A 56,760-nucleotide genomic window follows, 5' to 3' on the forward strand; every position below is an offset into this window, starting at 1 on the left:
CGAGCACACCGGCCGCGTCCTCCCCGGACGCCGCTACAACGAGGGCATGCATCAGGCCATCGAGGCCAAGGAGCGGGTGGACATCAAGGCCGAGAACCAGACCCTGGCCACCATCACCCTGCAGAACTACTTCCGCCTGTACCCGGAGGGCTCGCGCGCCGGCATGACCGGCACCGCCGAGACCGAGGCCGCCGAGTTCGCCGGCACCTACGGCATCGGCGTGGTGCCCATCCCCACCAACAAACCGATGATCCGCGTGGACCAGCCCGACCTGGTCTACACCAACGTGGCCGCGAAGCTGGCGGCCGTCGTCGACGACATCGCCGAACGCCACGAGCTCGGCCAGCCGATTCTGGTGGGCACCACCAGCGTGGAGAAGTCCGAGCAGCTCTCCCAACTGCTGGATGAGCGCGGCATCTCCCACCAGGTTCTCAACGCCAAGCAGCACGCCCGCGAGGCCGCCGTCGTCGCCCTGGCCGGGCGCAAGGGCGCGGTCACGGTGGCCACCAACATGGCCGGCCGCGGCACCGACATCATGCTCGGTGGCAACGCGGAGTACATCGCCGTGTCCGCCCTGAAGGAGGCGGGCCTGGATCCCGAGGAGAACGCCGAGGAGTACGAGCGGGCCTGGCCCAAGGCGCTCGCCGCGGCGCAGGAGTCCTGCGCCGCGGAGCACGATGAGGTGGTCGAACTCGGTGGCCTGTACGTGCTGGGCACCGAACGGCACGAGTCCCGCCGCATCGACAACCAGCTGCGCGGCCGCTCCGGACGCCAGGGAGACCCGGGCGAGTCCCGCTTCTACCTGTCGATGGAGGACGACCTGATGCGCATGTTCGCCTCCGGCGCCGCCCAGCGCATCATGAACTCCGGCGCCTACCCCGACGACGTGCCCATCGAGTCGAAGATGGTCACCCGCGCCATCGCCTCCGCCCAGCGGCAGGTCGAGGCGCGCAACTACGAGATCCGCAAGAACGTCCTGAAGTACGACGACGTCATGACCGAGCAGCGCGAGAAGGTCTACTCCGAGCGTCGTCGCGTCCTGGACGGTGAGGACCTGGAGCCGCAACTGGAGAACTACCGCGCCCAGACCATCGGCACCATCGTGGCCTCCCGCACGCAGGAGGGCCGCCCCGACGAGTGGGATCTGGACGCCCTGTGGGACGACCTCGCCCACGTCTACCCGGTCAGCGTCACCCAGGAGGACCTGATCGAGGAGGTCGGCGGCCGCGACCTGCTGTCCGCCGAGCGGCTGACCGCCGAACTCACTGATGACGCCGCCGTCGCCTACGAGGACGCCGAAAAGCGTCTGGATGACAACTCCATCGCCCGCGCCCAGCTGGGCGAGGAGCCCATGCGCACCCTGGAACGGCGGGTGCTGCTCGCCGTCGTCGATAAGCGTTGGCGCGAGCACCTGTATGAGATGGACTACCTCAAGGAGGGCATCGGCCTGCGCGCCATGGCCCAGCGCGACCCGCTGGTGGAGTACGCCAACGAGGGCGCGCACATGTTCAAGGCCATGATGGAGGGCATCCGCGAGGAGACGGTCGAGCAGGTCTTCGCCAACGCCGCCCGCTTCGACGCCGCGGCCGCCCGTGCCGCCGCCGAGCAGGAGGCGCAGGACGCGGAACAGGAGTCCGCCGTCGGCGGCACCAAGGCCGGCACCCGCAGGCGGGGGAGCACCGGCAAGCGGGTCCAGGCCGGCTCCGTGCTGGGCACCACCGGCCAGGAGCCCATGAACCAGCGCATTACCTACACCGCGCCCAACGAGGACGGCACCGCCACGGCCGCCCCCGCCCGATCCGCCCAGGGGCGAGTGGCTGCGAAGCCCGTACGCACCGCTGATGCGGGCGTGACCGGCGCAGGCGCCGCTGCCGGCGCGAGCCAAGCGGCCACGGCGCCGGCGGGCAACCGCAAGCAGCGGCGGGCGGCCGCCAAGAAGCGGCGCAAGTAGCTCGGGCGATTTCAGGCGATCTCCAGAGCGGCCAGTAGCCAGCGGCCCCGGAAGGCCTCCAGCCGGGCCGCCGCCGCGCGTACGCGGGAACCGTCGTCGAGCAGGATCGTCACCTCACAGGTGCCGTGTTCGGGGCGCTGGGCGTGCACGGAGCGGGGGCGCATGCGCGTGGGCGCCCGCCCCAGCAGTCTGCGGGCCAGGCCCGCCCGGCGGGCAAGGGCCGCGAACAACTCCGGCGTGGTCCAGCGGGCGAGGTGATCGGCGCTGCGGTGACCGGACAGCACCTCCGCGGCGGCGGTCACGACGACGGCCGCGAAGCGCGCCGGGTCCGGCATGGGGGCGTCGGCGCCCGGGGTGCTCGGGCCGGTGGCGGTGCCGGATGCGAGCGCCGCCGTAGTGGGCACGATCTCCGGTCCGGCGGCGCGCCGGTTGCGCTCTTTCAGGGCGGGGCGGAAGGACATCCGATCCCAGCCGCGAGGCTGCTCGGCGCCGTCCGGGCCGGTCTCGCGCGTCACCGTGCTGCCGGACGCGGTGGCGGGCAGGCGCCGCACCTGGAGCGGGCGTGGCTGCGGCGTCGTCTCGGAGCGTCGTCTCGGGTGTGCGGGCTGCCGCTTCGGCACGCGGCTTGATTCCGATGCTGTTACCGGCCCGGTGCGGGGCGCGGTCGCGGGTGCGGCTAGGACTGACATGGTGGTTCTCCTGGGGCGGGGCGGTGTCGGTGAACGCGGAGGCGGTGCGGGGCGCTCACGAGTCGGATGGGTCGGTGAGAGCGGGAACGGTCAGGAGCGTTCCGGGGTGAATGAGCCCGGGGTCGGTGCCGATCGTTTCGACGTTGGCCCGATACAGATGGGGCCAGGCGGCGGCGATGTCGGCGGTGGCGGCCTCGGGACCGAGCAGACTGGCGGTGATTGACCACAGGGACTCGCCGACGGCGACGCGGTGCGAGGCGGCGACCGTGGGCTCACCGGTTGTGGTGGGGGAGCCGCCCGCGACGGCTCCGGCCGAGTGACTCCTGGTGGTAAGCGGGTCGGTCAACTGCGCGCCCGGGTTGTCGGCATCGGGCAGCAGGGGGACGTGCTCCGTGGCCTCTGCGGTGGGCGTGGGCACGGCTGGCGCAGTGGCGGCCGGAGATGCGAGGGCTTCCGGTTCGATGGCCTCCGGCGTGCCGGGCTGCGCCGGGGCATTCACGGTGGGCTGCCAGCCCAGGTCATCGGTGTCCGGTGCGGAGTCGGTGGCGGCCAGCGCCGGGCTCGTGGTGATGCCGACGACGAGAACACCACCGGCGATCCGCCGCACCAGGGGAGCACCCCAGCGGCGCAGTAGCCGGACCGCCGCCCCGGCGTCGTGGTTCCGGAAGCCGGCGAGGGTGCCCGCACGGGTGGAGCGGCGCAATACGACGAGGGCGACGACGACAGACACCAGATGCCACAGTGCGCCCACCGCGCCGGCGCCGCAGGCCAGCGCGGTGATCGCTGCGGACAGTTGGCTGGCGCCCCACCAGGCGGGCGGCAGCGCCAGCAGGCTGCGGACACTTTGAGCTGCTGTGCCGAGCAGCACCGGCATGGCCGCGGCGCAGGCCAAACCGAGGCAGGCCAGACGGGCGCTGCCGAGTGCGGCGCGTCGGCGGGCCACCGGATCGGGAGTGAGTATCCACGTTGATGCACTCATGTGTCATCCCATCGCCGTTGATCATGTTTGATGATGTTAGATCATTGTCGATGGGTGCAGGTATGTCAAGCGGGTCTCAGGTGTGCGTTGAATCCGGGTGTGTGCGTCCGATTTGGACCGGCTGGGCGAAGAAGTCTCGATCAGGCGCGGTGGCGGCCCGAGCGGCGGCGCGCGGAGCCGTCTGGCGCGGACCGCGCCAAGGGGGCCTGGGGATCCACGGCCGCGATCGCGGAGCGGGCGGCAACGGTACCCGGGGCGGCAACGGGACCCTCCTCCGGCGGTGGCGGCGGTGCGGGCGTGGGGGCGCCCACGGCGGGACTGCTCACCGCGCCCGTCGGCCCGGCGCTTGGCGCCGCGGCAACGCGCTCGCTCGTGGCTTTCGGCCGTCGCTGGGTGCGCAGCCGGGAAGTCAGACGGCGTAGCCGAACGCCACGGCCGGTATGCCCCGCCCGGGCCGAGGCACCCGAGCGCGGGTCTACGCGATCAACCAGTTCGGCCAGTGCCCGTCCCAATGGTGAGCCAGGTGCGGCCTCGAGCACGCTGCGTCCCTCCATCAGACAGCGGTCAGCCGTCTGCGCATCGTCGGGCAGCACGACGACGTCCTCCAGATCGCCGAAGCGCGCCAGCGCCTCCCGCACCGCTCGCTGCGGAGACGGCCCCGCGGCGGAGGCGCGCACGCGGTTGACTACCACCTCGACGCGCCCGTTCGGCCGCAGGTCGCCGTCCAAGTCATCCATGAGCTGCAGCAGTCGGCGCACCCCGATCGGATCGCCGGCGCCCACGATCACCACGACGTCCGTGCTGCGCAGCAGATCCGCCGTCACGGCGCCGCGCCCCGGCTCCAGGGTGAAGTCGTCCACGGCGTCGTCGATCTGGCCTCCGGCGACATCCACCACCGTCCAGGCGGCCGCCCGCCGGCAGTGCGCCCACACCTCCGGCATCGCCGCGGGCGGCAGCTCTCGCCAGCGGCCGGGTCGCCCCAGCCCGGTCAACAGCCGACGGCCCCCGCTGACCGGTATGAGTATGCGGTCCAGGGTCTCTGCGTCCAGGCGGCCGCGCGAGGCCAGCCGCGCCGCCGTCGCCAGCGCGGAGGAGTCCTCGGGCAGCCCGAGCAACTGGGTCAGACTGGGCGCCTCGATGTCGGCGTCAACCAGGATGGTGTCGCCGGCGAGTCCGCTGGCCAGGGCCGCGGCCACGGTGGTGCGCCCCGGCGCGCCGTGCGGGCCCCACACCACCACCAGCCCGCCGAGCTCGGCGTCCCCGGCGACAGTGGCCCTGGCGTGAGCAGTCGCGGGCGCACCGGCCGGACTCACGGCCTCCGGCTGCGGCGAGAAGCTCGGCGGCAGTGCGGGCGTGGGTGCCGCGTCGAATTCCTCCCACAGGTCGGCCGCGGCCACCGCCCCCGCAGGCGGGGCCGAGGCTGTCGTGGTAGACGCTGCCGCCGCGGCCGGGGTCGCGGTCGTGGGGGCGTCCGGACGCGGGCCCGGCGAGGAGGTGTGGCCGCGGGCGATCAGCTGCAGGCGGGCACACACCGCGGCGGCAGGGGCGGCGGTGGACTCCACCGGCCAGCCGGCGCTCTCCCAGCGCTCGCGGTCGCCGTTCGGTGCCAGCAGCAGGCCGGTTACTCCGGCCCGGTTCAATCGGTCCAGCACACTGCGGTCGAGTTCGTCAAAGTCCGTGCCGACGACGGCGAGTGTTCCCAGCCCAGCCAGGGCGGCGCCGAGCAGCTCGGCCGTGTCCGCACAGCGGCGCACCACCCGCATGCCCGAGCCCGGCGTGTCGATGGCGCGCAGGATGTCGGCGTCGTCGCCCAGCGCCAACAGGACGCCGCGCGGCCCCGGGGGTGTCGTCCCGTCTTGGCTCGCGGCCGCCATCACTGCCCCTGGCCGGTGGGCACGAGTACGAGGGGTCCATTGGTGCCGACGGCGGTGAGCACGTCGGCGACCGCGTCCTGGGGGACGAGTACCTCCACCTGCACGCTGGTGCCGCTGATGATGGAGGCGCCGGCCTCCCCGACGGAGGAGATCGTCAGCCCCCGGGCCACGACCTCGGCGGCACCGGCCTCCTGCCCGGCGACCGGGGCGGTGGGAAGGGCCCACAGGTCAACGACGTCGCCGGCGCCGGTGCCCGTGGGCAGGCCGGAGGCGACGTCGAGTACCACGGAACGCAGGTCGACGTCTCCGGCGGCTCCGACCGCTCCGGACGGCAGCAGCTCTCCGGCCTGGAGCGAGCGGGTGGCGACGGCGTCCGCGGGCAGGTCCCCCGCGGTGACGTAGGCGGCGGTGCCGGGGTGGGAGTCGATCAGCGTGAGCACCCCGTCGGCGTTCAGGTCGGTGCCGGGGGCGACGTCCTGGGCGAGTACGTAGATCTGTTCGGTGTCCGCGGCGGCGTTGACGGCCCAGGTGCCCATGGCCACGGCCGCACCGATCAGCACCAGTCCGCCGGCGAGCCGCGGATCCTTCCAAGTGGGGCGGCGCAGGCGACCGGGCGCTGGGCGGCCGGGGCTGGTATTGGGGGCGTGGGGTGCGCTTCGCTGCGCTGAGCTCACGGGATCCTCCTCGATCATGAGCGTGACCTTTGGATGCTCTGAGAGCATCATTGGCTATCCACAAGTATGTTCAACTATGGCGCATACGGCAAGATGATGAGAGCATAGTGCCATGCCGGATAAGTTTCTGACCATCGCCGAAGTAGCCGAGCACCTCCAGCTGTCCGCCCAGGGGGTGCGTGCCCTGATCCAGTCCGGGGAGCTGCCCGCAATCCAGGTGGGGGCACGGCACCTGTGGCGGGTTCCGGAGAGTGCCTTCGACGAGTACGTGGAGCGGCAACTGGCCGCGACTCGTCAGATGGTGGCCTCCGGGAGCGCCAAGACACCCCGATCCGTGAACGCCTAGGCCACCGAGCGCCGAGCCCGGGCCAAGACAACGGCCCGGGTCGTGACGCCTGCGGTCGGATCGGTGCCGTTTCTGCTGCCGCCACTGCTTACCGGCTGCGGATCACATCGATCACCGCCAGCGCAATGGTGATCGCCCCGGGGGCGTGCCCGGACACCGGGTCGCGGGCGACGTCGATGTAGTCGGCCCCCACCCAGGCGAGTCGGCCCGTGACCTCCTGCGAAGCGCAAATCACGCGCACCCGTGTGCCCGCGCGGGCGAGCTCCCGCAGCGCTCCCTGGAGGCTGGGGCGGTGGTGCCCATTGGGTGCCGGTGCGGGACCGGGCAGGGGCGAGGCCAGCGCGACCGCCTCGAGTGGCACGAGCGACTGGATCCCCTCGCCTTCATCCAGCAGCACGAAGGCGTCCTCCGCGCGCCGCACCACGCCGTCGACGGCGGCCCCGCCGCGCGTGCGCAGGTGCACGGTGCGGCCGACGGCGCCGCGCAGCCGGTCGGCCAGGTGCAGGGCGGCGATCTCCGCCTCCGCGAGGTCGGCGGCCTCGGCGGCGATATTGGTGCGCCGCTCGGCGTCGAAGCGGCTTTCCAGATCGGTCAGCAAGCTGTCCCAGTTCATACCGACAGCCCACCACATCGGCCCCGCCGCGCCAAGGGGACGTTAGTCGTAGCCCGCGCGTGCCGGTTGGGGCGGTGAACGCGTGCGGCGTTGGGGTGCGTGTGAGGGAGGCCCGGGTGGCGTGCGCGCAGTGGCAAGTGCGTGCCGGGACCGGTTTCGGGGCACACTTGCCCCATGCGCGTCTACCTGCCAGCCACCGCCGCCGACCTGTCCGCGGACTCGATCAGCCCCCGCACCGCCCACGCCGCCACGCCCGCGCTCGCCGCCGTGTTCCCCGAGGAGGACCAGGAGGGGCTGGAGGTCTCCGCCAGCCTGTGCGCCGCGGACTCCTCCGTAATGCTGCTGGCTGTGCCCGGCGCCGAGGCCCTGGCCGACCGGCGGGTGGTGATCGCCGCCGACGTCGAGGAGGAGCAGGTGCGGGAAGTGCCGGCGGGCGACGACGTGCTGCCGGGAACGGTTGAGTTGACCGCGCCAGTGGAGTGGGACGCCGTTGCGGCACTCCTCGTGGATGAGGCGGACGCCGAGCCCGATGTGCGCGCCGCCCGCACCGGTGACGAGGCCGCCTTCGAGCGCGCCGCCGACGCGGATCTGCTGTGGTACGACGTGTCCGAACGGAACGCACTCGCCGAGGAACTGGGCGCCGGCCGGCGACTTCTCCGCTGAGGCCACAGTGCCGCCCCCGAGGCCGCTGCATCGCACCCATGGCCCGGGGCGTCAACCCGCGGGCGTCGCCCGGCGTCCGGCTAGGAGGCGATCGTGCGCAGCGTGGAACCGGTCGGCGAGCGGGTGACCTCAATGCGGTCGGCCACCTGCCGACGCAGTTCCTCCACGTGGGACACGATCCCGACCGTGCGTCCACCGGCCTGAAGCCGCCCGAGTTCGGCGAGTACGGCCTGCAGCGTCTCGGGATCCAGCGAGCCGAAGCCCTCGTCGATGAACAAGGTATCCATCGACACCCCGCCGGACTCGGCCGTGACCACGTCCGCCAGGGCGAGGGCCAGCGACAGGGACACGTAGAACGTCTCCCCGCCGGACAGCGTCTTGGGATCGCGCACACCCGAGTCGGAGAACCGGTCCACCACACCAAGTCCCAGGCCCCGGTCCTTGCGGCGCGCAGAGCCGGCCTCGTCGGCGACCCGGACGAGCGCGTAGCGGCCCGCAGACATCTGGTCCAGCCTGTCGTTGGCGAAGGCGAGTACGTCGTTGAATCGCTCCAGCAGCACCCAGGTGGATAGCGGGGTCGCGGCGTCGTTGGAGCCGGTGGCCAGGGCGGCTACCTCCAGCAGGGCGGCGGAGTCCTCCATGGCGGTGGTGAGCGTATCGGCGGCGTCGGCGAGTCCGGCGGCCGCGTCCCGAACCCGGGCGAGGAACGCACGCGCCTGCTCCCGCGCCTGCAGCGCCGCCTCGTAGGCGGCATCGGCGGCGGCCAGCCGCTCCCGGGCGCCGTCGACGTCGGCGATCTCCTCCCCCGTGAGGGAGGCGATCGCCTCGTCCTCGGTCAGTGCCTGCCGGACCCGTTCGCGCCGCGCCGTCGCCTCGTTGACCTGTGCCTCCAGGGCCGCCAGATCGGGGCCGGGCAGGCTGGCCGTCGCGGCCTGCTCGGCGGACACGAACCCGGCCTGTGCCACGACGTCGGCCAGCTCGCCGCGTTCCTGAACGACAGTGCGGGCGGTGTCTCCGGCCGTGGTGAGCAGGCCGGCCAGCTCGGCGGCGGCGTCGGCGGCGCCGGCCAGGGAACGCATACGTGCGGCCACGGACTCGTGCTCTCCACGGGCGTTGCGGCACCGTTCCCGATCCTGGGTGAGGGCGGCGGCCCCCGCCTCCAGGCGGGCACGGTCCTCCGCCAGGCGGCTGCGCCGCTGATCGAGGCCTTCGCGCAGCTGGTCGGTCACTTCGGTGAACTCCGCCAGCTCGGCCTCCAGCTGGGCCAGCGGCGCGGCGGTCCGCTCTGCGGCCTCGAGTTGGGCTGCGGCGGTCTCCAGGGACTGGGTGAGGTCGGCCACGGAGTCCTCGCCGGCCTGCGCCCGCGCGGCGGCCTGCTCGGTGACCAGGGCGTCGTGTTCCCGGGTGCGGGCGGCCAGGGCGGCATCCGCCTGCTGCTGCGCCGCCTCCGCATCCTCAACCTGGGTGCGAGAGACCGCGGACTCCCCGGGCGTGGCGGGAGAGGGGTGCTCGGTGGATCCGCACAGGGGACAGGGCCGCCCGTCGACGAGCTCGGTGGCCAGCGAGCCGGCGGTGGTGGTGATCCAGGCGCTGCGCCGCTGCGCAACCAGGCCCGCCGCGGTCAGCGCCTCGGCGGCGGCCTGCTGCACGGCGTCGCGGGCCGCGGCGATGCGAGGCTCCAGGGCCTCGGCCCGCTGGGCGGCCTGTAAACGCTCCCGGCAGGCGTCCCGCGTCACGCGCGCCTGCGCCAGCCCGGCCTGTGCCTCCCGGGCGGCGGTCAGGCGCTCGACCAGCTCGGCCTGCAGCCCGGGGCGCTGGGCCAACTGTGCGGCGGCGCGCTCCACCTCGGCCGCGGTGGCGGTCAGCCGCTCCTGTTCCGCCTGCGACGCCTGCGCCCGGGCGGGCAGGCCCGCCTCCACCTCGACGACGGCGCTGAGCGCTCCGGCGCGCGTGCGCAGGCTCTGACCGCGCTCGGTGAGCGCCGCCGCGGCCGCGGTCACGGCCGCCAGGGCGGGCTCGACCTCGGGGGTGGGAACGGTCTGGTGCGCGTCGGAATCGGCCGTCGGCTCGGCCGCGGTGCCGGTGCCGCCCGCCTCGGTCGAGAGCAGTGCAGCGAGCCCGTCCAGGGCCGCGCGGGCCGGGACCGCCTCGGCGGCGGTTACGGCGCGTGCGCTATCGGAATCGGCGTCGGCGGCCTCCGCGGGGGCGGCGTCGGCGAGGGTCTGTGCGGCCCGGCTGCGGGCGGCCTCGGCTGTACGTGCGGCGTCCCGTGCCCGGGCCAGTGCGCGGGCGACCGGCCCGGCGCGGCGGGCGGCATCCAGGCGGGCGGCGGCGTCGGCGTCCTGCGCGGCGGTGGCGTCGAGCTGCTGCTGCTCGCTCAGCAGCCGGGCACGGCGGCTCAGGCGCTCCTGCAGCGCTCGCGCGGCGTCGAGGGTGGCCGACGCCTCCCTCCGGGCGGCGTCGGCCACCTGCAGGGCCTGTTCGGCGGGAGCGGCCGCGGCCTGGGCGGCCCCCACGGCCTCCTCGCCGAAGGCGATGATGGCGGCGGCATCCGGTGCGGCGGCGGTGACGAGGGCCTCCAGGCGGGCGGCGGGCGAGGAGTACGGCCCCGGCTCGATGACGTCGTCGGGCCACGCGGGCTCGTCGGCGGGGACGCCGGTTGATGCCCCGACGCCGGGAGCGGCAGACGCGTCATCCGTCGGCGCATCGGTGACCGGTGGCGGGGTAACGGGCGCGGACAGTAACGGGGCCAGGACGTCGGCGCGGGTGCGCAGGACCTGCCGGGCCGCCTCCGTCTGCCGCTCTACGTCGCGTCTGCGGGCGCGTAGCTCCTCCTGCATGGCGTCGAAGATGCCGGTGCCGAACACGTCGCGCAGCAGTTCGTGGCGCTGATCGGAGGTTGCTCGTAGGAACCGGGCGAACTTCCCCTGGGGCAGGATCACCGTCTGGGTGAACTGCTCCCGGTCCAGGCCCACGATCCGACGGATCTCCTTACCCGCCTCGTCGACGCGGGTGATCGGCTCATCCACGGTTGCCCCAGCGGGAGCCGACATCCGCCACAGCTTCACCGTGGCGTTCTGCTTGGTGGTGCCGCTGCCGCGCTGCTTGGGCCGCATGTACTCCGGCGTGCGCAGGACGCGATAGACGCCGGCGGAGGTGGAGAAGACCAGATCCACCGTGCTGCGGACGGCGGGGTCTACAAGGGTGGAGCGGATGCGCTGCTTGGAGGAGCCGTCGGAGTCGGCCACCTGCCCGTACAGGGCGAACACGATCGCGTCGATGATGGTGGTCTTGCCCGAGCCGGTCGGCCCGGTCAGCAGGAAGCGGCCGGACGCGGCGAAGCGGTCGAAGTCGATGGTCTCCGTGCCGCGGAACGGGCCTACGCCGGTGATGGTCAGTCGGTGCAGTCGCATCAGCGCTCCTCCTTACTGCTGGTCTGGCGGCGGGCGGCATCGTAGACCTCGGACATGATGGCGTGCTGGGCGGGGCTCGGAGCATCCCCGAGCATCTCGGCCAGGAAGCGGTCGGCCACCTCCACCGGGTCGGAGGCGCGGCTGATCGTGATGGTTTCGCGCTGCTCGCGTTCGGGGCGGGCGTGGGAGAAGGCCAGCAGGTTGGGGAAGCGATCCTTCAGGCGGGCCATGGTGCCCGACGGCATGGGCCCGGTGAGTTCCACCCGTATCCAGTCGGTGGCGTGTGCGGCGTTGGCGGGGGCGAGCAGTTCCTCGAGCGTGCCGCGCAGCGTGGTGGGCCGGTACGGAGTGGGCGTGGGGATGCGCTCCAGGCGAGTGACGCCGGAGGCGTCCAGTTCCAGCAGCACGGAGGACTTGGCGGCGTCGGCCTCCGGGAAGGAGAAGGGCAGCGGGCTGCCGGAGTAGACCAGGCGCGGGTGGGAGGTGCCCGTGCCGGCCGCCTCGGCGACGGCCTGCGCGCCGTCGGCCCCGCGGTCCCGGGCGGAGTCGTGCAGTTCCTGGGGGCGGTGCAGGTGACCGAGGGCCACGTAGTCGAGTCCGCCGGAGGTGCCCGCCAGCGGTGAGCCTCCGAGCGTGGTGAACACGCCGGCCGGGACGGAGTCCACTCCGCCCACGCGGATATCCCGTTCGGAGTCGGGACTGGCCTGAGCGCCGACGACGAAGGCATGCGCCATGGCCAGCGCCGGCACCCTGGCCGCGTCGTCGGCTCGGCGGGAGGCGAGATCGCGGGCCACCAGCCGCAAAGCCCCGGAGACCACCGCCTCGTGGCTGCGCGGCAGAAGGCCGGAGCCGGCCTGGGAGGGCGAGCCGGCGCGGGTGGGGGAGTCGACGTCGCTGGCGCTCGCGGGGGACTCGCCGTCGGCGGGTGAGGGCACGGCGAGGTCGGCCGGAGCCGCATCATCGCCCTGCACGCCCGAGCCCTCTCCCTCCCCGAGGCGCTCGGCGAGCAGCCGGGGCAGGGATACGCGGGCGGCGTCGGGGTCCAGGTAGGGCAGGGCGTAGACGTACAGGCCGGGGCGGCCGGCGGCGTCGGGGATGATGACGGGCCGGTCGACGTCGGCCACGCGCACGCGCAGGTCCAGCCCCTCGCGCAGCAGGGCGGCGGCGAAGCCAAGCCGCTGGGCGGAGTCGTGGTTGCCGGGGGTAAGCACCACGCGGGTGCGGTCGGCCAGGCGGCACAGGGTGTCATCGAGCAGACGGACGGCGGCGGTGGGCGGGATGGCGCGGTCGTACACGTCACCGGAGATGACGACGGCGTCCACCTGCTCGGAGTCCACCAGTTCGATCAGATGGTCGGCGAAGGTGGCCTGGGCGTCGTCGAGCACCCGGCCGTGGAAGGTGCGCCCGAGGTGCCAGTCGGAGGTGTGGAGGATCCGCATGCCCGCAGCCTCTCACAGAGCTCCGACACGAATTCGAGGTGCTTAGCGGGCGGCGTTCAGGGGACTGCTGCCCAGCGGTCAGCGGGCGGGCGCGTGACGGTCAGCCTGTGGCAGTGAGCTGGGAGACCCGGCCTCGGGAGATGCCCATAATGGCAGCGGTGTCGGAGACGGACAGTCCTTCGGCGCGCAGGGCTAGGGCGGCCTTGCGCCAGGCAGTGGCGGCCTCTTCTTGCAGCGCTTTGGCGCGGGCGGAGGCCTCTTTGGCCGCGCGAACCTGCGCTAGGGAGTCGACTTCGGGGACGATGTCGATCTCCCAACTGGAGTGGTCGGTGGTTTCGTCGACGGTATCGAGGTAATCGATGACCTGCTGGCGTGCCCGGTCGAGGTGGGCTACCTGGGTGTGGTGGTCGTCGTCGAGCTCGAGCTCCCAGCCTCCCGACCAGCGGGTCGCAGTCACCGTAAGGCTTCGGTTCATGTCCTGCTCCTTTCAATCGCCCGTAGCGCGTCGCGAGTGACTTTCGGTGAGACCTCAGGGGTGCGGGTGATCACGACGGTCACTGAGCCGCAGCGCCAGACTTCGTGATCGCCTTTACCTCGGCGTGCCGTGAAGCCTGCCTTGACAAGCATGCGCGCCAGGTCCCGGTACCTCATTGGCTTCGTCATCGAAGTTTACCGCCGGTAATCGCGCCGCGTCTAGGTGGGCTAAACGGGCTGGCCTGGGCGTCGTCGAGCACCCGGCCGTGGAAGGTGCGCCCGAGGTGCCAGTCGGAGGTGTGGAGGATCCGCATGCCCGCAGCCTCTCACAGACCTCCGACACGAATTCGAGGTGCTTAGCGGGTGGCGTGCAGCGGACGTACGGCATGTGGTTAGAGAGTGGGCGGCACGCACCGTCGACGGCGGCTCAGGATGGCGCGTCCTCGAGAAGGCTCTTCCACCAGGCCGCGAAGGTGGGGCACCGCCCCAGAAGCTCTTCCGCACCCGCCAACTCTGCAAGCTCCCGGCCATGTTGCACTTTGCGGTATTCGGGACAGGCCCGGAGAATCCGCTTGGACGGGCTCGTGTCCGGCCCGTTGTTGACCTCCTCTGGGCCTCCGCTCGCCTCGACAGCTTTGATGAGTTGCTTCAGCGCCTTTGCTGAGAAGGCTCCCGTCGAATGACCGGCGGAGATGGATGCGAGTGCCAGTGCCTCGATCTCATGCTTAACGACGAGTGGGTGGAACCTGGGGTCCTCGAAGTGGTCTCGAAGGGCCTGTTCCAAAGACAGCCGGTACGACTCCCCTTTGCCGTTGGAAACGTAACCGGGTGCATTGCGCGGGTAGCCGTAGAAGTCTATCAGCAGGCCGACACTGCTCAGATGGGTGCCTTTAAGCAGGTTACGCAGGCTGTGATCATAGTTTCCCCAGGTGCCGCCGCCCCGGTTGGGTCCTTTGGGCGTTTGGGATGTAGTGACGGGAATCGGGTAAACGTACACCGAGCGAGACTTCGCCATGGGGGCGAAAACGCTCTCCAAGATGTCTTTCTCGGTTTGTCCTTCAACGAGCACCATGACTTGTCTGGGAGCTGTCATCAGATAACCTCGATCGGCTGCTCGTGGAAGGACGGATGGCCTGTGAGCAGGTTCATCTCCCACAGGGCTCCTACCGAGTACTCCTCGAGAAAACCTGCGAGGTGTTCAGGGTCGGGACGCGTGGCGACCGTGGTGCCGTCGACCCGGTTCAGCACCAGTACTTCACCGATTTCGAAGTGCGACAGCAAGGGCACCGACTGGGTGGCTACCAGGACGCGATGCCCAATCCTGCCTGCGGCGTGGATCATCTCCGCGAGCAGCGTGATCGCTGCAGGGTGCAGGCCGAGCTCGGGTTCGTCCAGAACTACGGTCGAGGGAAGATCTGGGCCCAGCAGTAGAGTCGCCAGGCACACGAACCGCAGGGTGCCGTCGCTCATCTCGCGGGAGGAGAAGACGCGGTCGAGCCCACGCTGTCGCCAGCGTAGTCGGAGCCGCTCGTTCTGGTTCGACTCCAACACGAAATCCTCAAAGAATGGCGCCGCGGAGCGTACGGTCGAGACGATCTGCTCGTAGCGGTGGGGGTGATTCTCGCGAGTCTTGAGCAGGAATGGGCCAATGTTTGAGGCGTCGGAGTGAAGCGCAAGATCATCTGCGATATTGCTGTACTGGCGCACAGGGGCGTTGGGGGATACGTCGTCGAAATGGAATACGCGACATCCGGAGACGATCGGCGCGACGTAATAGGCAATAGCACGTTTACCCTGTCTCTCGCGCGGGGCGGTCTTACCTCTTCCATGCAGGTCGCTTCGGGATATCCTCTCCCAGAAGGGGCGATCGCGCGATGGCTGTTGGAACAGGAGATCCTCTGTGACGCGGGGAGCGTCCTCGTCGTCAAGCGCGAGCGCTACGCGGTAGCCGTTGACGGGACGCCCCGGGGCAGCTGCGCCGAAAATCGAGATGCGCGCGGCGCCGTCCTCGTCGCGGAGGGATGGCGCAAGCCCGCCGCGGTCCGTGAGATAGTTCTGGAACGTGTCATCCCAGACGCGGGAGACGAGCTCAAGGGCGCTGACCAGGTTGGACTTGCCGGACCCGTTGGCACCAATGAGGACGGTGACGTCACTCGTCAACTCCAGGTCGAGGTCGCGAATCGAGCGGTACCCCTGGATGACGATACGTCCGAGCGACTCCTGGGCTGCCATGCTACCAGGCTACCGCGTAACTGCTTCGGGTGGCGTGCCGAGCAGACAAGGCGCTCTGAGTCAGGTGATCGTCCTCGATCCCTGACGACTCCCGGGCACGGCGTAGTCTGTGTACCGCGGGTGGGGCTGTCGAGGACCTTCCTAGACCGGCGGATAGGCACTGGCGCGGCTACTACCTCGGTGCACGACTCCGAGGGACCGAGTGCGCCCGACCCCGACGGCGGGGCTATTGCCGGCTCTTCCGGTTTGAGGGTGTGGTGCTTCCGGCGTGGTGGCTTCGGTCCGGGTTGCGGTGGTCGTGGTTGGGGTGGTGAGGTCGGTGTCGGGTCGGCGGGGACGTTCTCGGGGGCGGATGAGGTCGATGTCGGGCCGGCGTGGTCGTGCTCGGGCCGGCGTGGTCGTGCTCGGTAGGTGCTGGTCTGCCGAGAACGTCCTCGTCATCCCCAAACCCTGCACATGCGGGAGGGTTTGGGGCTTACGAGGACGTATTCGACCAGCGCAGGTCGTTGTTGGGCGCACGAGGACGTTTTCGGGCCGGCGAGGGCGTCCTCAGGCCGGTAGGGGCGTCCTCGCCGCCGGCCGGGCGGAGTGCTCGAGGACGCGGGTTGAACCTCCACGGCGCCGGCTCACCACGCCAGAACGCCTGGCCTGGCTGCACTTGGCTGCCGACAGCTCCGGCGCCCGGAAGCGGGACCGTCTGCAACGCCACTTCGCCGTCTGCAACGCCACTTCGGCGTTAACAACGCCAGTTAACCGTCTGCTGAAGGCCCCAGAGGTATACAGCAGAGCGTTAAGTAGCGTTGTTAACGCCCAGCCGGCGTACCAAACACCCCACGCCACCCACCCCACCCCATGCCATGTCCCAGGACATCGGCAGCACTCCTGCCGCCGCCCCAGACAACCACCACACCCCCAAACCGGAAGAGCCCTATTGCCAATCCCGATGGCGAGGGCGGCGACCTCGCCATCACCTTGAAGTAGGGCGTTGGGCAGGCTTAGCGGCACCTCCGCAGCCAGTGATGCCTGATGGGCGTGCAGGTAGCCGAGGGATGAAGCATGACGGGATCTGTGCAACCAGTCCGCTGGAAGGTTCCACATACCAGGGGAGCGGTCACTTCACGGCGCTGTGTGGTGCCTCAGAGGTTCAAGAATCCTTGTGGTCGGAATCGGCCGCACCCATCAGCTTGACCACATCCTCCTGGCGGCACGCTGCCTGGTAGGCGTAGGCGAGGTTGTTGCGGCTGGTCAGGGTGTCGGGGTGGTCGGGGCCGAGGATGCGCAGGCGGTCCTGCAGGACCTGCTCGAACAGGCTGATGGACTCTTCCACTTTGCCCGCCGACTCGTAGGCGCCGGCGAGAATGCCTCGGCTGGCCAGGGTGTCGGGGTGGTCGGGGCCCAAGACACGTGTCTGGAGTTCTACCGCGGTTCTCAGCGATAGTGCTTCTTGAGATGCTCCAAGCTCGGATGCCCACCAGATCGTATTGGATAGCAAATCGCCAATGGTGGAATACTTAAAAAGATCGCGTGAGTGCTCCTGCTCGGCGATGGCTCGTAATTGTGCGACGCGGTCCAGTACTTCGCGGCGACGTTCCTGCGTGTTGTTTTGTGGGATCGTGTCGAAGTCGATTGCGGTCAGTGTGGCCGCTGCCGCCGCAAGCATCTCCTTGTTTTGATCTTCAGTGCGCGTTTCTCTGAATACCTGCCCCTGCAGGCGGTGAATTGTGACTGCGGTACCGTCATCGGAGGCTTGGCAGATCGAGGAGTTGCGGAGTTCGGGCAGCGCCCGGCGTGCTTCGCCCGCATCGCCTGTGGCTGCCGAAAGCCAACGTGTGGGTACTCCAGATGCAGCGAGCAGCGCCAGGGCTCCCAGCTGGTCGCGGGCGATCTTGGCCCGTTGCACTGAGGTGGCGGAGAACCGCTCGAGCACTCCTTCGATCGCCATCCACAAGACGATGGCGACGCCGTCAGGGTAGATGTCTCCGTCGAGCTTGGGCACAGCATCCTCAAGCTTGGTCTGGCTCAGGCGAACCAGGTACTCGCCCAAGGTACAGCTCTCGTATTTGATGGAGGCGGCGGCCTGAGCGATTGCCAACGGCAGATCGCCGAGTCTCTCGGCGATTTCGCCAGCAGTAGTTGCATCGTCCTGACCTGTCCTGCGCAGCAGGAAGTCGACGGCCTCCGACCTGTCGAACTCCGCGACGTCGATCTGGTCCCATCCCTGCCCGTCCCAGCCGGAGTGCCGGGTGGCAGTAGCGAGCACGCGCAGTCCTTGGCCACGTGGCACCACGTCACGCAGATCGTCAAGGCGCTCAACATTGTCCAGGACTATGATGCGGTCCGAGGGCTGAGCGGAGGCGAGCGCGTTGAGACAGCGCTGTGCAAGCACCTCAGGGGTCAAATCCTCGCCGGTTGGCACTCCCAGAGCCAGGCCTAACTCCGATAGCCCTGCCAACACCGAATCGCGAGACTGGGCATTAATCCAGGCCACAAGGTGCCAGTCCTGTTCCTCGCAGCGCCGCGCGAGCGGCAGCAGGGAGGGGAGCTCAGCCATGACATGACTGTAGGGCGGATGACCAACCCGCGGAGACGCCCCAGGTCACGCCTGAGAAACAGCGTCGCAGGGGGCGGCAGGGCACTGGCTGCGGCGCTACTTCCTCCCGAAGAGCCCCCGCAGGAAGCTCGACGGCGTGGCGGGCGCGGCGGGCTTGTCGTCGTGGCCCTGGCAGCGCTGCGACTTGGGCACGCCTGCCAGCGCCTGCTCAATGTGCTGCCCGCAGCCGGCCCAGGTGGGCTTGCCACACCGCTTGCATGTCACCTTGCGACACATGATGTTCTCCTCTGGTTGTGGTGATCGGGTGATGAAAAAAGGGGGGGGATCGCGCCCGGGTGGCGCTCAGACCAGGGACAGGAAGATCTTCTCCAGCTCGTCCATGGTCAGCGCCACCGGCCGGGAAGCCCCGTCCGACGAGGCCCCGGTCCCGTCGGTCTCGCCGACGCCGTCCCCGCCGTCCCGCTCGGCCGACGCCGTCCGCTCGCCGTCGGCGCAGGCTTGCATGGCGGTGGCGACGATGACGAACCCGGCCCGGTTCAGCGCGTGCGTCACCGCCGACAGCTGTGTGACGATCTCCTTGCAGGAGGCCTCGCGTTCGGCGGCGTCGATGACGGCGTCCAGCTGGCCGCGCGCCCGCTTGAGCCGGTTGACGATGCGCCGCTTCGTCTCCGGATCGCACTCGAATCCCGGGGCCGCCGTCGCCTCAGCGCCTGCCGTCGTCGCGGCGGCACCTCGAGTTGCGGCATCTTGAGCCTTGGCCACGGCGATCACGCCCCCACCAGGTAGGAGTCGGCGGCGTCCCCCAGCCAGGCGCGCAGAGTGATCATGCCGCCGGTGAGGACCGAGGATTTCAGCCCATTACCCGCCAGGATCCGGTGGGCGATATTCGCCCGCACCCCCACCTGGCAGATCACGCCGATGGGGCGTCCCGCGGCGGCCTGCCGCACCTCCTCGATGCGGGCGCGCAGCTCGGTGTGCGGAATGTTGAGGGCGCCCGGCACCATGCCGCGGGCGACCTCGGCCCTCGTGCGCACGTCCAGCAGCAGGTGGGTCTGGCGGACCCGCTCCAGGTCGCGCACATCCCACACCTCCACGGTTCCGTTCAGGACGTTCGCCCCCAGCATTCCGGCCAGGTTCACCGGGTCCTTCGCCTGTCCGAAGGGTGGGGCGTAGGCCAGGTCCAGGTCGATCAGGTCCGCAACGCCCAGCCCGGCGCGGATGGCCGTGGCCAGCACGTCGATGCGCTTGTCGACGCCGTCGCGGCCCACGCACTGGGCGCCGAGAATCCGCCCGTCCGGTGCGAAGCTGACCGACAGGTGCAACTGCGATGCCCCCGGGAAATAGCCGGCATGCTGGTTGGGGTGCAGGTGGATGGTCGTGTACTCGATCCCGGCGGCGTCCAACGCGGCGCGGTTCGCGCCGGTCATCGCCGCCGTCATACCCCCGACGCGCACGATGGCCGTGCCCAGGGGTGCGGGGATCGGGCGGGCGTGGTCGGGATCCATGATGAAGTCGGCCACCAGCCGCCCCGCCCGGTTCGCCGGGCCTGCCAGGGGGACAGGACGCCGCGCCCCGGTCACCGGATCGGTGGACATGGTGGCGTCGCCGACGGCGTACACGTGCGGCAGGTTCGTGCGGCCGTGCTCGTCGACGATGATCGCCCCGCGCTCCAGCTCCAGCCCGGAGGAGGTGAAGGCGTCGGTGTCCGGGCGCACCCCCGTGGCCAGGACGATCAGGTCGGCCCGCACGCGCGTGCCGTCGGCCAGGCGGACCTCGTCGGCGTCGGCGCCGTGGCTTATGGACTCGGCGGCGGTTCCCGTGCGGACGTCGACGCCGAGCCCGCGCAGCTCCTGGGTGATCGGGTAGGCGTGCTCCCGCTCCAGCGGCGGCAGCACGTGCTCCGCGTACTCGACGATGGTGGTGGCAATGCCGCGCTTGGCCAGCACCTCGGCCGCCTCAACGCCAATGAAGCCCGCGCCCAGGACGACGGCGGACCGGGCGCCCGCGTCCGCCCACTCCCGCAGACGGGCGGCGTCCTCAACACTGCGCAGGGTGGCCACGCGCGGCGAGTCGAGCCCGTCGACGGGCGGGCGCGTGGCCTGTGCGCCGGGGGAGAGCACCAGGGCGTCGTAGCTGAGGCGCTGGACGCCGTCGGCGGTTCGCACGATCACCTCCTGCGCCTCGGGGTCGATGCCGACCACGTCGTGTCCGGTGCGCACATCCAGGTTCAGCCAGGCGCGCAGCCGCTCGGGGGTCTGCACCAGCAGGTCGGCCTGGTCCTCGATCTCGCCGCCCACGTAGTAGGGCAGGCCGCAGTTGGCGAAGGAGACGTGCCGCCCGCGGTCCAGGACGATGATCTCGGCCTCCTCGCTCAGACGGCGCGCGCGGGCGGCGCAGCTCATGCCCCCGGCGACGCCGCCGACGATCACCAGCCGGCGGGGCCGTACGGAGCCGGAGGAGGAGAGCGCGGCTGCGCCGTCGTCGGGGCGCGAAGCAGCGGCCGGGGAGGAAACAGTTGGGGTCAACGTCGTGCCTTTCGCGTCGTAGTGCCGTGGTGCAGCATTCGGTACCCATTCCGGGCGACCACCTGCGCGCGACAATACCCCAGGGGGTATTAACGGCGCCTGCCTCGCCGGTGTGACTTCTACCGCCACCCGACGTCAGGCGGCGATGGTGCCGCTGGCCACCAGCACGATGATCAGCAGACCCAGCAGCACGCGGTAGATGAGGAAGCCGGTGAACTTGTTGGAGGAGACGAAGCGGAGCAGCCAGGCGATCGTCGCGTAGGCCACCAGGCCGGACACGATCGTGGCGATCGCCGTTGCCCCCCAGCCGACCGTCGCGGAGATGTCCCCGGCGGCGGTGACCGCCTCCAGGGCGCCGGCGGCCAGCAGCGCCGGGATGCCCATGAAGAAGGACAGCCGCGTGGCGGTGACCCGGTCGAAGCGCAGGAACAGTCCCGCGGAGATGGTGGCGCCCGAGCGGGAGATACCCGGGAACACGGGCGCCAGCGCCTGAAAGCCGCCGATGATCAGGGCGTCCTTGAGGGACACCTCGCGCATGCCCTTGCCCGAAGAGGTGTGGGCGGCTCCGGTCGGCCCGTCGCTGCGCCGGTCGGCCAGCCACATGACACCCGACCACAGGATCAGTGCCCCCGCGATAACCCACAGGGAGCGGGCGGTCACCTCGATGAAGTCCTTGAACAACAGGCCCACCACGGCCACCGGGATCGAGCCGAGGATGATGCCCCAGCCGAGCGTGTAGTCGGGGTCGGTGCGCGCCTCGGCGTCGGCCAAGCCCTTGAACCAGGCGGTCACAATGCGCACGATGTCGCTCCAGAAGTAGACGACGGCGGCCAGGATGGCGCCCACCTGGATGACGGCGGTGAAGGCGGTCATGCCCACGGAGTCGATGTCGTAGTGCAGTAGCTTCTCAACGATGTTCAGGTGCCCGGTGGAGGACACGGGCAGGAACTCGGTGATGCCCTCGACGATGCCGAGGATGACGGCGTGCAGCCAGTTCATGAGGCTCCCAGCGATCGGGTGCGGTGTTTCCTGAGAGGCTACCGGGCATGGCCCGTCCCGTGCGCATCCGCGCGTGTGGAACCGGCCTCAGCACGACCGGGCCAGGCCCCACGCTCCGCCGCCCGACGACGGCGCCCCGGTACGCGTCGGACCGCGGCCCGCCCGGCGTCGTCGCCCGGGTCAGTCGGTCTCGGCCGACAGGCGCTCCAGGACCGCCTCATGCAGCAGGGTGTTGGTGGCGACGGCGCTGCCGCCCCAGGGGCCCGGCTCGCCGGACAGGGAGGTGAAGCGGCCGCCCGCCTCCTCCACGATCGGCACCAGGGCGCCCATGTCGTACAGTTCCAGTTCCGGCTCGGCGGCCAGATCCACCGCGCCCTCGGCCAGGAGCATGTAGGACCAGAAGTCCCCGTAGGCGCGGGTGCGCCAGCAGGCCTGCATCAGCGACAGCATGCCGCGCAGCCGCCGCCGCTCGGCCCAGCCGGACAGCGAGGAGTAGGACAGGGAGGCGTCCTCCAGGCTCGCCACGCTGGATACGTGCAGGCGGCGGGCCGAGGCCAGGGAACGGCCGGTCCAGGCGCCGCCGCCCCGCACCGCCCACCAGCGCCGCCCGAGCGCGGGCGCGGAGGCCAGGCCGACGACGACCTCGCCGTCCTCGACCAGGCTGATGAGCGTGGCCCACACGGGCACGCCCCGCACGAAATTCTTGGTCCCGTCGATCGGGTCGATCACCCACTGGCGGGGGGAGTGGCCGGTGGTGCCGAACTCCTCTCCGAGCACGGAGTCGCGGGTGCGGGCGCGGGCCAGGTAGTCACGGATCAGGCGCTCGGTCTCACGGTCAGCCGCGGTCACGGGGGTCAGGTCGGGTTTGGTCTCCACCTCGAAGTCCTGGGCGTCGAAGTGCGCCTGAGTGAGCGGATCCACCTGGTCGGCGATGGTGTGTGCCAGGTGCAGGTCGTCGCGCCAACGGCGCTCCGCTGCGGGGGACGTGGGGGAGGAACCGGCATTGCTGCTCATGGCACGAGGGTAGACGGATGTCGCGCGCTTCCGGCTCCGACGGGGCCGAAGGACACCCGATTACCGTGGCGGACGGGGCGCGGACTCCTACCGCAGGAGGAGCATGCGCGGGCCGAAGGTCGTAGGCGGCGGTGAGGCTTTGGTACCGCAGGACCCCGAAAAGATCCGTCGAAGTGAGGTTTCGGGTCCTGCGGGCGGTTCGTAGCGTGAGTCTCAGCCGTCCGGATGCGGTCGGAACCCAAGCGAAGGAGCCCCACCCATGCCCGCCATGCTCGACCTGCGCCGCACCCTGGCCGCCCTGGTGGCGGTGGCCATGAGTGCGGCCCTGATCGTCTTCAGTTTCATCATCTCCGACACGGCCACCACCCAGATGACCGCCGCCGCCCGCGCCAGCCTGGGGGACGCCGACGTCGTCATCCTGCCCGAGCAGGGCGGAGAACTGTCCGAGGAGGCCGCCTCCACTATTTCCGCGGCGGATGGCGTGGCCGGCGTGCGCAGCTACACGGAGGGAACCATCTGGATCGACCGCATGGGCAGCGGCGGCGGCACCGAGTTCACCTACGTGCTGGACGTGCCGTCCCTGTCCGGCGGCACCCGCCTGGTCGAGGGGCGCCTGCCGCAGAAGGAGGGAGAAATTGCGGTCTCGCCCTCGGTCGCTGAGCAGGACGTCGCGGTTGGCAGTGCCATGGCGCTCAAGGAAGACCCGGTTGCCGCCCCCACCACCGCGGCCGTGGTGGGTGTGATCGCCCCCGGCCCGGAGACCACCCGTTGGAACACCAGTGAGCAGTACATCTTCGCCACCGCCGACGAACGAGCCGCCCTGGGGCTGTCGACGGCCCCGGCGGCCCTCTACGCGAGCGCCACCGCGGGTACGAGCACGCAGGACCTCATGGACTCCGTCTCACAGGCCCTCGACGCGGCCGGCCTGGACGCGAGCGTCTACTCCGCCTCAGACATCGTGATGATGCGCGCGTCGAACATGGGTGACATGAACTCCACCACGCAGATGCTGTTGCAGCTGCTCGGCCCGGTGTGCGCGGTGGTGGCCGGGATCGTGATTGCCACGACCTTCTCCACCCTGGTGGCGCGGCAGGCCCGGCAGACCGGGCTGCTGCGCTGTATCGGCGCGGGCCGTGCCCAGGTGTTCGGTTCGGTGCTGCGCAGCGCCCTGGCCACCGGCCTGGCGGGCTCGGTGGTGGGCACTATCCTGGGCGTGGAGCTGGCCGCCCTGTTGACCCGCTCCGGGCTGGTGGACGGCCTGGAAGCGCGCTATCTCACCGTCAACCGGCAGACGATAGTGCTGGCGGTGGTGCTCAGCACCGCGGTGACGCTGGTGGCGGTGGTGCGCCCGGCCCGGCAGGCGACCCGCGTATCCCCGCTGGTGGCCCTGACCGGGCAGGTGGCCGACGAGCGCTCGCTCAGCCGTCGTCGGATGCGGACCGCCGCGGCCGGGGTGGTGGTGGCCCTGATCGGTCTGGGCATCACCTGGCTGAGTATGTGGGCGCAGGTGGTTATCTACACGGCCGTGGGCGCGGTGCTCCTGGTGCTGGGCGTGCTGGCGGGGCTGCCGCTGCTCGTCGTCGGCGGTGCCCGACTGGTGGAATGGCTCGGTGGCGGTGCCCGTCGGCCCGTGCTGCAGTTGGCCGCCCGCAACCTGGCACGCAACCCGGGGCGCGCCGCCGCCACCACCGCCTCCCTGCTGGTCACGGTCACGGTCGGAGCCACACTCCTGTCCGGCATTGCCAGCGTCAACGCCTCCATGAGCGCCCTGCTCGGCGCCAGCGCGCCGGTCGACATCCGGGTGGACGGGATCGTCGCCGCCGACGACGCCGCGGCGCTGGCCACCCGGGCCAAGAGTGCCGACGGCGTGGAACAGGCGGCGGTGGTTCCGGTACTGGACGTGGGCATCACCCCGAGCGCCTACGAGGCCGACGAGATCACCGTGTCCGCGGTGGACCCGGCCGCGGCCGCCCCGGTTCTGCGTTCCGACAAGGGCCTGGAGGGCCTCGACGACGACACCCTGGTCCTCTCCCGCGAGTACCGCCTGGAGGAGGGGACGGCCGTCACTCTCACCGGCACCGGGGGCAGCAGGGAGCTGACCGTGCATCTGGCCGAGTCCGGCGTCGGGCCGGTAGTGACCCCGGCCGTCGCCGCCGAGCTGTCCGGAGGCGAGGTCACGGCCGCATCCCTGTGGGTGCGCACCGTCGGGGACGGCACCGACACGAGCGTGGTCGACGCGGTGCGCGACGCGCTGCAGCGGCCGGACCTGGTGGTCAGCACCTCCGCCACCGAGCGCGTGAGCTTCAACAACGAGGTCAACCGCATTGTCACCATCATTGTGGCGGTGCTGGCCTTCACCCTGCTGATCACCCTGTCCGGGCTGGCCAACACCACCGACGTGAGCGTGCTGGAGCGCTTCCGGGAGATCGGGGTGCTGCGCGCCACCGGGGTGCAGCGCGGCCAGGTGCGGCGACTGTTCATCACCGAGGCAGTGCTCACCTCCCTGCTGGGCGGGCTGCTCGGGGCGGTCATGGGGACGGTGTTCGGCATGGCGGCCGTGGTCGCCGTATTCGGGCTCGACGCCGCGGACAGCCTGGTGCTGCAGGTGCCCTGGGTGGGGATCGCCGGAATTCTGCTGGCCGCCGCGGCCATCGGCGTGCTCGCGGCGCTGCGTCCCGCCGGCCGTGCCGCCGCCGTCGCCCCGGTGAGCGCGCTGGCGCAGGAGTAGCGCTCGGCCCGGCCTCGCCAATGCATTTGACTGCGCCACCCGCACCGAGCGGGTGGCGCAGTCACGTTGTTTCGGTCAGCGCCGACTCGACGTGGAAGACTCGCTTATGCCGGTTCCGGAGCATCATTCTGGGTTGGCCCACTCGTTTTAGTCCCTACTGCGGGCCGCGGCTCGTACAGAATATGCCGAAGTCAGGGATTACCCCGAGTCGGTGTGACCGTGGTCTCGTCCTGGAGGGTGAGACAGGGGTGGTGCGGAGGTAGTAGACGGGGCTGGAACTTTCGTCCGCGGGCAGTCAAAAGTTCCGACTTTCAGCGGATTTCCAACGGATTCTTGGGATTCTAGCGTTGATCGCGTCAGCCAAAGCAATCCGTTACGGAGGAACCCCCCGATGTCCGTCCCCACCGAATCCACATACCTGGGCCTGTCCGGCGCCGACCCCGCCGCGCCGCGGGTGGTTGAGGCCAGGATGCTCACCAAGATCTACGGCACCGGCGGCGCGCAGGTCACCGCTCTGGACCAGGTCTCCCTGGCCGTCAGCCGGGGCCAGTTCGTCGCCGTCATGGGACCCTCCGGATCGGGCAAGTCCACCCTGCTGCACTGCCTGGCCGGCCTGGACACCCCGAACTCCGGCAGCGTCTTCATCGCCGGGAAGGACCTGGCCCGGATGAACGACCGGCAGCTGACGGCGGTGCGCCGCGACCAGCTCGGCTTCGTTTTCCAGGCCTTCAACCTGCTGCCGCAACTGACCGCGGAGGAGAACATCCTGCTGCCGCTGCGGCTCGCTCACCGCAAGCCCGAGCGGGACTGGTACAACGCCGTCATCGACTCCCTGGGGATCGGAGACCGGCTGAGCCACCGGCCCAGCGAGCTGTCCGGCGGCCAGCAGCAGCGCGTGGCGGTGGCCCGCGCCCTGGTGGGGCGGCCGGAGGTCATCTTCGCCGATGAGCCCACCGGGGCCCTGGACACCGCGTCGGCCGCCTCCCTGCTGGAGACGCTGGCCCGCATGTGCCAGGCCCTGGGGCAGACGGTGGTCATGGTCACCCATGACCAGAACGCGGCCGGGGCCACCAACCGGATCGTCCGGCTGCGGGACGGACGGATCGTCGGCGACGACGTGCTCGCCCGCCCCGCCGGCCAGCACGCCGCGCCGGCGGCCGCCATGCAGGGGGCGCGCTGATGCCCGCCATGCTTGACCTGCGCCGCACCGTGGCCGCCCTGGTGGCGGTCGCCATGAGCGCGGCGCTCATAGCCTTCGCTTTTTTCGTGTCCGACTCGTTCGCTGCCCAGATGCGTAGCAACGCCGAGCTTTCCGTCGGTGACGCCGACGTGGTGGTGAACACCGGACGCCGTGCTGACGGCGGGAAGGGCCTTGACGACACGCTGGTCTTCCGGCTTGAGAGCCTCGATGGCGTGGAGTCTGCCCGTGGCGAGCACTGGGACGTGATCCAACTCGATCTGCCGGCGGGCGACACCGCGGTGGTGACGCGGGACGTGCCCACTCTCAATGGGCATACGTTGTTGACCGCCGGTCGGTTGCCCGACGCCGTCAATGAGGTAGCGATTAGTACACGGTTGGCACAGACACAGAGTCTCGGCGTGGGCGACACGGTTCGACTCAAGAACGACTACGACGGCGACGTACACACTAGCCCCACTGTCGTCGGTATTGTCTCGCCGGGAGCCGAGGCAGGGGCGCTAGACGAAGGCACACAGGGAACCGTGTACGCCGTGCCGGAGCAGCTGGCCGCCATGGGAGCGGACACGTCTTACTACAACATTTACGTGACTGCGCAGGTCGGTGCTGACGCTAGTGCGGTTCTGGACGAGGTCCGGCAGGCGGCACAATCGTTCCGATCCGGGGTAGTTGTCCTAGGCGCCGATGAAGCCATTGCGCAGCGGGCCGCCTCATCCACCGTCGGCGGGACCTTAATCACAACGATCCTGAATCTGTTGGCACCCATGTGCGCGGTGGTGGCGGCGATTGTCATCGCCACCACCTTCACCACCCTGATTGCCCGCCAGACTCGCACAATCGGACTCCTGCGCTGCATTGGTGCCTCCCGCCCCCAGGTAACGCGTTCCGTACTGCGCACTGCCGCACTTACTGGGCTGACCGGCTCCTGCCTGGGAGCGGTAATCGGAGTCGGCGCGGCGGCAGGGATCATCCGCTCGGGGATCATCAGCGGCCTGAGCACCGACCAGCTCACGATCACGCCACGGGGCCTCGTAGCCACGATCCTGCTGGGCACGCTCGTCACCATCATTGCGGTGCTCCGGCCCGCCCGCCGGGCCTCCCGCGTCTCCCCACTCATTGCGGTCACCGGACTGACAGTGACGCCGCAGCGGTACGGTCACGGGCGGGCATGGGCGGCAGCGGGCGGCGGCCTGCTGGTAGTAGGCGGCGCCGCGGTCCTCATCTTCGGAGCGAGCACACAGAGCTTCTACGTCATGGTCGGTGGCGCCGTGCTGATAGCGCTGGGCATTCTGCTCGCCCTGCCGTTCCTGGCCGGGGTGTTGGTGACCCTCGTGGAACGAATCGGCTCCGACAGTAGGTACCCGACCCTCCATCTGGCGGCACGCAACTTGAGCCGCAACAGGGGGCGCTCCACCGCTACTACCGCCACCTTGTTCCTGTGCATGTTGGTCGGCTCCGCGGTGCTCGTGGCCTTCTTCTCCGTCAACGACTCCTACCAGCGAATCCAGGCGGAGAACTCACCGATTGACATCACGATCTTCGGGGTGGAACCGGATACCGATAGGGAAGCGCTGACCACAACGGTTGAGGCGGTCGACGGCGTAGAAGACACGGTTTTTGTCCCCGGAATGAACGTGGACGTGACCGTCGGAGGACAGACTCAATCGATCGACATCTCGTTCTTCGAGCCCGCGGAGGTCGCCGGCGTCTCCCGCTCCACGTCCAACATGGCTGACCTCGAAGACGACGTCTTGGTCGTCAACGACTACCAAGGAATCCCAGACGGCGCTCAGGTGACGCTGACCGGTCCGGCTGGCAGTGTCGAGCTAACCGCTCGCCACAACAATGCGTGGTGGACTCCGGCCATTACCCCCGCCACTGCGGAGCGCCTGAACGGAGGCGCGTCCACCGAAGCGGTCATGTGGGTGCGCACCACCGGCGACGGCTCCTCCAAGACCATCGAGGACGCGGTCAGCCAGGCCATCCGCGGCCAGAACCTCATGGCTCAGGGCAGCTCCGAGAACCGCGACGAGTTCACGGCACTTCTCCAGCGCACCGAGCTCACCATCGGCCTGGTCATGGTCGCCGCCCTCGTGATCTGTCTGTCCGGCATGGCCAACACCACCGATGTCTCCGTCCTGGAGCGGATCCGCGAGATCGGGCTGCTACGGGCAACCGGTTCCGACCGGTCCGGAATACGTCAACTCATCGTCACCGAGGCGGTGCTGCTGGCACTGATCGGCGGCGTCCTGGGTATCCTCGCCGGGGCGCTGGTCGGAGCGGTCGGATCGCTTGCCGCCATGGGCAACGTCGGCCTCCGCGTGAGCCTGCCTTGGCTCCCGCTGCTCGGCCTACTGGCGATCACAACGCTGATCGGAATCGGGGCGTCCCTGAGGCCTGCCGGTCGTGCTGCCGCTATACCGCCGGTCATAGCTCTCGCGCAGGAGTGAGAGTATGTCAGGAGGGCAAGCTGCCGGCCTTATTCGCGGCGACGACGAGGCGGAGCCGGGAATTCACCCCGTACTTATGCATCAGGCTGGACACGTGTCGCTTCACGGTGCTCTCCGCGACAGCCAGCATATCCGCGATTTCCGCGTTGGACATGCCATCGCACAACAGGGTGAGCACTTCCCGCTCGGCCGTGGTGATGCCGGGCGCTCGGTCCGGCATCACCGGGCGCAGGTGCTTGGCGACCAATTTGGATGCCGCATCCGGCGATAGAGGAGTCCCGCCGTCGTAAGCGGCGAAGACGGCGCGGACCACGTCATCCGGTTCGGCGCTCTTGAGGAGGAATCCGTTCGCGTGTCGGCCGAGTGCATCCATCATGACCGTGTCGTCATCCAGACCGGTGAGAACCACGACGGCCGTGCTCGGAGACTCCTGTTTCAATCGCGACAGCAGCTCCAGGCCGTCTAATCCGGGCATGGCCACATCGGTGAGGACGACGTCGGCGTGGGTTCCCCGTAGAAAGGGAAGCGCGTCGGCTGCGGAGGCGAAGGCGCCGAGGACCTGTATTCGCGGGGACTTGCTGAGGTAGGCCTGCAGAGCACGCAGTACGTAGGCTTCGTCGTCGACCACGACTACCCGAATCGGTTCGACGTCGGCCTTCTCACCGGGACGGATATCAGAGGTTGGCACGCCGCTAAGCTTAGGTCGGAAATCGTCCTCGCTGAACGTTCCTCACCATGCTGCACTTCCTCCCTCGATCCTCTCCTGTTGCCGGCCATGACGAGCCCGGCGCATGGCATCCCACGCTGCGCACCCACCTGCTACACGTGGGCATGGCGGGCTTCTTTTTCACCTTCGCGTTCTTCTTCACGTCACTCCCGAGAGAACCGGTGGCGATCAGCCTTACTGCGCTGGCCGCCCTTGCCCTGCCTCTGACCTCGGTCGCTCCGGTGGTCGGTACCGCAATGAGCATAGTGGTTACCTGGGTTGCAGAATCTGTCCCGCAGGATACGGGGCTCTTGGCCTCCACGGCCGCGTGGGGTGTGGTCGCTATGCTGCTCGCACGTGGCCTTCCCCGGTGGACGGTTTACTCGCTTGCCTGCATCATCACGTTGCCGGTGTTGTTACTGCCCGCTGTCTACGAGCCCTTGTGGGCTGCGTTCGTGTGGCCGGTCACCATGGGCGTTCCCAGCCTGGTGCTGGGGGAGATGCTCCGTCAGCAGCGTGATCAGGCTCGCCGTGACGCCCGGCGCAGGCGTGATGCCCGGCTTCGACAGCGCAGGCTTGTGGCCTCGGAACTGCATGACACGGTTGCGCGCGACCTCACCTACGCGGTGATGGCGGGCGAGCAGCTAAAGATCGCCCACGCCGGTGACGAGCAACTGAGCCGGGAACTCGACTCAATCATCGAGCCGGTGCGCGCTGCGGTAGCGCAGTTGCGACGCGGCCTACAGAGCGTGACCACAGACGACGGCGACGCTGACCTATTTCGTATGACCTCGAGGCCGCCGCGGCCGATTGATCAGACCTTAGCGGATGCGCGTCGTGCGCTCGCCGATCGCGGGGCCTCGCTGGAGGTCGACGGCGTGCAACTGCTAGCCGAAGAGCTCTTCACCCCAGGCACGCACCAGCAGGTGCTACGAGTCGTCGGCGAACTCGTTGACAACGCCGCCAAGCACACAGCCGCCGATGGATTGGCCAGAGTAGCGATAGATATCGATGACGGTGTTCTCGACTGCATGGTCACCAACGCGGTCGATGCGACGCAGAATTCGGACGGCGCATTGTCCTCCGGCCTGGGGCTGGCAGACGCGCGGCGTCGCGTGGAGACCCTCGGCGGTGAGTTTGTCGTAAACCGGGGCAAGGCACGGTGGACGGTGACCTTCAGCGTCCCTGTTCGAGCTACAGCCACTGGGTGACAGGGGGACAGCTGATGAGATCGCCCACATCAATGGTGGTACGGCCCCAAGAACTTCTCCCCGTTCAGGTGGATCATGTGTGTGGGCTCTGACGCCAGCCAGACCTCCGTCTCCCAGGCCATGTCGGGGAGGAATCTGCGCATGACCGAGCGATCAGGGAAGCAGGACACACATACGAGGTCGGCGGTCGATCGTGAAAACAGGCTGGACAGCTCGCTGTAGCGAATGTGGTCCACGGGCCCGTGGGTTGAGCTCCTCCATGACCATCGCCTTGATGAGGACGTTCTGTCCGCCTGCCTTCAACGTGAAAGTATCCCCCTCGGGCGTGGTCACGGGGATACGGGCTAGATCGCGGGCAGCTTGGTACTTGGCGGCGAGACTGCCCGCCTCAACGACGTACTCCTCAATAGCGGGGCCGAAGTCGGGGGTTCCGTAGAGCCGGATCGTCAGCAAGGCCTCCGGATTCAGCCGGTAGTTGTTCTTCGACGAGTTGGTCGCCCGCGAAGGGTCGTCGTCGTTGCGGAGTATTGCCTGCCTCCTGGACGGTGCTCATGCGGCCTCCATGCGTGTCATGCCCATTACCCTGCGGATGGCCTCTTCAGGATCATGCGTGCTCTCGCCGAGTCGGCGCAGCTGGCCCAGGTTGGGGAACCGCATCTGCCGCAGATCACCGGCGTTGACCTGGGTATGGCCGGAGAAGACTCGGAAGTAATCGTCAACCGGTTTCGAGTTCAGCCAGACCGCTAAGCCGACAGCAACCTCGGGGTCCAGCCCGTGCCCAGCGCAGTGGATGTAGTTCAACTTGTTGTCGAACGCTGGCTGCCTGCCGTCGTCGGACCACACGGCGGCGACCAGGCGCCGCTTCTCCTCCTTCGCGGAGAAGCGTTTGACCAGAACATATGTGCCTGCCGGGACCAGGAACTTCGTGCGCACCGGTTCGGTCGCACGGAACCACTGCGGTTTCCTCACGCTATCGCGGGGATGCACTACTCGCTGCCGGGTGATATTGGCCGGGTACACCATCGGTACGGCACCGTCGGACGGCTCGTATGCCAAGTATTCACGGGATCGGAAGTCCACCACGCGTCCGGTTGAAACCGTCATGCCGAGGTCGGCAAGCGTGTATCTGGCGCAGTTCATCCACTTGACCGCCTCGGCGTCCTGTGAGGATGCGGGAACGAACACGAAGTCATTCGTGACTACCTGAGCTGCCGATACATGTCGCGTCACGGGCGTGTCATGGTGATCCACGGATGAGGAGAGACGAATCGTGTCCGGCTGTGGACCGTTTATGGCAGACACAATGATCGTCTCCTGAAGTACTCCCAGGTCGCCGAATACCTCGGAACGTGACTGGAAGGTGTGGATGGCGTCGATCCCAAACGATGCCAGCAGAGTGCGACGGAAGTGGCTGAAGTAGGTGCCGTTCATCCACGAGCGCGGTGTGATGGAGACCTGCTGTCCGCCGGCGTCCAGCAGGAGTGCGCCAAGCGCCATGAAACCAGCGTAGATATTGGGAACGGCTATGCCTGCGCTGCGAAGATCGGAATCCAGCGTCGAGCGAGAGCGGATCTTGTGGTATGGCGGATTCTGAATCACCAGGTCGAAGTGCTCATCCGTGTGCAGCGCCCACTGCACGAAGTCGCTCTTGACCAACGACGTGCGTACGCCCGAATCGGCAGCACAGAAGGCTCCCCAGTGCCGCCTGGCGCCGGTTCGCGGCACGCTCCAGAAGATTCATGCCAGCCAGCGTACCGGTCCGGTGTGACGCGAACTTGCTGACTAATAATCGTCGGTGCGGAGAACTGCATCCGGACGCTCGGCCAAGTCGAGCGGGTCCTTGAATGAGCCTGCTGCTGCACCGACACGGGTGAGGGGAGCCGGGCTGGTGGTGGCTCGGCTCCCCTCGGTGGTTCGGGATCATGAATCAAACGGATTAGCGCAAGCGTTCAGGCCCTCTTCTCGCCCTCGACCACCTCGCGGTCATCCATCGCAACGGTGGCGCGCGGCGTCTTCGAGCCGGTCTCGGGGATCGTGAAGTAGATCAGCAGGCAGATCAACACGATGACGCTCATGTAGATCGGGATCCAATTCGGGTGGCCGGCGTTGATGAACGCGGTGGCGATGAGCGGCGCGGTGCCGCCCAGGGTCGCGATGACGAACTGGTGCGCCACCCCGATGCCGGAGACACGCAGCGAGGCCGGGAAGAGCTCCGCCTGGATCGTCGGGTAGACAGCCTGCCAAATACCCAGGACGACCCATCCGCTGGCGGCAACGGCGACGTAGACGCCGAATCCGGGATATTTGAGAGCCATCATCAGGGGGTAGAAGAGGAGAACCATGCCGATGGTGCCGATGATCGGGAAGATTAGGCGCCGCCCGATGCGATCGGAGAGCCAACCGCAGAAGGGCACGACCATGACGAGAATGCACAGGCCAATCACCGAGCCGGCAAGAGTCGAAGTCTTATCGCGGCCGGAGGTGAGTTCCGCGTAGGTGGGCAGGAAGGTCGCCCAGGTGTAGTAGGCGACGGCGGGAGCCGATAGGGCGGCGGTCTGGAGCAGCTGCTTGGGGTAGTGGCGCAGGAGATAGCCGACGCGCCCCTTCGAAGACTTCTTGTTGGTCTTCGACTGCGCCTCGTATTCAGGGCTCTCGTCGGAGTGAGTACGCAGAAGAAGCCCGAAGATGCCGAGGATGCCACCGAAGATGAAGGGAACGCGCCAGCCCCATGCGTCAAGAGCCTCGGGAGAAAAGGCCGCAGTCGACAGGGCGGCCGCGCCGGTGGCGGCGAGAGTCGCCAGGCCGGAAGCCGTGTTCGAGAAGGAGCCGTACAGGCCGCGGCGGTTGGCCGGAGCATGCTCGACCATGAAGGAGATCGCCGACTGGGCCTCGCCACCGGCGGAAATGCCCTGCATGACACGGGCGATGACGAACAGGATCGGGGCGGCGACGCCGATGGTCTCATAGCCGGGCGTCAGGCCGATGATCAGCGCACCGAGGGCCATGCCCGACACCGACAGCGTCAGGACGATCCGGCGACCGAAGCGGTCCGCGAGGGGCGAGATGATGAATCCGGACATCGGTCGGATGATGAAGCCGATCGCGTAGGTCAGGAAGGCGGCCAAGAGGGAGGCGAGTCGGGAATCGCTGGGGAAGATGTGCGGCGCGAAGATGGCCGCCATCAACCCGTAGACGTACCAGTCGTACCACTCGACGAAGTGGCCGACCGTTCCGGCAATGAGGTTGATGGTGTGGGGCCGAGCCGATGCCTGAGCGGTAGGCGTCGGCTCAGCGACCGCAGGTGGGTTCGTCGACATTGAGAGCTCCTGGTGGATGTGGGGCAGCGGCATTCGGAGAGGGCAGCGGTGCACGACCCGAACGCAAGGCGAGTGCGCCTTGCCGCTATGAGACCGATTGCTGAGATCGGTTGCAATGAGCGTACGCATCGTGCCATGATCTTGTCAACCACATCACCACCACGGAGGACAAAGATGTTCAAGAAGCTCGCTACCCTCAACACGATCCACGACTCGGGCGCAGTGCTCATCGTGCGCCTGCCGGAACTCGACAGTGCGGAGCGGGTCTGCCACGCCGCCATCAAGGGCGGGTTCCACGCGCTTGAAATCCCCCTGACCGTGCCGGGGGCCATCGGACTGATCAACCGCCTGTCTGAGCAGTACGGCGCGGATGGAGTCGTCGTCGGAGCCGGAACGGTCCTTGATGGTTACGCCGCGTACGACGCGATCTCCCACGGAGCCTCGTTCCTCGTGAGCCCGCAGCTCAACCCTGAGATGATCCGAGTCGCCAACCGCTACCAGATCCCGACCATCAGTGGGGCCTTCACTCCGACGGAGGTTGTCAACGCGGTCGAGGCCGGAGCGGACGTCGTCAAGATCTTCCCCACGGAGAACAACGGGATCCCCTTCGCCAAGGCCCTCCTCGCCCCGCTCGGCCAGGTCGCCGTTCTTCCGGCCGGCGGCGTCACGGCCGACAACGTTAAGGACTGGTTCGACCTGGGGGTACTCGCCGTCGGCGTGGGCTCCGCAGTCACCAAGGCCTGGCAGCATGACGGCGACTTCACCCGAGTCACCGACGCGGCCCGTACCTTCATGGCAGCTGTCGAGGCGGTCGATCGGTGAGCACGCCCACTGTCTACATCATCATCGGCACGGCGGGCTCAGGTAAGTCATTGCGGGCCCGGCGAATCGCCCACCACCTGCACGCCGCCTATCTGGACAAGGACGCGATGAGCGGCCGCTTTGTGGAAGCGGGACTGGTCGCTGCCGGCTACGAGGCCGGAGATCGGGAGTCGAATGACTACTACACCACGACGCTGCTGCCCCTCGAGTACGACTCCCTGCTCGACGTCGCCGGCCAGAACCTGCGCCTGGGCAACTCGGTCGTCCTCGATGCCCCGTTCAGTCCGTTCCTCGCCGACCCAGAGTTCGTCGCCTCGGCCCGTCGGCGCTTCGGCTGGCCAGCCGAGGCCCACATCAAAGTCATCCAGATCCACGTTGCGCCCGAACTGCTTAAAGCCCGCCTGCGCGCGCGCGGACTGGCCCGCGATGCCGCGAAACTCGCCGATTGGGACTCCTACTGGGCACAGCACGGCAACGTCACCTGCGCCTGGAGAGGCGTCGAACTGCGACAAATCCACAAGGACACCGACGAGGACGACGAACTCACCGACGACTCCAACCTCCTCATCTGATCCGCCCGTTCAACCTCAAGGAAGAGACCATGACACTCAGCGGAAACACCACGATCATCGCCCACCTGGGCTACCCCACACGCACCTTCAAATCGTCCCTGATCTGCAACCCCTGGTTCGACGCTCACGGCCATGACGTTTGCGTTGTGCCCATGGGCATCAAACCGGATGACTACCCCGCGTTCTTCCGCGCAGTCATGCGGCTGACGAATCTGCGCGGAGCTCTGGTCACCATGCCCCACAAGATCTCCACGATGGAACTCGTCGACGAGGTGACCGCCACCGCCGCCATCGCTGGCGCAACGAACGCCGTCCTCCTGCGCGACGATGGCACCACCATCGCCGACCAGTTCGACGGCGCGGGCTTCGTCCGCGGCATGCGCGGCAAGGGTATAAATCCTGAAGGCAAACGCGCACTTGTCGTCGGCAGCGGCGGCGTCGGCTCGGCGATTGCGGCCTCGTTGGCCGGAGCCGGTATCAGCGCGATCGCCCTGTCGGATCCGAACAACGCGGCCTCCGAGGCCCTTGGCGAGCGCATCCACAGTTACTACCCGAATGTGGAGCTGCGGATCGGATCGAACGATCCCGAGGGATACGACGTCGTCATCAACGCGACTCCCCTCGGCATGAAGCCCACCGACCCGATGTCGGTCGATGTCGATCGAATCGCGCCCGGGTCCTTCGTCGGCGACGTAGTGCTGAGCACCGACGACACCCCCTTCCTCCGGGCGGCAGCCGCGCGCGGCTGCACAGTCCAGGGCGGATCGACGATGCTGCTCGAGTTGATCCCGGCCTACCTCGAATTCTTCGGCTACCCCGGCGCGACCGCCGAGGAGCTGCGCGCCTCGGCGCATCACCTCTTCGCCTGACCCAGCAATGGTGGAAGTAAAACAAGGAAACGGAAGGAACGCACCATGAGAGCACTAGTCACCGGAGGCAGCAGCGGCATCGGAGCCGCCGCGTGCCTGCGTATCGCCGAGGCCGCCCTCGCTCGCGGAGAACAGGCCTGCGTGGCGGTATGCGGGCGAGAGAGGAATGACACCCAGGACCAGATCGCCCAGAAGATCACCGAGATGGGCGGCGAAGCCCTGATCCTGGTCGGAGACCTGCGTGACCCGGACACCGCGCAGAAACTCGTCGATGAGACCGTCAAGGCGTTCGGCGGCATCGATGCCCTAGTCGCCAACGCCGGGATCGCCTGCCCCGGGCAGATCTGCGATCTGAGCCTTGAGGACTGGGACGAGATGCTTGAGACGAACCTGCGCGGGGCGTGGCTCCTGGCCAAGGCGGCCTACCCGCACCTCAAGACGAGCCGGGGCGCCGCCTGCTTCACATCGTCGATGTCGGCGCAGCAGCCCCATGCGGGCTCCGGGGCCTACAGCCCGGCTAAGGCCGGATTGACGATGATGGCCCAGACGCTGGCCCTGGAGTGGGCACCCGACGGGATTCGATCGAACGTCGTCTCCCCGGGTATGACGCGCACCGGCATGACCGAGGCGATGTACACCGATCCCGAGATCAAGCGCAAGCGCGAGCAGATCATCCCCCTGGGGAGGATCGGCACCCCGATGGACGTCGCCAACGTCATCGAGTTCCTCATCAGCCCGCTGGCCGGCTATGTGACGGGGCAGGACGTCTGCGTTGACGGAGGCTTCTCGAAATCTATCCTCTCGACTATCCCCGGGCGGCCGAGCTCGCGGTGATCGTACGGGCAAGACGTTGAGGGTGGGTACCTCCTACGAGGAGGTACCCACCCTCAAACTTTGAGACACGTGTTCGGTCCTCGTCAGGCTAGGTCCCTCCACCCGAAGTCGGCGAGATCTTTCATCGCCTGTCTGAACTCGCTCAGAGGATCCTCCTCACGAATGATCTCCAGGACGACGTTCTCGATACCGCAAGTCTGCGCAACCGCGGTACCTAGCCCGTGCCAGTCGATGACACCGGTGCCGATCGGGTCGTGTCCCCACTCGTCGAGGCCCGTATCGGAGATGTGGATCAGACCGATCGCGTCATGGTGCTCATTTAGTCCTGCGACAGGGTCCTCTTCGATGAACGCGGCATTGGCGACGTCATAGACGATCCTTAACGCATCATCGTCAAAGTCCTCGACGACGCGGGCCATCTCTTCCAGAGTCGGGGTGAAGCAGTAAGGGGTGTTCTCCATGAGGAGCCTGACGCCCGCATCCCTTGCGACGGGGATCAGCACCCGGAGGCTCTCGTACAGCCAGTCGTACACACTGCTCAGAGGTGGAGAGATCATCGGGCGCCGGGTGCCCGGCGAGATGACGACCTCCCGCGCGTCGATCTGCGTCGCCAATTCGATGACGGTCGTGATGTGGTCGATGCTCTTGCGCCTCATGCTCGCAGCCGGACTGGCCAGATTCAGGTCGTATCCGCCCGCATTGAGTGACCTGACCGACGCCTCGTTCTCAGCCAGGCAGTCGATCAGGGCGGCGCGCGCCTCGGTCGGCATCTCGAGGGGCCAGCAGTACGGGGAGCTGATCGGGAACTCGAACTCCCGGTATCCCTCTGGGATCAATGCCCGGATCGAATCGAGGGCACTTCCCTTCCACAGATATGAAAAGGTGTTGATAATCATGGAACTCCTTCTTCGCTCCTGCTGCGTTACAGGGCGCATACACCATCGCCGCCCAGCCAGATTTCCGGGGACGAGGCCGCCCGGCCAGCTGTTGGCCGGTCACTTCTTGGCGTGGCTGCTCCAGACACGACCGGGCTGCTCATCGGTCGGCAGTCCGCTGACTTCGAGGATGCGTTCGAGCAGCTGCTGGGTCTTCACCGCCTCCGTCCCCGAGACCAACGGGACGCCACGGTCCCGGACGCGATCGAGGAAGTGGTGGACGGCGCCGGCGAATCCCATGGTCTCGGTGGCCGTGGCCCAACCGAAGTTCTCAGGGGTCATCTCGCGCAACGAGGTGCCCTCCGGACGGGTGATCGTCACCGAGTCGGGGGCGACCACAGATGCGGACGTCATCTGCCCGTAGGCGTCCAGCCTCTCATTCCAGCCACCCGCGTTGCGCGCTCCGACGACGACGCCGGTATGCCCGTTGTCGAAATGGATCAGCGCCGAGATCCCATCCTCCTGCCACTTGTCCTCTCCGGTCGCATAGGCGGTGACCTCGACGGGCTCACCGCCGCAGAACCAGCGGACGAGGTCAACCATGTGAATGGCGTTCTCGAAAGTGGCACGGTATTCGGATCCCGCGCGGTTCTTCTGAGCGACGCAGAAGCTTGCACCGGTCTCACCGAAGGAATCGTGCGCAGCGGCATATACCGGGGCGAAGCGGCGGTTGAAGCCGACCTGGAGGATACGGCCGTTCTTCTCGGCGGTCTCGGCGAGCATCTGCGCGCCGGCGGCGGTTGTGGCCAGAGGCTTCTCGCAGAAGACGTCGACGCCCGCTTCCAGCGCGGTCTTGGTCATGGCGAGGTGTTCGGAGCGGGGGGTCAGGATGAAGACCGCGTCGAGTTCCTGGGCGTCGAGCGCTGCCTCAAGTTTCGGGTAGGCGTTCTGGAAGCCCCAGCGGCGCTTCACCGGTTCGGGGTCGGGGAGAATGCTGACTAGTGCAGCCATCTCGACGTCGTCGCGAGTGACGAGCGTCGGCAGCTGAGCGATGGTGGCGATATTGCCGTGGCCGACGACGCCGACGCGAAGAGCGTTGCTCATGCGTTTGCCTCCTTGAGAATCTTGTTGAGATTGATAACGGACTGCGCGAAGCCGACGGCGGGTTCGGGCAGGTCTTGGGGGTGCCAGCGGTATTCGTATTCGAGCGATAGAGCGCCGTCGTAGCCGGTCGCGATGAGTGCGCGGAGGATCTCGGGCCAGGGGAGTACTCCTGTACCGACCACGCGCGAGCGCACGGCCCGTTCATTAGCCTCGACGCGTGCGGTTCCCGCGGCGCGGAAAGGGGCATCGGGATCCTTGAAGACGAGGTCCTTAACGTGGACGTGGCCGATGAGATCGCCCTGCACCGCGAAGGCCTCCTGCCAGGTCTCGTCGTGGGTGAAGGTGAGATTCGCCTGGTCGTACAGGACGCGGACACCGGCGTCGTTGACCTCACGTACGAGCTTGGCGGTGTCGGCGGCGGTCTGGGTCATCGTGCCGAAGTGGTTCTCCACGCAGAGTACGGTGCCGGCGGCGCGCGCCTTGGGCCCTAGAACCGCCAGCGCCTCGCGCAGTCGCGCCCAGTGCGCCTCATGGTCGGTGTCCCCAGGATGCCAGGAGCCCGCGTAAACACGGATTGCCGTGGCTGCAAGCGTGTGTGCGGCGTCGATGCAAGCCCGGAACTCGTCGATCCCCGAGTTCCACTCGGCGTCGTCGAGGCTATTGATGGAGGTGGTGTAGGGGGTGAGCCCGATAATCGGCACGCCCTCACCGTCGGCGATGCGGGCGGCCTCGGCGGCGGCGCGCGGATCTGTCGTGGGTATACCGCTGGGGTAGTCGTCCTGGTAGATCACTTCGGCGGCGTCCAGGCCGGCGCCACGAAACAGGCGCAGAGCCCCTGCCAGGTCGTGGTCTGGCGTGCCCATGGTATGGCCGGCGATAATCACGGTTCATTGCTCCTTCGGGGAGGTCCAGTCGGCGGGGCCGACGAAGTGCGGGGGATTGGCGACGCGGGATCGGTCCACGAGTTCCATGAGGAGTCCCCACGGAGTGACCAGGTAAATCCAACGGTTTCCGGCGACCAGGGGACTGTCGGCTCCGACCTCCTTGCGCTCGCCGAGGATGCGCACCCCCTCAATGGTCTTCAGATGAGCCACGGCTGCATCTACGTCATCGACGACGAAGCACAGGTGGTGGCCGCCCCGGTCGCAGTGCCGGGGGTGTTCGGTGCGCTGGCCTTCGGCCTGCCATTCGAAGAGCTCGACATTGAGATTCGGAGGCAGACGGAGCATGGATAGGGTCAGGGACGCATCGTCGGGGACGTCGAAGTTCACGGACATGTAGTCCCCATCCGGGCCGCGCTGCGAGCGGTAGAGTTCCTCGGCGCCGAGCACTTCGACGAAGAAGTCCACGGCTTCATTGAGGTTGGGCACGGTGAAGGCGGCGTGATCCACGTACTGCAGACCGGGCATGAGCCGATCGGTCATGAAATCCTCCTTGTCGATGAGCGGATGAGCAGATCGGGTTCGAGCACCACGTGTTCGACCGGCGCGCCTTCCGCCACTCTCTGGGCGACGGCCAGGGCGGCAGCACCCATCTCCGTGATGGGTTGGCGCACTGATGTGAGCGGGGGGTTGAATGAGGCGCCCAGCGGCAGTCCGTCGAAGCCGGTGACGGAGATGTCCTCGGGAACGCGAATCCCACGCGTGCCGAGCGCGCTGATGAGCCGAAATGCGACGAGGTCGTTGCCCGCGATAAGGGCGGTGGGACGCTCCTGCATCACCAGGATCTGGTCGGCTACGGACTCGCCGAGGTCGGCGCCCGGGGTCGCGGACAGCTCGCAGGGCACCAAGCCGCGTTCCTTGGAGAGGGTGAGATATGCCTGACGCCGATCGGCTGCGGTGCGAGTGCCGGCAAGTCCCGAGACGTATGCGATCGCCGTATGCCCGAGTTCGCAAAGGTGCTCCAACGCCAGGGCGATTCCCCGCGCGTTGTCGAGGCTGACGGTGGAGACCCCGTCCGTGCCCTCGCCCCGGTCGATTATGACGCCGTGGCGTCCGAATCCGGCGATACGAGCGCCGTCGGGGTACTCGTGGGAGTAGGGTGCGATGATCGCGAAGGGGGCGTACATCGATCGCATCGCCTCGAGATAGCGCGTCTCTGCCGTGGGGTCGTTGCCGGTGACGCACAGGACCAATTGGTATCCGCGTTCATCAGCGGCAGCCGTCATGGCTTTGGCCAGCTCCGCGAAGTACGGGTTGGTGATGTCGGGGACGAGGAGGGGCACCAAGGTGCTGGTCTTCGTCCGGAGGGCCTGGGCCAGGGGACTCATCTTGTACCCCAGTTCCTCGGCCACGCGGAGCACATGCTCGCGGGTGGACTGCTTGACGGCTTCCGGACGCGAGAATGTGCGTGACACGGTCGATCGGTGAACACCGGCTGCTGCTGCGACATCGTCAATGCTCGGGGTGCTGCTTGTCATTGCTGTCTCCTCGTCGGCTGTAGTCATAAGCCAGCCAGATCAGAGACATGGTCTTCTCGAGATCATCAATCGTCGGGAGGCCCTCGAATCCACGATCCAACCGCTCGGCGACATTATCGACGAACACGGGGTACAGCGGATCAGAGTCGACGTCGAACTCCGAGGTCTCGGTTGCCCCGCCTGCCGAGGTGAAGGAGGCGCGTCCATCGGACCAGATGCTCGCCGTTCCGTGCGTGCCGATGCGGACGTAGGAACAGTGCCGCTTGAGCGGAGAGGACGGGAAGGCGTATCCCGTTTCGATCGTCGCGATGCGCCCGTCGCGGGTGCGGATCGTCATCGCGGAGTAGTCCTCGACGCCGGTGCCGTGCAGTGCCGATGACATCGCGGCGACGACTGAGGGGGCCTCGGCCTGCGCGGATTGAAGGAAGAGGTCTACGAAGTGGGGAGCGAGGTTGACCGTGCAGCCGCCACCGGACTGGGCGGCGTCAAGCATCCAGGGGCTGGCTTCCTCATAGCGCGAAGGAGGACCGGCGATGAACTGCACCGACTCGTACACCGAGCGACCGGCCTTTGACAGCCACAGGTCGACGGGACCTCCCCGCTGGACCAAGGGAATTGCGATCGGGACGTCGGCGGCCTTGGCGGCGTGCTTGATGTTGCGTAGTTCATCCCGGGAGACACCTGCGGGTTTTTCGACGACGATCGCGACCCCGCGCTCGATGAGAGCCAAGCAGGCCTGTTTCATCTGCGAGTGTGGAACGAAGACATAGGCGAGATCGATGTCTGTCGACTCATCGATCATCCGGCGCCAGTCGGTGTAGACGGGCGCTCCCCACAGATTCGTCAGGTCTTGGACCAGCCGGGTGTCCGGATCGGACAATCCGATGACGTTGTGCCGGACAGCGATTCTTTCGGCATACAGGGGTACATGCCAATGGGAGGCTCCCAGAACAAGGGTTCGGGCCTTGTCCATATGTCATCACCATGCCTTCGGTTGGTGCCGTGGGGCTCAGCGCATGGACCTGCGAGGGTTACCGGCGGCCGGGCAGGAAAGGTCGTACAGCTCGACCGACACCGCGATCGCTCCTCTTCGAGATCGATTGCTGAGATCGGTTGCATTAAGGATAGTCATGCTCCTCCAACAGTGTCAACACGTTGAAGACCAGCAGTCTCCGCGGGTGTCGTCGCGTCTCTATGTCTCATGCCTCAGCGAGGATCGCTCCGACTCCGGCCCCGGCGCTCACGCCGCGGCGGCGCGCTCAGCACGCTCGAGCAAGAAGGTGTTTGAGCGCTTGGTGTCGGTGGGTTCAGCCCGCCACACTCCCAAATACGAAGAGCCGGCTTAAGCTCGCTAGGTTACTGGCACGCGTACGACAAGGACTGGCTGGCTAACGATGCTCGGCGCTGAGGAGCTTGTCCAGGCGCTGGGCCAAGTCGGGCAGGTCGCGCTGCGCGGTCGTGACGAGCACGTCAATGTCGATCGACCAGTATCCGTGGATGATCCGGTTGCGCAGACCGATGGGGCGATGCCAGACAATCTCTGGATGGGCCTCACGAAAACCCCGGGAGACCTTGTTTGCCGCTTCGCCTAGTACCGTATAGTTCCACATCAGCGCGTCGGTCCGCAGCGGATCAGCGGTGATCTCCTCGGTGCTGAAGTGTCCGATGACCTGGTGTATCCGTGACACGGCGTCCCGCATCTCGTGAAGGAAGAGATCGTCAGGCCGCGGCATAGAGTGTCTCCGCGTCGGCAAGAACCTGCTCTCGGATGAGTGGGTGTAGGGAGCGGCGGGAGACCAGATCCACCGGCCGTCCGAACAGGGTGGCGAGTTCGTCGGACAGGTCTTCGATCTCCCATCCGAGGCTCCGGCCGGGCTGAAGCTGGTAGAGCAGGTCGACGTCGCTGGAAGAACTGGCCTCTCCACGCGCAACCGACCCGAAAACATCCAGGGTCGCGATGCCGAAGCGCTGACACAATTCGCCAAGACGCTTCAGATCAACGTCGGAAACTTCTGCGATCGTCATACACCCAGTCTACGAAGTACTCCAACAAACCGTCATTGCGTATCCGACTCCGTTTTCACCTCGCGCAGTACCCGGGCGGGCACGCCGCCCACCACAACGCCCGCGGGCACATCCCGGGTGACCACCGCCCCGGCGGCCACGATCGCACCGGCCCCGATACTCACCCCCGGGCAGACGACGGCGCCCGCCCCGATCCACACGTCGTCGCCGATGCTGATGGGGGCGGGCAGCAGCGTGCCGCGCTCGGCCACGGGCTCGGCATGGTTGAGGGTCGCCAGCACCACGCGATGGCCGATCAGCACCCGGTTGCCGATGCTGATGCCGCCCTGGTCCTGGAAGCAGCAGCCGGCGTTGATGAAGACATTGTCTCCGATGTGAATGTTGCGGCCGAAGTCCGTGTGGAACGGGGGCACCAGGCCCAGCGTCCGGTTCACCGGCGTGCCGGTCAGGTGCGCGAAGAGCTCCTGAACCTCGGCGGGGGAGTGGTAGGCCCCGTTGAGCTCGGACGTCACCCGAAGGGCCTCCTGCATCGTCCGGCCGGAAACACCCTTCAGCGGTGAGTCAGACGTGATCGGCAGTCCCGCGGCCGTGTGGGCCACAAGGTCCTGCGGGCCGAGGGCGGCGCCGCCGCCGGGCTGCATGCCCGACGACGGCGCCGCGTCCGGCGGTTGAGCCGCGGATGTCATCGGCTCAGACCTCGAGCAGGACCTTGATCTCGCGGCGCTCGTCCATGGCCTTGTAGCCCTCGGCGGCGTCGTCGAGCGGAATGCGGGTGGTGAAGACCTTGCCGGGGTGGATTTCATCGGCCTGGATGCGCTTGATCAGGTCGGGCAGGAAGCGGCGCACCGGGGCGGGGCCGCCGTGCAGGTGCACCTCGGCGAAGAACAGGCCGGTGCCGTCGATCTGCTGATCGTGGCCCACGCCGACGAAGCCGACGTAACCGCCGGGCCGGCAGGAGGCGATGGCCTGGTCCATGGAGACCTGGTTGCCGACCGCCTCGACCACGCCGTGGGCGCCGTAGCCGCCGGTCAGCTCCTTGACCTTGGCCGCGCCCTCCTCACCGCGCTCGGCGATGACGACGTCGGCGCCGAACTCGCGCGCCAGGGCGGCCCGGTCCTCGTGGCGGGAGAAGGCGATGACCTTCTCGGCGCCGAGCGCCTTGGCGGCCAGCACCGCGGACAGGCCCACGGCGCCGTCACCGACGACGGCGATGGTCTTGCCCGGTCCGGCCTCGGCGGCCACCGCACCGAACCAGCCGGTGCCCAGCACGTCGGAGGCGGCCAGGTAGTCGGCCAGGCGGTCGGGGTCGTCGGGCTCCCCGCCGGGTACGGCCACCAGTGAGCCGTCGGCCAGCTCCACGCGCATGTACTGCGCCTGGGAGCCGGTGTAGGAGCCGGCGTTGGCGCAGCGGGACGGGTAGCCGGCCTGGCAGATCTCACAGGTGCCGTCCGAGAGCATGAAGGAGCCGATCACGAAGTCGCCGACCTTGAGGGTCTTCACCTCGTCGCCGGCCTCCACGATGGTGCCGACGTACTCGTGCCCCATGGGGCGGTTCTCCACCGGCTCCAGGCCCCGGTAGGGCCACAGGTCGGAGCCGCAGATGCAGGCGGCAGCCAGCTTGATGACGACGTCGGTGGGCTTGACCACGCGGGGCACCTCCACGTCCTCGACGACGACGTCGCCGGGGGCGCGCATGATGACGGCGCGCATGGTCTCGGGCAGAGTTGTGGCGGTCACGAATACTCCTCGATTCGGGATGATGCGGGCGGACAACCCGCATCGGTTGTTCCTCGCCGACAAGGTTAAAACCGTCCCGGCGTCCGTCGCCAGGTATTGCCAGTGCCTGGCGACACGCCGCCGCGCCTGCCGACTATTGCCTCCTGCGCGGCAGCGGCAGAACCAGCGGGGTGCCCGTGAGCGGGTCCGGGGTCACGTGCACTTCCAGGCCGAACACCTCCTGCACCAGTTGCGGGGTGACCACCTCCCGCGGGGTGCCATTGGCCATAATGCGGCCCGCGCGCATGGCGATGATCCGATCCGCGTAGCGGCACGCCTGGTTCAAATCGTGCAGGACCGCCACGATTGTGGTGCCCAGCTCGGCGTTCAGCTCCCGGCACAGCTCCAGCACGTCCACCTGGTGGGCCAGATCCAGGTAGGTGGTGGGCTCGTCCAGGAGCAGCACGTCGGTGCGCTGGGCCAGCGCCATGGCTATCCACACCCGCTGCCGCTGCCCGCCGGACAGGGAGGCGACTCGCCTGCGGGCCAGGTCGGCCACATGCGTGCGCTCCATCGCCGCCGTCACCGCCTCGTCGTCCTGCTCGGACCACTGGTGCAGCAGCGACTGGTAGGGATAGCGGCCGCGGGCCACCAGCTCGTGCACGGTGATGCCGGTGGGGGCGATCGAGGACTGGGCGAGCATGCCGACCCTGCGGGCGAAGGACTTCGGGCGGATGTCGGCGGCGTCCTTGCCGTCGAGCAGCACCTGCCCGGCGGTGGGGGCGAGCACCCGGCTGAGCGCGCGCAGCAGCGTGGACTTCCCGCAGGCATTCGGCCCCACAATCATGGTCACCGCGCCCGGCTCGACGCGCACGGTCAGTTCGTCGATGACCGGATGCTCGGGGTGGTAGGACAGGCACACGCCCCGGGCCTGGAGCACACTCCGGCCCGGGGCGGTCTGGGCCATGGTCCGCACGGGGTTCGCGCTACTGCTCGTGAGCGGCGCTCATTTCACCGTCTGGGTGACGGTGTCCAGGACGAAGCGGGCCGCCGTCGGGCCGGCGTTGAGGTAGAAGGGGTCGTCCTCCACCTGCACGGCCTGGTCGGCCTGCGCCGCCGACAGCGTCGGCCACAGCGACATGCCGGTCAGCTCCGTCTCATCCCCGCCCTGCACGCCGAACAGAATCCAGTCGGCGTCGGCCTGGTCGAGCTGCTCCTCGGAGATATCGACGGAGGTGTCATCGGTGAAGGTCTGCGTGTCCGGGCGGGCCACGCCCATATCGGCCAGCACCGAGCCGGCGAAGGAGACGGCCCCGAAGATGCGGGTGCGGTCGCCGTTCTTGCGCAGCAGGGACACGGTCACGCTATCGGCGATGCCCTCACCGGAGGAGGCGGCATCGGCGTGGAAGGCCTCCAGCCACGCCTGGGCCGTTTCCGGCCTGCCCAGGGCGTCCGCCAGCAGCAGGAAGTCCTGCTTCCAGTACTGGCCGGTGCCCTGCGTGGCCACGGTCGGGGCGATCTCGCTCAGCGAGCCGTACAGGGACTCGGCGTCCTTGCCCGCGATATTCATCAGGATCAGGTCGGGAGAGAGATTTGCGATCGCCTCCACGCTCGGCTCGGTGCGCGAGCCCACGTCGGTGATCGCCGCCAGCGCGTCGGCGTCGTCGGGGAAGGCGGTAGGCAGGTAGTCGGGGACGGTGCCGGCCCCGTCGCCGGAGGTGGCGCCGACCGGGACGACGCCGAGCGTCAGGGCGGCATCCAGCTGGCCGGTGGAGATGATCACGACCCGTTCGGGCGCGGCCTCGATGGTGGTGTCCCCCAGGAAGTGGGTGACGGTGCGGGGGAATACGTCGTCGCCCTGACCGGAGCCCATGCCGTCGGGAATCGCGGTGGGCACGGTGGCGTCCGCCGCGGTGGTACTGGCCGCCTCCCCGGCTGCGGTGGAGGCGTCTGCCGACGCCGAGCCGGTCGCGGTGGAGGTCGTGGAGCCGGAGCAGGCGGCGAGGACGGGGACGGTGACGGCGGCGCCGAGCACGCCCAGGGCGGTGCGGCGCGAGAACAGAGAACTCATACGGTGAGGCTATCCTAAAGAACTATGTTCCGTGCAAGTGGCCTCCGTCCCCTCGCCCTGGACGCGGGGGCGCTGTGCGGCGGCATCGGCGTACTCGTCGCACTGTGTCTGCTCAGTCTCGCCGTCGGCTCCCGGCCGCTCGGCCTCGCCGAGGCCTGGGAAGGGCTGCGCGCCCACGACAACACGGTCGCCTCCCTCATCGTGTGGCGGCTGCGCCTGCCCCGCACCGCCCTCGCCGTCGTCACCGGAGCCGCCCTGGCCGAGGCCGGAGTGGTGATGCAGGCCCTGACCCGCAACCCACTGGCCGAGCCCGGCATCCTCGGCGTCAACGCCGGCGCCTCCCTGGCGGTGGTGTTGTCCGTCTGGCTCGGCGGCATCACCACCGTGTCCGGCTATCTCTGGTTCGCCTTCGCCGGTGCGGCACTGGCCGCCGCCCTGGTTCAGCTCATGGCCCGTCGCAGTGGGGAGGCCGGCCCGGCTCGGCTGGTGCTGGCCGGCATCGCCCTGGGTGCGAGCCTGAACGCCATCACCGGCACCATCACGATGTACGACACCAGCGCCTTCGACTCCTACCGCTTCTGGGTGGTGGGCGCCCTCGAGGGCCGCGACGCGACGCTGCTGGCCTGGGTGGCCCCATTCCTCGCGGTCGGGCTTGCCCTCGCTCTCGCCTCCGGACACACCCTCAATGTGCTGACCCTGGGCGAGGAACAGGCCGCCGCGCTCGGCGCCCGGCTGGGACGGTCCCGGATGCTCGCCCTGGCCGCCATCACACTGCTGTGCGGGGCCTCGACGGCGGCGGTGGGCCCCATCTCCTTCATCGGGCTGGTGGTGCCCCATGTGTTGCGACTGGTCCTGGGGGCCGATCAGCGGCGGCTGCTGGCGGCCTCCCTGGTGGCCGGGCCGATACTGCTGCTGGCCGCGGACATCGTCGGCCGACTGGTCATCCGCCCCGACGAACTTGAGGCGGGCGTGGTCACCGCCTTCATCGGCGGGCCGGTGCTGCTGGTCATGGTGCTGCGACGTGGGGAGACGGCCGGATGAGGGCGCGGGGCAACGGTGCGGGGGCGTCACGCGGCCAGGCGGCGCGTTCCGCGGGCTTGCGCACCGTCGCGGGGCCCGATGCCGACACGCGGGCCGCGCATGCCGTGGGCCCGCCCGCCGGGCGTCTCCTGCTGCGCCCGGGCCCGGGCCGCAGCCTGATGGTGCGCCGTCGCGCCCTGGCGGTGACGACGGCGCTGGTGGCAGTAGCCGCCGCGGTCGGCGCCTACACGCTACTGACCGGCGCATATGAGTTGTCCGCCGCAGACGCCCTGCGCGTACTTGCCGGCGGCGGCAGCGAGCTAGACCGGTTCATCGTGTTGGGGCAGCGGCTGCCCCGCGTGGTCGCCGCCGCCCTGATCGGGGCCATGCTGGCGCTGTCGGGCGCCATCTTCCAGAGCCTGTCCCACAACCCACTGGGCAGCCCCGACATCGTCGGCTTCACCACCGGCGCCACCACGGGCGGCCTGCTGGTCATTCTCGTGTCCGCTACCTCCTCCACCGCCACTACCGCCCTGGGCACCACCGTCGGCGGCTTCGCCACCGCCGCGGTAGTGGTGATGGTGGCCATGCGGCGCGGCGGGGCCGGCGAGAACCTGGTGCTGGCGGGCGTCGCCCTGTCCCAGACCCTCTCCGCACTCAACGACTACCTGCTCTCGCGCGCCACCATCCAACAGGCCGAGGTGGCCCGTGCCTGGCAGTACGGGTCCCTGAACGCCATCACCTGGGCGCAGGTGCGGCCGCTGATCGTGGGGGCCGCCCTTCTCATTCCACTTTCCGCCTGGATGGGTCGGCCCGCCGCGGTCCTGGAGCTGGGCGACGACGCCGCCACCTCCCTCGGGCTGGGCGTGGGGCGGCTGCGGGCCGCGATGGTCGGCTACGGGGTGGTGCTCGCAGCCGTGTGCGTGGCCGTGGCCGGCCCCATCGGATTCCTGGCACTGGCAGCACCCCAGTTGGCGCAGCGACTGGCCCGGACGGCGGGGCTGACGCTGTCCGTCTCCGCCGCCATGGGCGCCGCGCTGCTGGTGGTCGCCGACCTGCTGGCGCAGCGGCTGCTGGCACCCTTCCAGATCCCGGTCGGTTTGCTGTCGGCCGCCTGCGGCGGGCTGTACCTCATGTGGCTGTTGGGGCTGCGCGGGGCGACCGACATCGGTGGCAGGTGAGGAGAACCGCGGCGGCATGCGCGTTCGCATCGTGAGGGACGTCGGTCGATACGGAGACTCTTCATGCGCACGTTCATGCGGCGAAGCTGTCCTTGGATTGTCGCGGCCCACCCGATTTATTACGGTAGTCGACGTGAAAAAGAAGCTGGGTGGTACGCCCGACGGCGGCCGCCCCGATGCCGGGCGGACGGGCACAGACGGGCGAGCCCGCACACCCAGGCCTCATCGCCGTCGCCGCACTCAGGTCCGCCGCAATGCGGTGGTGCTGGCCTGGCTGGTGGTCGCGGCTGCGCTCGCGGTCGGCGTCATCGGCGGGCCGCTGGCGGCCTGGGGCACCTGGCTGCCGCTGCACGCCCTGTTGCTCGGCGGCATCGGTTCGGCGATCACCATCTGGTCGGCCCACTTCGCCGATACCCTGCTGCACCGCCCCGCGCTCGGCGGCGCCGGGCTGCTGGACGTGCGCCTGCATGCCCACAGTCTCGGTGCCATCGCGGTGCTGGTCGGCATCACCGCCGGGCGTCCCGCCGTCACCCTGGCCGGGGTGACGGCGGTGCTCGCTTGCGCGCTGTTGGGTGTGGCTGCGATCGGCGTCCAATACCGCCGCGCCCTGGCACCCAGGATGGCGCCCCTGGTCTTTCATTACCTGGCCGCACTGAGCCTGTTGGGAATCGGCGCGGTCCTGGGCTACCTCACCTCCTGGGCCGACCGGCGCGGTACCGCCGCCCTCGCCGACACCTACTACCTCGCCCACACCACCACCATGCTGCTCGGCTTCGTCGGCATCACCGTGCTGGGCACGCTCACCGTGCTGTGGCCGACCATGCTGCGCACCCGCATGGAGCCGACCGCCGCCCGCTGGGCGACCCGGGGACTGCCACTCCTCGTGGCGGGCGTCGCCATAACCGCCTGCGCGGGCCTGTGGCGTATGGCGGCGGGAATCGGCGTGGTCGTGTACCTGATCGGTGCCGCCGCCGTGGTCCTGCCCGCCGCGGTGACGGCCCGGCGCGTGCCGCCCACCTCCTTCGCCACCATGAGTGCGGCGGCGTCGGTGGGCTGGCTGCTGGCCTGCGTGGGCTACATCGGCACCGGTATCGTCCTGGCCGACGACGTCGCCGCCGCCCGCGAGGTCATCCACACCGTCCGGGTGGCCCTGGGCGCCGGATTTGCGCTGCAGATTGTGGCCGCCGCGCTGAGTTACCTCACCCCGGTCATGCTGGGTGGGGGCCCGGCCGCCGCCCGCGCCACCAACGCCATCCTGGACCGGGCCGCCGCTTGGCGGGTGGTGACGGCCAACGGTTGCCTGCTGATCGCCGTCGCCCAGATACTGCCCGAGGCGGTGCGGCTGGCCGCGGCGGTCGTTGCCGGCGCCGTGGCCGGCTACGTGCCGGTGGGCATCGCCCTGGCGTTGCGGCGGGTGTTGCGCGGCGAGAAGCACGAGGGAGGACGCCCGTGAATGATCGCGCCGAAGACGACGCGGACCGTCCCCAGGCGGCTCCGGCGTCCCGCGGTGGCGTCGGCATCCCGCAGGGGCGCGCGGCCGTGACCGCCGGCACCGCTCCCGCCGTCGGCCGTGGCCAACGTCGAGCCGACGCCGCCCCTCAGCCCCGCCTGGATCGCCGCGGCGTGCTCCTGGGCCTGCTCACCACCGGGGCGGCCGTGGCCACCGGCGCCGGCATCGCCGCCTGGCGGGCCACCCGCACCCCGTCGGCGGAGGCCGGTCCCGTGGCCGTCACGGGGCGGACCACCACCGTGACCGTCGCGGTCGAGGGGATGCGCTTCGTGCCCGACACCGTGGACGTTCCCGCCGGCAACCGGCTGGTGATCACTCTGGACAACACCGGTGACCAGGTCCACGACCTCGTGCTCCAGCTAGACGACGGGACCACCGCCTCCACCGGCCGCGTCCCCGCCGGCGAGACCGGCAGCCTCGATGCCGGTGTCGTCTCCGGCCTGCTGGAGGGCTGGTGCTCCATCGCCGGGCACCGCGCCCAGGGCATGGTCTTCCACGTCACCGCTGCCGGGCAGGCCGCCGCTTCGACTACGGCGACTGCGCTCGGGGCGGACGACGCCGTACCCGATTACGCCGCCGCCCTTCCCGACGATGTGGAGCCCTTCGACGCCGTGCTGGCGCCCGCCGACACCGCCACCACCGTCCACGAGCACACCTTCACCGTCACCGAACAGGCCATGTACGTGGGCGGCGGCGTCACCCAGCGGCGGATGACGTACAACGGGCAGGCGCCCGGCCCGGTGCTGCGCGGTCGGGTCGGCGACACCTTCCGCATCACCCTGGTCAATGAGGGCTCCATGAGCCACTCGATCGACTTCCACGCCGGCGTCATCTCCCCGGACGCGCCCATGCGCTCCATCGACCCCGGCGACTCGCTCGTGTACGAGTTCACCGCCCAGCGCTCCGGCATCTGGCTGTACCACTGCTCCACCGCCCCGATGAGCGTGCACCTGGCCTCCGGCATGCATGGTGCCGTCATCATCGACCCGCCCGGGCTCGCCGTGGCGGACCGGGAGTTCGTCATGATCCAGTCCGAGCTCTACCTCGGATCCGAGGGCGGAGAGACCGACGCGGACAAGGTGGCCGCCAAGACCCCCGACCTGCTGGCTTTCAACGGCATCGCCTTTCAGTACCGCGACCGGCCGCTGACGGCGAAGCCGGGGGAGCGGTTGCGCTTCTGGGTGCTCGACGCCGGGCCCTCCCTGCCGACGTCCTTCCACATCGTTGGGCTGCAGTTCGACCAGGTCTTCCACGAGGGCGCCTGGACGCTGGGCGGGCCCGACGACGTCGGCGCCGGCTGGTCCGGCGGCAGCCAGGCGCTCGGGCTGCAGCCCGCCCAGGGCGGCTTCGTGGAATGCGTGCCGCCGGCCCCGGGCACCTACACGCTTGTCACCCACGCCTTCGCCGACATGGAGAAGGGCGCGATGGGCTACCTGCGGGTCACCGGCTGAACTCTGGACTATCGGCTGACCACGGTTTCAACAGGCCGGTGTTCGGCCGATGCGGCGGCCTGGGGTACGGGCGGCTCGCCGGTCGGCGTCGTCGTGGCTGCCCGTGCCATCACGTGACAGCCGTCGGCACACAGTGGGATGACCGAGAATGTCGGCGCCCCCGTGCCTGCCTCGACGGCATCCGCGGCGCCGCCGTCCGCGCGGTCGGCGGAGGCGGGGCCGCCCGTGTGCGGGCGGGCGAAGCGCTCGTTGAGGAAGCCCTCGTGCATGCGGCACACCAGCCGGTGCGGCGGCCGGGAGGCGGTCAGCAGCGGGCACGCCTTGAGGGTGATCTGCTCGCCGTCGAACTCGGGGGCGAAGCCCATATGCGACAGGTGCGGCAGCATGGCGGTCAGCCGCGTCGTCGACGTGGCAGTCGATGCCGCGGAGGCGGCGGCCTGCGCCGTCGGGGCCGCGGGCTCATCGGGGAGCAACTGAGCCCAGCGCCGGCCGATCGCCTCTGCCCGCCGGCGGGCCTGCTCACCGTCGCCGAGCTGCTCGACAATCGCATCCAGCAGGGACAGGTAGGAGCCGACCACCTGCGCCGGATCGGGGCCGGCCGGTGCGTAGCGCAGGGCGGGGCGACCTCGCCGCCCTGTGGGGGCAGCGGACACCGCCACCAGGCCCGCCTCCACCAGGGCGTCCAGGTGCTCGCGCACCGTGTTGTGGTGCAGCTCGAGACTCCGGGCCAGCTGCGCCGCCGTGACCGACCGGCCTGACTCCTCCACCGCTGCCAGTACGCGGCGGCGCGCCGGCGACAACTCGGCGCGTGCCGACAGGTCGGTCCAGGCGGAGCGGGGAAGGAGAGCCCCGGCAGTCGGGGAAGCGGACATGTGTTCAGACTAACGTCCGCCGCCGCAGGGCAGGGAGGAAACAAGGCGCCGAACCGGGCACGTTTTCGCCGCGACTGCGGCCGTTACCGCCGCGGACGCGCAGGGCGGGTCAAGGCCCAGTAAACCGGCAGCGGCGGGGCGTCGAGCGTCGCCGCCAACGAGAATCCCAGGCGTTCGTACAACCGTCGCGATGCCGGCGTGGTCGACTCCAGGTGTGCGGCCACGCCGTCGGCGTCGACGCGCTCCAGGCCGTGGCGCAGCAGCGCCGTGCCCACGCCGGAGCCGCGGGCGCCGGGAGCGACGGCGAGCATGTACAGGTACCAGTACGGCTGCGGCGGCTGGGCCGACTCACACTGGGCCGCATCTAGCAGCACCAGCTCCCAGGCGCCGCCCAGCAGGTCCAGGTCGACCCCGTCGAGTGGCTCGGAGCCGAACGGTCCCGTGGCATGTCGGTCCTGGGCGGGCGCATCCCACAGGGCGACGCCGAGCAGCCGCTCGTTCGGGGTGCCGGCGTCAGCCACCGCCAGGTCGACGTGCGCACCGGCCCGTTGAGAGGCGTCGGGGGAGAGATAGTGAGCGGTCAACTCGCAGCGGTGCAGGTGATCCAGGGCCGCCACCGGCTTCGGGGCCCGCGCGGCGATGGTGCGCATGAGTGGATCTGCGGTGAACACCTCGGTGAGTAGTTTGGCCACTGCATCCAGGTCCGCTGTCCCGCCGGGGCGGATAACAGGGCTGCTGGTGCTGACTGGCATGCGGGCCATGGCTGCTTTCCTCTCCCTGAGACCGGCACGAGTAACACCCAGAGACTAGAGGGGCTCGTTGTGTTTGCGGGTGTGGGGGCCGTCTGCTACGCCACTTCACCGTCAGCAACGCCACTTCGGGGTTAACAACGCCTGTTAACGGTCTGCTGAAGGCTCCTGGGGTATACAGCAGACCGTTAAGTAGCGTTGTTAACGTCTGACCGGCGTAGCAGACACCCCCACCCACCACACTCCCGACCCGTCCGGTCGGTTCCGTGCACATCAGGTGCAACTGGCGGAGATGTCCCTGGCCGAACTGGACCGTCATCCACGCCCGACCCGCCATTTCCGGAACTCCGGTCTCGCTCGCACAGCGCCGACTCGGCTGTGCAGCTCCAGTTCGCTCCGGCTCACCGGCGGTGCGCCGTCGGGGTCGTGGGGTCCTCGGCCTCCAGCGCGGGGGCGAGTAGACGTCGGAAGGAGTCCACCCGGGCCCGACGCCGCTCACGCTCCGCCGGCTCCGGCGCGGCGTCGGCGACCCACTCATCCAGGGCACACTCGATAACGCCGGCCTCGTGCGTGCAGCCGCGCGGGCAGTCCTCGGCGACCTCGGTCAGATCCGGGAAGCCGCGCAGCACGTCCGCGCTGGACACGTGCGCCACCCCGAAGGAGCGCACCCCGGGCGTGTCGATCACCCAGCCGCCACCCGGCAACTCGAGTGCCTGCAGATTGGTGGAGGTGTGGCGCCCGCGTCCGGTGACCACATTCACCTCGCCGGTGACCCGGTCCGCTCCGGGCACGAGCGCGTTGATGAGCGTGGACTTGCCGACCCCGGAGTGTCCGACGAACACCGAGGTGCGCCCGCCGATCAGCGCGCGCACCGCCTCCACGCCGTCGCCGCCGGCGCGGGACGCCTCGGCCCGGCTGGACGGATCCAGTCGCGTTGACACCGAGCGCACGCCCAGCGGCTCGTAAAGAGCCAGCAGCGGGGCGGCGTCGGCCAGGTCCGCCTTGGTCAGGACCAGTAGCGGTTCCATGCCGGCGTCGTAGGCGGCCACCAGATACCGGTCGATCATGCGCGGGCGCGGCTCCGGGTCCGCCAGGGCGGTGACGATCACCAGCAGGTCGGCGTTGGCCACCACGGGCCTCTCCGTGCCGGCCGCGTCCCCGTCCTCGGCGCTGCGGCGCAGCAGGGTGCGGCGCTCGTCGACGCGCACCATGCGGGCGAGGGTGTCCTTGCGGCCGGAGGTGTCCCCGACGACGGCGACCCGGTCCCCGACCACGACCTTCCCGCGTCCCAGCTCGCGGGCCTTCATCGCGGTGATGTCGCCGCTGCCGTCGGTGGTGAGAGCGGGGTCCTCCAGGCGGATGCGGTAGTGGCCGCGATCGATGCGGGTGACCATGCCGGGCACGGCGTCGGCGTGGGCGGGGCGCTGCTTGGTGCGGGGGCGCGAGCGCTTACCGGGGCGCACCCGTACCCGCGGATCGTCGGTGCCGATGTCGCGGCGTGCCATCAGCGCCCCTCCCGGTCGGCCAGCAGCTTCGCCCACAGGGCGGGGAAGTCGGGGAGGGTCTTGGCGGTGCAGGCGATGTCGTCCACTTCGATTCCGGGGACGCCCAGGCCGACGACGGCCGCGAAGGTCGCCATGCGGTGGTCTGCGTAGGCGCGCAGCCGGGCCGGATGCAGGTGCACCCCGGTGGGCAGCGCGTCGATCTCCAAACCGTCGGCGGTCTGCCGAGCCGTCCCGCCGATGCGGCTGATCTCGGTGGTCAGTGCGGCCAGGCGGTCGGTCTCGTGCCCGCGCAGGTGGCCGATGCCGCGCAGGCGCGAGGCGTGCCCCTGCGCGGAGGCCAGGGCCGCCAGCGCCGCCACCGTCGGGGTCAGCTCCCCGACGGCGGACAGGTCGGCGTCGATTCCGTGCAGTTCGCCGGTGCCGACCGCAGTCAGTGTCAGCGAGCCGTCCGCCTCACGGGCCTGCTCGACGGCGCCGCCCAGATCGGGCAGCAGCCACCGCCAGGCGTCGCCCGCCTGGGTGGTGTGCGCCGGCCAGTGACGTACGCCGACACGCCCGCCGGCCACCAGCGCCGCCGCCAGGAATGGGCCCGCGTTGGACAGGTCCGGCTCAATGACCAGCGTGCCGCCCCGCGGCGCGCCCGGGTGAACCGTCCAGGTGCGTGCACCCACGGGGGCGCCGGCGTCCGGCTCGTCCACGGCGATGCCGCGTTCGCGCAGGAACTCCACGGTCATGGCCACATGGGGCAGGGACGGCACCGGCCCGGTGGGGGTGACGGCCAGGCCGCCGGGCAGCAGGCACCCGGCCAGCAGCAGCGCGGACAGGAACTGGGAGGAGCCGGAGGCGTCCACGCTCACCCGGTGCGGGGCCTCGGGGCGGGCCGGGTCGGCGGGGCGCAGCGGGCCTCCGCCGCCGGGGCCGACGCGCACGGGCAGGAAGCCGGGATCACCAAGGTAGCCCACCTCGGCGCCGAGCGCGGTCAGGGCGTCCAGCAGTGGCGCCAGTGGGCGACGGCGGGCGGCGGCGTCGCCGTCGAAGACCACGGGTGCGTCGGCCAGGGCCGCCAATGGCGGCACGAAGCGCATCACCGTTCCGGCCAGACCGCAGTCGATACGGGCC

At 69.2% G+C, this 56,760-nt stretch carries 52 protein-coding genes (2 of these 52 cut by a window edge); 15 read left to right on the forward strand and 37 right to left on the reverse strand.

The window, feature by feature from the left end; genetic code table 11:
• On the forward strand, positions 1-1,951 hold the 3' portion of the coding sequence (secA, locus tag C3B71_RS05470; protein WP_108966652.1) for a preprotein translocase subunit SecA. Its footprint begins 953 nt before the window's first position; the window shows 1,951 of its 2,904 coding nt (coding positions 954-2,904); its start codon lies beyond the left edge, outside the window; it ends in the stop codon at positions 1,949-1,951.
• A gap of 11 nt (positions 1,952-1,962) precedes the next feature.
• Here the strand turns inward: secA and C3B71_RS16380 are convergent, their stop codons facing one another.
• The 4 genes from C3B71_RS16380 to C3B71_RS05490 all read right to left on the reverse strand — a co-directional run bounded on the left by C3B71_RS16380 (position 1,963) and on the right by C3B71_RS05490 (position 6,167).
• Positions 1,963-2,640 (reverse strand): Rv3235 family protein, encoded by a 678-nt coding sequence (locus C3B71_RS16380; protein ID WP_220092989.1) that lies wholly within the window; start codon positions 2,638-2,640, stop codon positions 1,963-1,965.
• A 55-nt stretch (positions 2,641-2,695) separates the two neighbouring features.
• Positions 2,696-3,619 carry a peptidoglycan-binding protein LysM gene (locus C3B71_RS05480; protein ID WP_234416121.1) on the reverse strand — a complete coding sequence of 308 codons (924 nt, stop codon included), beginning with the start codon at positions 3,617-3,619 and terminating at the stop codon, positions 2,696-2,698.
• A gap of 140 nt (positions 3,620-3,759) precedes the next feature.
• On the reverse strand, positions 3,760-5,493 hold the full coding sequence (locus C3B71_RS05485; RefSeq protein WP_199912584.1) for an AAA family ATPase: 1,734 nt from the start codon (positions 5,491-5,493) through the stop codon (positions 3,760-3,762).
• Positions 5,493-6,167, reverse strand: a complete 675-nt coding sequence (locus C3B71_RS05490) for a hypothetical protein (RefSeq protein ID WP_108969593.1) — start codon at positions 6,165-6,167, stop codon at positions 5,493-5,495. Before C3B71_RS05490 ends, C3B71_RS05485 begins: the two co-directional genes overlap by 1 nt.
• Before the next feature lie 112 nt (positions 6,168-6,279).
• Between C3B71_RS05490 and C3B71_RS05495 the strand changes: the two genes are divergently transcribed.
• Entirely contained in the window at positions 6,280-6,513 is a 234-nt protein-coding gene (locus C3B71_RS05495) for a helix-turn-helix domain-containing protein (protein ID WP_073327121.1), read from the forward strand.
• Between the two features lie 88 nt (positions 6,514-6,601).
• On the opposite strand, the gene C3B71_RS05500 is transcribed toward C3B71_RS05495, so the two are convergent.
• A complete protein-coding gene (locus C3B71_RS05500; protein ID WP_108966654.1) occupies positions 6,602-7,126 on the reverse strand; it encodes a Fis family transcriptional regulator in 525 nt (174 codons plus the stop codon).
• A 174-nt stretch (positions 7,127-7,300) separates the two neighbouring features.
• Here C3B71_RS05500 and C3B71_RS05505 point away from each other — a divergent pair, with 174 nt between their 5' ends.
• Positions 7,301-7,789: a DUF6912 family protein gene (locus C3B71_RS05505; protein WP_108966656.1), complete on the forward strand. Its 489-nt coding sequence runs from the start codon at positions 7,301-7,303 to the stop codon at positions 7,787-7,789.
• Positions 7,790-7,869: 80 nt separating this feature from the next.
• Here the strand turns inward: C3B71_RS05505 and C3B71_RS05510 are convergent, their stop codons facing one another.
• The 11 genes from C3B71_RS05510 to hisN form a co-directional block, all read right to left on the reverse strand.
• Positions 7,870-11,202: an AAA family ATPase gene (locus tag C3B71_RS05510; protein ID WP_108966658.1), complete on the reverse strand. Its 3,333-nt coding sequence runs from the start codon at positions 11,200-11,202 to the stop codon at positions 7,870-7,872.
• Positions 11,202-12,641, reverse strand: coding sequence for an exonuclease SbcCD subunit D (locus tag C3B71_RS05515; RefSeq protein WP_108966660.1), 1,440 nt, complete (start codon positions 12,639-12,641; stop codon positions 11,202-11,204). Before C3B71_RS05515 ends, C3B71_RS05510 begins: the two co-directional genes overlap by 1 nt.
• A 100-nt stretch (positions 12,642-12,741) precedes the next feature.
• On the reverse strand, positions 12,742-13,116 hold the full coding sequence (locus C3B71_RS05520; protein WP_108966662.1) for a helix-turn-helix domain-containing protein: 375 nt from the start codon (positions 13,114-13,116) through the stop codon (positions 12,742-12,744).
• A 426-nt stretch (positions 13,117-13,542) separates the two neighbouring features.
• Positions 13,543-14,208, reverse strand: coding sequence for a DUF4276 family protein (locus C3B71_RS05530; protein WP_108966664.1), 666 nt, complete (start codon positions 14,206-14,208; stop codon positions 13,543-13,545).
• A complete protein-coding gene (locus C3B71_RS05535) occupies positions 14,208-15,347 on the reverse strand; it encodes an AAA family ATPase (protein ID WP_108966666.1) in 1,140 nt (379 codons plus the stop codon). Before C3B71_RS05535 ends, C3B71_RS05530 begins: the two co-directional genes overlap by 1 nt.
• A gap of 1,144 nt (positions 15,348-16,491) precedes the next feature.
• On the reverse strand, positions 16,492-17,898 hold the full coding sequence (locus C3B71_RS05540) for a tetratricopeptide repeat protein (RefSeq protein ID WP_108966669.1): 1,407 nt from the start codon (positions 17,896-17,898) through the stop codon (positions 16,492-16,494).
• Between the two features lie 96 nt (positions 17,899-17,994).
• Complete coding sequence (locus C3B71_RS05545; protein ID WP_108966671.1) at positions 17,995-18,174, reverse strand: hypothetical protein; 180 nt, start codon at positions 18,172-18,174, stop codon at positions 17,995-17,997.
• A 66-nt stretch (positions 18,175-18,240) separates the two neighbouring features.
• Complete coding sequence (locus C3B71_RS05550) at positions 18,241-18,669, reverse strand: metal-sensitive transcriptional regulator (protein ID WP_199912585.1); 429 nt, start codon at positions 18,667-18,669, stop codon at positions 18,241-18,243.
• Entirely contained in the window at positions 18,666-20,327 is a 1,662-nt protein-coding gene (locus C3B71_RS05555) for an FAD-dependent oxidoreductase (protein WP_258522930.1), read from the reverse strand. Before C3B71_RS05555 ends, C3B71_RS05550 begins: the two co-directional genes overlap by 4 nt.
• A 231-nt stretch (positions 20,328-20,558) precedes the next feature.
• A complete protein-coding gene (locus C3B71_RS05560) occupies positions 20,559-21,422 on the reverse strand; it encodes an undecaprenyl-diphosphate phosphatase (RefSeq protein WP_073327107.1) in 864 nt (287 codons plus the stop codon).
• A 180-nt stretch (positions 21,423-21,602) separates the two neighbouring features.
• Positions 21,603-22,436, reverse strand: a complete 834-nt coding sequence (gene hisN, locus C3B71_RS05565) for a histidinol-phosphatase (protein ID WP_073327105.1) — start codon at positions 22,434-22,436, stop codon at positions 21,603-21,605.
• Between the two features lie 259 nt (positions 22,437-22,695).
• Here hisN and C3B71_RS05570 point away from each other — a divergent pair, with 259 nt between their 5' ends.
• From C3B71_RS05570 to C3B71_RS05580, 3 genes are all read left to right on the forward strand, one after another.
• The gene (locus C3B71_RS05570) at positions 22,696-25,164 is read left to right on the forward strand and encodes an ABC transporter permease (protein WP_108966673.1); all 2,469 of its coding nucleotides are present in this window, start codon (positions 22,696-22,698) and stop codon (positions 25,162-25,164) included.
• Positions 25,165-25,555: 391 nt separating this feature from the next.
• On the forward strand, positions 25,556-26,344 hold the full coding sequence (locus tag C3B71_RS05575) for an ABC transporter ATP-binding protein (protein WP_108966675.1): 789 nt from the start codon (positions 25,556-25,558) through the stop codon (positions 26,342-26,344).
• A complete protein-coding gene (locus C3B71_RS05580; RefSeq protein WP_108966677.1) occupies positions 26,344-28,812 on the forward strand; it encodes an FtsX-like permease family protein in 2,469 nt (822 codons plus the stop codon). The genes C3B71_RS05575 and C3B71_RS05580 overlap by 1 nt, the downstream gene beginning before the upstream one ends.
• Before the next feature lie 7 nt (positions 28,813-28,819).
• On the opposite strand, the gene C3B71_RS05585 is transcribed toward C3B71_RS05580, so the two are convergent.
• Positions 28,820-29,500 carry a response regulator gene (locus tag C3B71_RS05585; protein ID WP_234416123.1) on the reverse strand — a complete coding sequence of 227 codons (681 nt, stop codon included), beginning with the start codon at positions 29,498-29,500 and terminating at the stop codon, positions 28,820-28,822.
• Positions 29,501-29,547: 47 nt separating this feature from the next.
• On the opposite strand from C3B71_RS05585, the gene C3B71_RS05590 reads away from it, so the two are divergent.
• Entirely contained in the window at positions 29,548-30,729 is a 1,182-nt protein-coding gene (locus C3B71_RS05590) for a sensor histidine kinase (protein ID WP_108966679.1), read from the forward strand.
• Positions 30,730-30,758: 29 nt separating this feature from the next.
• Here C3B71_RS05590 and C3B71_RS16125 read toward each other — a convergent pair whose 3' ends face one another.
• The 4 genes from C3B71_RS16125 to C3B71_RS05610 all read right to left on the reverse strand — a co-directional run bounded on the left by C3B71_RS16125 (position 30,759) and on the right by C3B71_RS05610 (position 34,046).
• Positions 30,759-30,965: a BsuBI/PstI family type II restriction endonuclease gene (locus tag C3B71_RS16125; RefSeq protein ID WP_108966681.1), complete on the reverse strand. Its 207-nt coding sequence runs from the start codon at positions 30,963-30,965 to the stop codon at positions 30,759-30,761.
• Positions 30,883-31,257 carry a hypothetical protein gene (locus C3B71_RS16920; RefSeq protein ID WP_108966683.1) on the reverse strand — a complete coding sequence of 125 codons (375 nt, stop codon included), beginning with the start codon at positions 31,255-31,257 and terminating at the stop codon, positions 30,883-30,885. Before C3B71_RS16920 ends, C3B71_RS16125 begins: the two co-directional genes overlap by 83 nt.
• A gap of 21 nt (positions 31,258-31,278) precedes the next feature.
• Positions 31,279-32,454, reverse strand: a complete 1,176-nt coding sequence (locus C3B71_RS05605; RefSeq protein WP_159097651.1) for an Eco57I restriction-modification methylase domain-containing protein — start codon at positions 32,452-32,454, stop codon at positions 31,279-31,281.
• Positions 32,455-32,678: 224 nt separating this feature from the next.
• A complete protein-coding gene (locus C3B71_RS05610) occupies positions 32,679-34,046 on the reverse strand; it encodes an MFS transporter (RefSeq protein ID WP_073327093.1) in 1,368 nt (455 codons plus the stop codon).
• A gap of 174 nt (positions 34,047-34,220) precedes the next feature.
• On the opposite strand from C3B71_RS05610, the gene C3B71_RS05615 reads away from it, so the two are divergent.
• From C3B71_RS05615 to C3B71_RS05630, 4 genes are read left to right on the forward strand one after another with little or no spacing between them, the layout of a single operon-like run.
• Complete coding sequence (locus C3B71_RS05615) at positions 34,221-34,868, forward strand: bifunctional 4-hydroxy-2-oxoglutarate aldolase/2-dehydro-3-deoxy-phosphogluconate aldolase (RefSeq protein ID WP_073327091.1); 648 nt, start codon at positions 34,221-34,223, stop codon at positions 34,866-34,868.
• Positions 34,865-35,440, forward strand: coding sequence for an AAA family ATPase (locus C3B71_RS05620; protein ID WP_108966687.1), 576 nt, complete (start codon positions 34,865-34,867; stop codon positions 35,438-35,440). The genes C3B71_RS05615 and C3B71_RS05620 overlap by 4 nt, the downstream gene beginning before the upstream one ends.
• A 29-nt stretch (positions 35,441-35,469) precedes the next feature.
• On the forward strand, positions 35,470-36,309 hold the full coding sequence (locus tag C3B71_RS05625; RefSeq protein WP_108966689.1) for a shikimate dehydrogenase family protein: 840 nt from the start codon (positions 35,470-35,472) through the stop codon (positions 36,307-36,309).
• Positions 36,310-36,354: 45 nt separating this feature from the next.
• Positions 36,355-37,143 carry an SDR family NAD(P)-dependent oxidoreductase gene (locus tag C3B71_RS05630; protein WP_108966692.1) on the forward strand — a complete coding sequence of 263 codons (789 nt, stop codon included), beginning with the start codon at positions 36,355-36,357 and terminating at the stop codon, positions 37,141-37,143.
• An 83-nt stretch (positions 37,144-37,226) separates the two neighbouring features.
• Here the strand turns inward: C3B71_RS05630 and C3B71_RS05635 are convergent, their stop codons facing one another.
• From C3B71_RS05635 to C3B71_RS05690, 12 genes are all read right to left on the reverse strand, one after another.
• Complete coding sequence (locus C3B71_RS05635) at positions 37,227-38,039, reverse strand: sugar phosphate isomerase/epimerase family protein (protein WP_108966694.1); 813 nt, start codon at positions 38,037-38,039, stop codon at positions 37,227-37,229.
• Positions 38,040-38,138: 99 nt separating this feature from the next.
• Entirely contained in the window at positions 38,139-39,122 is a 984-nt protein-coding gene (locus C3B71_RS05640) for a Gfo/Idh/MocA family protein (protein ID WP_108966696.1), read from the reverse strand.
• Entirely contained in the window at positions 39,119-40,006 is an 888-nt protein-coding gene (locus tag C3B71_RS05645; RefSeq protein WP_108966698.1) for a sugar phosphate isomerase/epimerase family protein, read from the reverse strand. Before C3B71_RS05645 ends, C3B71_RS05640 begins: the two co-directional genes overlap by 4 nt.
• A gap of 3 nt (positions 40,007-40,009) precedes the next feature.
• Entirely contained in the window at positions 40,010-40,546 is a 537-nt protein-coding gene (locus C3B71_RS05650; protein ID WP_108966700.1) for a VOC family protein, read from the reverse strand.
• Entirely contained in the window at positions 40,543-41,541 is a 999-nt protein-coding gene (locus tag C3B71_RS05655) for a substrate-binding domain-containing protein (RefSeq protein ID WP_108966702.1), read from the reverse strand. The genes C3B71_RS05650 and C3B71_RS05655 overlap by 4 nt, the downstream gene beginning before the upstream one ends.
• Positions 41,516-42,514: a Gfo/Idh/MocA family protein gene (locus C3B71_RS05660; protein WP_108966704.1), complete on the reverse strand. Its 999-nt coding sequence runs from the start codon at positions 42,512-42,514 to the stop codon at positions 41,516-41,518. The genes C3B71_RS05655 and C3B71_RS05660 overlap by 26 nt, the downstream gene beginning before the upstream one ends.
• Before the next feature lie 415 nt (positions 42,515-42,929).
• Positions 42,930-43,274 (reverse strand): HepT-like ribonuclease domain-containing protein, encoded by a 345-nt coding sequence (locus tag C3B71_RS05665; protein WP_073327078.1) that lies wholly within the window; start codon positions 43,272-43,274, stop codon positions 42,930-42,932.
• Positions 43,261-43,566, reverse strand: a complete 306-nt coding sequence (locus tag C3B71_RS05670) for a nucleotidyltransferase family protein (RefSeq protein ID WP_073327077.1) — start codon at positions 43,564-43,566, stop codon at positions 43,261-43,263. The genes C3B71_RS05665 and C3B71_RS05670 overlap by 14 nt, the downstream gene beginning before the upstream one ends.
• A gap of 32 nt (positions 43,567-43,598) precedes the next feature.
• Positions 43,599-44,252, reverse strand: coding sequence for a DapH/DapD/GlmU-related protein (locus C3B71_RS05675; RefSeq protein WP_234416125.1), 654 nt, complete (start codon positions 44,250-44,252; stop codon positions 43,599-43,601).
• Between the two features lie 4 nt (positions 44,253-44,256).
• Complete coding sequence (locus C3B71_RS05680) at positions 44,257-45,276, reverse strand: zinc-binding dehydrogenase (RefSeq protein WP_108969607.1); 1,020 nt, start codon at positions 45,274-45,276, stop codon at positions 44,257-44,259.
• Between the two features lie 160 nt (positions 45,277-45,436).
• Complete coding sequence (locus C3B71_RS05685; RefSeq protein WP_108969610.1) at positions 45,437-46,249, reverse strand: ABC transporter ATP-binding protein; 813 nt, start codon at positions 46,247-46,249, stop codon at positions 45,437-45,439.
• A gap of 39 nt (positions 46,250-46,288) precedes the next feature.
• Positions 46,289-47,353 (reverse strand): ABC transporter substrate-binding protein, encoded by a 1,065-nt coding sequence (locus tag C3B71_RS05690; protein WP_108966706.1) that lies wholly within the window; start codon positions 47,351-47,353, stop codon positions 46,289-46,291.
• A 24-nt stretch (positions 47,354-47,377) separates the two neighbouring features.
• Between C3B71_RS05690 and C3B71_RS05695 the strand changes: the two genes are divergently transcribed.
• The 4 genes from C3B71_RS05695 (at position 47,378) to C3B71_RS16390 (ending at position 52,515) form a co-directional block, all read left to right on the forward strand.
• On the forward strand, positions 47,378-48,394 hold the full coding sequence (locus C3B71_RS05695) for a FecCD family ABC transporter permease (RefSeq protein ID WP_108966708.1): 1,017 nt from the start codon (positions 47,378-47,380) through the stop codon (positions 48,392-48,394).
• Complete coding sequence (locus tag C3B71_RS05700) at positions 48,391-49,554, forward strand: FecCD family ABC transporter permease (protein ID WP_083565249.1); 1,164 nt, start codon at positions 48,391-48,393, stop codon at positions 49,552-49,554. The genes C3B71_RS05695 and C3B71_RS05700 overlap by 4 nt, the downstream gene beginning before the upstream one ends.
• A 133-nt stretch (positions 49,555-49,687) precedes the next feature.
• Positions 49,688-51,007: a hypothetical protein gene (locus C3B71_RS16385; protein WP_234416127.1), complete on the forward strand. Its 1,320-nt coding sequence runs from the start codon at positions 49,688-49,690 to the stop codon at positions 51,005-51,007.
• On the forward strand, positions 51,004-52,515 hold the full coding sequence (locus C3B71_RS16390) for a multicopper oxidase domain-containing protein (RefSeq protein WP_234416128.1): 1,512 nt from the start codon (positions 51,004-51,006) through the stop codon (positions 52,513-52,515). The genes C3B71_RS16385 and C3B71_RS16390 overlap by 4 nt, the downstream gene beginning before the upstream one ends.
• 8 nt (positions 52,516-52,523) lie before the next feature.
• Here C3B71_RS16390 and C3B71_RS05710 read toward each other — a convergent pair whose 3' ends face one another.
• The 4 genes from C3B71_RS05710 to aroA all read right to left on the reverse strand — a co-directional run.
• The gene (locus tag C3B71_RS05710; RefSeq protein ID WP_108966710.1) at positions 52,524-53,387 is read right to left on the reverse strand and encodes a helix-turn-helix transcriptional regulator; all 864 of its coding nucleotides are present in this window, start codon (positions 53,385-53,387) and stop codon (positions 52,524-52,526) included.
• A gap of 83 nt (positions 53,388-53,470) precedes the next feature.
• Positions 53,471-54,148 carry a GNAT family N-acetyltransferase gene (locus tag C3B71_RS05715; RefSeq protein WP_234416130.1) on the reverse strand — a complete coding sequence of 226 codons (678 nt, stop codon included), beginning with the start codon at positions 54,146-54,148 and terminating at the stop codon, positions 53,471-53,473.
• Between the two features lie 389 nt (positions 54,149-54,537).
• Complete coding sequence (gene rsgA, locus C3B71_RS05720; protein WP_073327066.1) at positions 54,538-55,641, reverse strand: ribosome small subunit-dependent GTPase A; 1,104 nt, start codon at positions 55,639-55,641, stop codon at positions 54,538-54,540.
• Positions 55,641-56,760, reverse strand: the 3' portion of a protein-coding gene (aroA, locus tag C3B71_RS05725) for a 3-phosphoshikimate 1-carboxyvinyltransferase (protein WP_234416131.1). 299 nt of this gene lie beyond the right edge of the window; only the last 1,120 of its 1,419 coding nucleotides appear in the window; its start codon lies off the right edge, out of view; the stop codon is at positions 55,641-55,643. The genes rsgA and aroA overlap by 1 nt, the downstream gene beginning before the upstream one ends.

The organism is Actinomyces sp. Z16, assembly GCF_003111765.1.
GTDB classification, from domain to species: domain Bacteria; phylum Actinomycetota; class Actinomycetes; order Actinomycetales; family Actinomycetaceae; genus Actinomyces; species Actinomyces glycerinitolerans.

Coding starts and splice junctions, on each gene's coding strand:
- C3B71_RS16380 (WP_220092989.1), bottom strand. CDS start 2,640: ATGTCAGTCCTAGCCGCACCCGCGACCGCGCCCCGCACCGGGCCGGTA.
- C3B71_RS05480 (WP_234416121.1), bottom strand. CDS start 3,619: ATGAGTGCATCAACGTGGATACTCACTCCCGATCCGGTGGCCCGCCGA.
- C3B71_RS05485 (WP_199912584.1), bottom strand. CDS start 5,493: ATGGCGGCCGCGAGCCAAGACGGGACGACACCCCCGGGGCCGCGCGGC.
- C3B71_RS05495 (WP_073327121.1), top strand. CDS start 6,280: ATGCCGGATAAGTTTCTGACCATCGCCGAAGTAGCCGAGCACCTCCAG.
- C3B71_RS05500 (WP_108966654.1), bottom strand. CDS start 7,126: ATGAACTGGGACAGCTTGCTGACCGATCTGGAAAGCCGCTTCGACGCC.
- C3B71_RS05505 (WP_108966656.1), top strand. CDS start 7,301: ATGCGCGTCTACCTGCCAGCCACCGCCGCCGACCTGTCCGCGGACTCG.
- C3B71_RS05510 (WP_108966658.1), bottom strand. CDS start 11,202: ATGCGACTGCACCGACTGACCATCACCGGCGTAGGCCCGTTCCGCGGC.
- C3B71_RS05515 (WP_108966660.1), bottom strand. CDS start 12,641: ATGCGGATCCTCCACACCTCCGACTGGCACCTCGGGCGCACCTTCCAC.
- C3B71_RS05520 (WP_108966662.1), bottom strand. CDS start 13,116: ATGAACCGAAGCCTTACGGTGACTGCGACCCGCTGGTCGGGAGGCTGG.
- C3B71_RS05530 (WP_108966664.1), bottom strand. CDS start 14,208: ATGACAGCTCCCAGACAAGTCATGGTGCTCGTTGAAGGACAAACCGAG.
- C3B71_RS05535 (WP_108966666.1), bottom strand. CDS start 15,347: ATGGCAGCCCAGGAGTCGCTCGGACGTATCGTCATCCAGGGGTACCGC.
- C3B71_RS05540 (WP_108966669.1), bottom strand. CDS start 17,898: ATGGCTGAGCTCCCCTCCCTGCTGCCGCTCGCGCGGCGCTGCGAGGAA.
- C3B71_RS05545 (WP_108966671.1), bottom strand. CDS start 18,174: ATGTGTCGCAAGGTGACATGCAAGCGGTGTGGCAAGCCCACCTGGGCC.
- C3B71_RS05560 (WP_073327107.1), bottom strand. CDS start 21,422: ATGAACTGGCTGCACGCCGTCATCCTCGGCATCGTCGAGGGCATCACC.
- hisN (WP_073327105.1), bottom strand. CDS start 22,436: ATGAGCAGCAATGCCGGTTCCTCCCCCACGTCCCCCGCAGCGGAGCGC.
- C3B71_RS05570 (WP_108966673.1), top strand. CDS start 22,696: ATGCCCGCCATGCTCGACCTGCGCCGCACCCTGGCCGCCCTGGTGGCG.
- C3B71_RS05575 (WP_108966675.1), top strand. CDS start 25,556: ATGTCCGTCCCCACCGAATCCACATACCTGGGCCTGTCCGGCGCCGAC.
- C3B71_RS05580 (WP_108966677.1), top strand. CDS start 26,344: ATGCCCGCCATGCTTGACCTGCGCCGCACCGTGGCCGCCCTGGTGGCG.
- C3B71_RS05590 (WP_108966679.1), top strand. CDS start 29,548: ATGCTGCACTTCCTCCCTCGATCCTCTCCTGTTGCCGGCCATGACGAG.
- C3B71_RS05610 (WP_073327093.1), bottom strand. CDS start 34,046: ATGTCGACGAACCCACCTGCGGTCGCTGAGCCGACGCCTACCGCTCAG.
- C3B71_RS05615 (WP_073327091.1), top strand. CDS start 34,221: ATGTTCAAGAAGCTCGCTACCCTCAACACGATCCACGACTCGGGCGCA.
- C3B71_RS05625 (WP_108966689.1), top strand. CDS start 35,470: ATGACACTCAGCGGAAACACCACGATCATCGCCCACCTGGGCTACCCC.
- C3B71_RS05630 (WP_108966692.1), top strand. CDS start 36,355: ATGAGAGCACTAGTCACCGGAGGCAGCAGCGGCATCGGAGCCGCCGCG.
- C3B71_RS05635 (WP_108966694.1), bottom strand. CDS start 38,039: ATGATTATCAACACCTTTTCATATCTGTGGAAGGGAAGTGCCCTCGAT.
- C3B71_RS05640 (WP_108966696.1), bottom strand. CDS start 39,122: ATGAGCAACGCTCTTCGCGTCGGCGTCGTCGGCCACGGCAATATCGCC.
- C3B71_RS05650 (WP_108966700.1), bottom strand. CDS start 40,546: ATGACCGATCGGCTCATGCCCGGTCTGCAGTACGTGGATCACGCCGCC.
- C3B71_RS05655 (WP_108966702.1), bottom strand. CDS start 41,541: ATGACAAGCAGCACCCCGAGCATTGACGATGTCGCAGCAGCAGCCGGT.
- C3B71_RS05660 (WP_108966704.1), bottom strand. CDS start 42,514: ATGGACAAGGCCCGAACCCTTGTTCTGGGAGCCTCCCATTGGCATGTA.
- C3B71_RS05665 (WP_073327078.1), bottom strand. CDS start 43,274: ATGCCGCGGCCTGACGATCTCTTCCTTCACGAGATGCGGGACGCCGTG.
- C3B71_RS05670 (WP_073327077.1), bottom strand. CDS start 43,566: ATGACGATCGCAGAAGTTTCCGACGTTGATCTGAAGCGTCTTGGCGAA.
- C3B71_RS05675 (WP_234416125.1), bottom strand. CDS start 44,252: ATGACATCCGCGGCTCAACCGCCGGACGCGGCGCCGTCGTCGGGCATG.
- C3B71_RS05680 (WP_108969607.1), bottom strand. CDS start 45,276: ATGCGCGCCGTCATCATGCGCGCCCCCGGCGACGTCGTCGTCGAGGAC.
- C3B71_RS05685 (WP_108969610.1), bottom strand. CDS start 46,249: ATGGCCCAGACCGCCCCGGGCCGGAGTGTGCTCCAGGCCCGGGGCGTG.
- C3B71_RS05690 (WP_108966706.1), bottom strand. CDS start 47,353: ATGAGTTCTCTGTTCTCGCGCCGCACCGCCCTGGGCGTGCTCGGCGCC.
- C3B71_RS05695 (WP_108966708.1), top strand. CDS start 47,378: ATGTTCCGTGCAAGTGGCCTCCGTCCCCTCGCCCTGGACGCGGGGGCG.
- C3B71_RS05700 (WP_083565249.1), top strand. CDS start 48,391: ATGAGGGCGCGGGGCAACGGTGCGGGGGCGTCACGCGGCCAGGCGGCG.
- C3B71_RS05710 (WP_108966710.1), bottom strand. CDS start 53,387: ATGTCCGCTTCCCCGACTGCCGGGGCTCTCCTTCCCCGCTCCGCCTGG.
- C3B71_RS05715 (WP_234416130.1), bottom strand. CDS start 54,148: ATGGCCCGCATGCCAGTCAGCACCAGCAGCCCTGTTATCCGCCCCGGC.
- rsgA (WP_073327066.1), bottom strand. CDS start 55,641: ATGGCACGCCGCGACATCGGCACCGACGATCCGCGGGTACGGGTGCGC.